The following is a 55,934-nucleotide window of genomic DNA, read 5'->3' as shown; positions in this document are numbered from 1 at the left end:
ATGCTGCTGTGCAGCGCGGCCGGCTTCGTGCTGGCGCTCGGCATCTGCTACCAGCTGGCCAGAAAATGCCTGCTGGTGCGCCGTCCCCGCGCCTGGCATGTGGCCGCCAAGCTCAGCTATGTACTGATCCTGCTCGCGCTGCCGCTCCTCGGTGCCGGGTTTGGCGCCGTGCACAGCGTGCACCGCGTGGTCAACCAGGCCCTCGAGCGCGACTTGCAGCCCGTGGTCGAGGCGCAGATGCCGGCGCTGCGCGTCTACCTGGAACAGCAGGTCAAGCTGATCGCCCCGGGCCAGCCCATCAGCGTGCGCAGCCTGCTGGAACCGTTCGTGCAAGGCATGTATTACCAGCCCACGTCCAGCAGCTACTGGGAACGCAGCAAGGCGCGCTGGATCAATGAATTCATTCTGCGCCGCGGCAGCGTGCTGCTGACGCAGGTGCTGCAGGAACAGCTGATCGCCAGGGTCGGCCTGCTCGGCGAAGCGCTCAAGGGCGCCAACTTCCGTGGCCAGGCGACGGGCGAGCTGGCCGCGCTGGGCACCGACCTGGCCGTGCGCCTGACCACCGACGTGGCGCGCCATGCCGACTTCAGCAAACTCGACAAGTCAGTGCCGATGATTTTCATCGACGCCATCAAACGGCAAGCCGGCGCCTATTTCAATTCGCTCAAGATCACGCTGGGCCTGTTCGCGCTGGCGGCGCTGCTGCTGGTATGGGGCGAGATCATGCTGTACCGCCATTACTACCTGCGCCGCCATCCGCCCGCCGCGGCCCTGCCCGTGCCGCCCATGTAAAAAAAGCCGCGCCTCCTTGCGGATGGCGCGGCTTTCAGGCGGCAGCTAAAACCTTAGGCTTTGCGCTGCGCCACGGCGTCGACGACGCACAGGGCCGTCATGTTGACGATGCGGCGCACGGTGGCCGATGGCGTCAGGATGTGCACGGGCTTGGCGCAACCGAGCAGGATCGGACCGACGGCGATGCCGTTGCCGGCCGCCGTCTTCACCAGGTTGTAGGCGATGTTGGCCGATTCGATGTTCGGCATGACGAGCAGGTTGGCGTCGTTCTTCAGTGCCGAATTCGGCATGATTTTCTGGCGCAGCTTGCTGTCGAGGGCCGTATCGCCGTGCATTTCGCCGTCGATTTCCAGGTCCGGCGCGCGTTCCTTGATGATGGCCAGCGCGGCGCGCATCTTTTGCGCCGAGGCGCTGTCGCTGGAACCGAAGTTCGAGTGCGACAGCAGGGCCGCGCGCGGCGACAGGCCGAAACGGGTCATCTCTTCGGCGGCCATGATGGTGATCTCGGCCAATTGCTCGGCGTCCGGGTTTTCATTGACGTGCGTGTCGACCATCACCAGCTGGCGTTCCGGCATGATCAGCACGTTCATGGCGGCGTAGACATTGCTGCCGGCGCGCTTGCCCAGCACCTGGTCGATGTATTTCAGGTGCAGCTGGGTGGTGCCGAAGGTGCCGCAGATCATGCCGTCGGCGTCGCCCTTGTGGATCATCATCGAACCGATCAGGGTGTGACGGCGGCGCATTTCCAGTTTAGCGTATTCCTCGGTGACGCCTTTGCGGCTCGTCATGGCGTAGTACGTATTCCAGTAATCGCGATAGCGCTCGTCGAAGTCCGGGTTGATGACGTCGAAGTCGACGCCTTGCTTGAGGCGCAGGCCGAACTTCTGGATGCGCGCTTCGAGTACCGGTGGGCGGCCGACCAGGATGGGACGCGCCAGTTTTTCATCGACCACCACTTGCACGGCGCGCAGCACGCGCTCTTCTTCGCCTTCGGCGTAGACGATGCGTTTGAGTTCGGCCGGCGTGGATTTGGCCATCAGGAACAGCGGCTTCATGAAGGTGCCGCTGCGGTAGACGAATTGCTGCAGGCTGTCCGCGTACGCTTGCAAGTCCTTGATCGGACGCGTGGCGACGCCCGAATCCTCGGCCGCCTTGGCGACCGCCGGCGCGATCTTGATCAGCAAACGGGGATCGAACGGCATCGGGATCAGGTATTCAGGACCGAACGACAGGTTGCTGATGCCGTAGGTGGTGGCCACGATGTCGGACTGCTCGGCATGCGCCAGGTCGGCGATCGCGTGCACGACGGCGATTTCCATCTCGCGCGTGATGGTGGTAGCGCCGCAATCGAGGGCGCCGCGGAAGATGTACGGGAAGCACAGCACGTTGTTGACCTGGTTCGGATAGTCCGAACGGCCCGTGGCGATGATGGCGTCGCTGCGCACGGCCTTGACTTCTTCCGGCAGGATTTCCGGATTCGGGTTGGCCAGCGCCAGGATCAGCGGGTTCGGCGCCATCTTGCGCACCATGTCTTGCTTCAGCACGCCGCCGGCGGAGACGCCGAGGAAGATGTCGGCGTCCGGGATGATCTCGGCCAGGGTGCGCAGCGGCGTGTCTTGCGCGAAGCGTTCCTTGTCCGGGTCCATCAGTTCCGTGCGGCCCTTGTAGACGACGCCGGCCAGGTCGGTGACGTAGATGTTTTTCAGGGGGAAGCCCAGGTCGACGATCAGGTCCAGGCAGGCCAGCGCCGCGGCGCCCGCGCCCGACACGACCAGCTTGCAATCCTCGATTTTCTTGCCGACGGCTTTCAAGCCGTTCAGGATGGCCGCGCCGACGATGATGGCGGTGCCGTGCTGGTCGTCATGGAAGACGGGAATCTTCATGCGGTCGCGCAGCTGGCGCTCGATGTAGAAGCACTCGGGCGCCTTGATGTCTTCCAGGTTCACGCCGCCGAAGGTCGGTTCCAGCGAAGCGATGATGTCGACCAGCTTGTCCGGGTCCATCTCGTTGATTTCGATGTCGAAGACGTCGATGCCGGCGAACTTCTTGAACAGCACGCCCTTGCCTTCCATCACCGGCTTGGCGGCCAGCGGGCCGATATTGCCCAGTCCCAGCACGGCCGTGCCGTTGGTGATGACGGCCACCAGGTTGCCGCGCGCCGTATATTTATAGGCATTCGCCGGATCGATGACGATTTCTTCGCAGGGAGCGGCCACGCCTGGCGAGTAGGCCAGCGCCAGGTCGCGCTGGTTGGTCAGTTGTTTGGTCGGCGTCACGCTGATTTTGCCGGGGCGCGGGCACTCGTGATACTCGAGTGCGGCCAAGCGCAATTGTTGACGCAATTCTTCTTTTTTATCAGATGACGAATCCATGCTGTGCTGCCTTCCTGTTTGGTCGATCGGGTGTTCCGGATTTTATCAGACCGATTCTTTCAATTAGCTAGGTATTTTCCGCTAGCCACAGTCTGATATCACGAAAACGCATAACCTAGCATTGTAAGGCCGTGCGGCGGCACAAACGTCCTGAGCAGGAAAAACTATCGAATTTTAGATTTCAATTAGTTTTCATAATGACCATCCGCCAGCGCGCGGCGACGGTGCATCTAGTCGAAATTTTCATCGGTCAAGAAGGCATACTCGTCATCGATCAGCATCTGCAGATAAGCGTCGAAGCTGTCGGCGATGACCAGGTAGCTGTCGGGATCGTGCAGGAAGCGCACCACCTGCCCCACCTTGCCGGACGCCGTGGGCGTGAAATCGATATACAGCCGCGACGAACCGCCATTGTTCATGCAATGCGAAAAACACAGGCGCTGGCCCTGCTTGATGCCGGCGTCGATGCGGGCGTCGACGATGCCGGGATCGTCTTCCAGGTAATGGCCGTAGATGTCGGCGATGCTGCGCTGGTTCGCCTGCCCGTCCTTGAGGATCTGCTCGACGGAGCTCAGGTAATACGGATACTCGAACACGTCCGAGCCCAGCATGTATACCAGCACCGTGCCGCCCGCATACTTCTGATAATAGGTGCCGTTGTACTGGCCCAGCAAGCGCAGCAGGCTGTCCGGGCACAGCGGATACGTTTCGCGCAGGCTGGCCAGTTGCGCCGCGCTGGCGCCGCTGGCCAGCGCCAGCTCCGCCAGCGGCTCGGGCGGCATGGCCTGGCGCAAGCCTGCCAAATAATGGTCGACGATGTTCATGGGCGAAATATAGCAGCTGCCGGCACCCGGCAAGCGCACGCTAACGCGACGGTGCCAGATGAGCGCCGGGCGCGAAGCGCACGGCGATCAGCAACAAGACCACGACGCCGGCGGCCATCACCATCCATGCCTGGGCCAGGCTGGACGAATGCTGGCGGATCAGGCCGGCGATGAAGGGCATGCTGCTGGCGATGATGTAGCCGCCGCCCTGCACAAAGCCCAGCAGCGCGCCGGCGCCGGCCGGGTCCGTCACATGGTCCATGCTGACGATCAGCGACAGGGGAAACAAAGAGCCGATGCCGCAGCCCAGGAATATCACGGCGGGCAGCGCCAGTTGCGCGGGCGCCACGATCAGGCAAGCCAGGCCGGCCAGCACGGCCAGCAGGACAGACAGCAGCAGGATGCGGCGGTCGGGAAAGCGGTGGATAACGCTGGAAAGCACCAGTCCCGCCAGCACTTCCACCAGGGTCAGGCCGCCCAGCAGCAAGCCGCTGTCGGCCGCGCTCCAGCCCAGTTCCGTATAAAACGGCGGCAGCCAGGCCAGCACCAGCGTGTAGGCGCCCGTGCCGATGCCGAAAAACACCATCAGCAGCCAGGCGCGGCCACTGCCCACGGGCAGGCTGGCGCCGCCGCCGCCGGCCACGTCCACGCGCGAAGCCGATGCGCGGCGCCACAGCAGCGCGGCCGCCACGGCGGGCAGCGCCCACAGGGCCAGCAGCGCCTGCCACCCCAGCGACTGCGCCAGGGGCGAAGCGGAGGCGGCGGCAATGGCCGCGCCGCCCATGATGCCCGTCGTATAAAAGCCCATCAGCTGCCCTGCCCGCGCGGGGAAATGGCGCTTGATGAAGGCGGGCAGCAGCGCCTGCACCAGCGCGATGCCCAGGCCGCCCAGGGCCGCCGTGGCGATCAGGCCGCCGCTGCCGTGCAGGGGCCAGCGCAGCGCGCAGGCGCAGGCGATGATGGCGATGCCGATGCCGATGCCGCGCGCCACGCCCAGGCGCCGCTGCAGCTGCGCGCCCAGCAAGGCGCACACGCCCATGGCGAACACGGGCACGGTGGTGAGCAAGCCCGCGTCAGCATTGCTGAGGCCCGTGCCGGCCTGGATGCTGTCCAGCAAGGGGCCGATGGCGGCCAGGATGGGCCGCAGGTTCAGGCCCAGCAGGATGATGGCGGCCACCACCAGGGCGGACGAGGGAAGCGGGGAAGAGACGGGGCGTGCGGATGGCATGGGAGAGTAGTCCTTGCCTCGCTGGGAGGCACATGGTTTAATGCGTCATATAAAATAACTCGATGAAAAGTATCTTAACATAAAGATAGAAATGTATCTTGATGTCGAGATAAATGGATGACGCCATGACAGATACCCCGCAAGAACACACGCGCGCGCAATTTGCCGCCGCACAATGGCAGCGCGAACTGCCGCAGATGGATACCCGCGCCATGCAGCTGGTGGGCCAGCTGGGCACGGTGGCGCAGCTGATGGCGCGCGACTGGCTCAACCCCCTGTTTGCGGAACACGGCTTGCAGCCGGGCGAATTCGACGTGCTGGCCACCCTGCGCCGCTCGGGCGCGCCATATGCGCTGACGCCGACGGCCCTGTACGAGGCGGCCATGCTGTCCTCGGGCGGCATGACCAACCGCATCGACCGCCTGGAAGCGGCCGGCCTGATCGAACGCCGGAAGCATCCGACGGACCGGCGCGGCGTGCTGGTGGCCCTGACGCAAAGGGGATTGGAATTGATTGAAAGGCTGGTGCTGTTGCACGTGGACAACGAGCGCGCGATGCTCTCGGCTTTGAACTCGGACGAGCAGCGCCAGCTCGACCAGTTGCTGGCCAAGCTGCTGCACGGCATGGCGCAGGCGAAGAAAGTCTAAGTTTAGGAAAGCAGGCGCGCCAGCTCGCGCAGGGCCGCATGGCCGCGCCGGGCTTGGCGCTGCAATTCTTCCGGCGCGCAGTGTCCATACAGGGCCTGGACGTGGCCCTCGCTGGCGGCGCGCAGGTCGAGGTCGCCTGCGCCGGGATCGGGCAACTGCCCCTCGACCAGGGTCAGGAAATAATGGCGGGGCGCGCCATGCAGGTTGGTCGCGAACTGCAGCACCAGGCCGCTGTCGAAGAGCAGCGCCCCGCTGTGGGCGCCACTTTCCAGCAGCAGCCGGAACGGCGGCAGGGGGCGCCGCGCCGCGCGCAGCACGCTGGCCAGGCGCACTTGATAGCCGAGCTCCAGCCCGTTCGCGTGCAAGCGGCCCTGCTGCAGATACACCTTGAACGAGGCCTGCACGGCCCGGCCGGCGCGACGGAACCAACGCTCATCCTCATACAGGCACAGCTGGCCGCCGTCGCACAGTTCATCAAAGCCGCGCGCCAGCAGTTCCGGCGCCGTAAACGTGTCCAGGCCGACGGCCTGCGGCTCGCGCAGCCAGCCGTCGTCAAGATACGACTGCAGCACGGTGTGGATATCGTGTAGGGGCATAGAAAAATGAACAAGGCTAGCAAAGACGGGCATTGTAGGCCAGCCTATAATAGTGGCGCCACACCCTTACTCAACCTGCAGACGAACCATGGCCCCACACGACGCGCTTTCCGAATTCGACCTGATCAAACAATATTTCGTGCGCCAGCGCCCCGGCCGCGCCACCCTGGGCATCGGCGACGATTGCGCGCTGCTCACGCCCGGCGCGGGCAAGCAGATCGCCATCTCCTCGGACATGCTGGTCGAGGACCGGCACTTCTTTGCCGGCGCCGACGCGCGCATGCTGGGCCACAAAAGCCTGGCCGTGAATTTGTCCGACCTGGCCGCCATGGGCGCGCGTCCCGTCGCATTTACTTTGGCGCTGGCGCTGCCGCAGGCGGAACGCGCCTGGCTGGCCGGCTTTGCCGAAGGCCTGTTCGCGCTGGCCGACGCCTTTGATTGCGAATTGATCGGCGGCGACACCACCAAGGGTCCGCTCAATATCTGCATCACCGTGTTTGGCGAACTGGCGCCGGGGCAGGCCCTGCGCCGCGGCGCGGCCGTGGCGGGCGACGATATCTGGGTCAGCGGCACCGTGGGCGACGCGCGTCTGGCGCTGGCCGGCTACCGCATGGAACAGGAACTGGCGCCCGCCGACCTGCTGACAGCGGCCGCGCGCATGCACACGCCCACGCCCCGCGTGGCGCTGGGCTGCGCCCTGGCCGAGGCGGGCCTGGCGCATGCGGCCATCGACATCTCGGACGGCCTGGCGGGAGACCTGGGCCATATCTTGAAAGCGTCGCAAGTGGGCGCCACTCTCGACGTCGACGCCCTGCCGGCCGGCCCCGTGCTGGCGCGGCAAGCGGCCAGCGTGCGCCGCCGCTACACTGCCGCCGGCGGCGACGACTATGAACTGTGCTTCACGGCGCCGACATCGTCGCGCGAGGCCATCGCCGCCCTGGCGGCAAGCTGCGGCACGCCCGTCACGCGCGTGGGCAGCGTCGAGGCGCAGGCGGGCTTGCGGCTGGTGGATGCAACGGGGCAGCCGCTCGACCTGCGCTTATCGTCTTTCGACCACTTCAGCGACTAAGTTCTACCGCACCGCCACCCGCGCCAGCCCCGGCTGGTTCACCATCCAGTAGTGCTGGAAGGCCAGGCGGATGTTGTCGCGCAGCTGGGTGTCGTCCCACGGCTTCGTATAAAAACGATAGATGGCGCCGCGGTTGATCGAATCGAGCACGGCTTCCAGGCCCGTGTAACCGGAGAGGATGATGCGGATGGTTTCCGGGTACAGCTCCTTGACCTTACTGAGGAATTCCGTGCCGCTCATGCTGGGCATGCGCTGGTCGCAGACGATGACGTGCACGCGGTGCAGGGCCAGCATCTCGAAACCTTCGGCCGGCGTGCTGGCCGTGAGGATGTGGTAGCCCTCGGGACGGAACAGGCGGTGCAGCGATGACAGCACGTTGACGTCGTCGTCGACGATGAGCAGGGTTTGCGCCGGCTGCGCGGCCGGGTCGTGGCCGGGCGGCAGGCCGGCGCCGGCGACGATCATCTGCCCCAGTTCCAGCGCCGGCAGGGCGCGGCTGAAATAAAAACCCTGGATTTCGTCGCAGCGGTTGCGCCGCAGGTATTCCAGCTGCGGGCGCGATTCCACGCCCTCGGCCACCACGCTCAGTTTCAGGCTATGCGCCATGCTGACGATGGCCAGCGCGATGGCCGCGTCGTTCGGGTTGCTGGTGATGTTGCGCACGAAGGCGATGTCGATCTTCAGCTTGTCGATGGGGAAGCGCTGCAGGTAGGCCAGGCTCGAATAGCCGGTGCCGAAATCGTCGATGGCCACCTTCACGCCGATTTTCTTCAATTTTCCCAGCACGACGATGGTGCGCTCGGCGTTCGACATCAGCGCCGTTTCCGTCAATTCCAGCTCCAGCAATTCCGGCGCCACGCCGTGCAGCGCCAGCGCGCGCGTCACCTCGCCTTCCAGGTCGCCTTCGGCAAACTGGCGGCTCGACACGTTCACGGCCACATGCACGGGCCCCACCTCGCTGTCGCGCCACTCGGCGATCTGGCGGCAGGCGGCCTGGATCACCCAGGCGCCCACGCGCACGATCAGGCCCGTGTCTTCCAGCACCGGCACGAATTCGGCCGGCGCCACCAGGCCATAGCCGGGACGGCGCCAGCGCAGCAGCGCTTCCACGCCGCTGATGCGGCCCGTGCGCAAATCCACCTTGGGCTGGTAGTACAGGATGAACTGCTCGTGTTCGAGCGCATGGCGCAGCGCCAGTTCCAGGTCCAGGCGCGCCAGCACCTGCACGTTCATGCCGGCCGTGAAAAAGCGGTAGCCGTCGCGGCCCGCCTGCTTGGCGCCGCCCATGGCCGTATTCGCGTATTTGATCAGGGTTTCGGGGTCGGTGGCGTCGTCCGGATACATGGCGATGCCGATGCTGGCCGTCAGGGTGGCCGCATGGCCGCGCAAGTCGAATGGCGCGCGCAAAGCTTCGCGCACCTGGTTCGCCACGGCCACGGCTTCCTGCTGGTTGCGGCTCATGGTCAATATGAGCGCGAATTCGTCATTGCCCAGGCGGCCCACCGTGTCGCGCAGGCGCACGCATTCGACCAAGCGGTTGCTGAACTGGCGCAGCAGTTCGTCGCCCAGCGCCGCGCCCAGGGTGTCGTTGATGCTTTTGAAGCGGTCGAGTGCGATGAACAGCACCACGATGCGCCAGCTTTTTTCCTGCGCCAGTTCGACGGCCTGGGCCAGGGTCTGATAAAACAGGCTGCGGTTCGGCAGCCCCGTCAAGCCATCGTAATGGGCCAGGTGCTTCAGGCGCTCCTGCGCCTGGCGCCGTTCGCTGATATCGCGCGCCACGGCGATCAGCAGCAGGCCGCCCGCGCCCTGCCCGCCCGCCACGGGCGCCTGCGCATACCAGTGCCAGCCCAGTTCCACGGGTATCAGGCTCAGATCGCGCCGCACCAGTTCGCACTCCGTCACTTCCGTGGCCAGGTGCGCCGGGCCGCCCGGCAGCCCGGCCAGCGGCGGGGCCGGCGGCGACGGCAGCAAGGTGCCGGGCGCCAGCGCCAGCAGTTCGGCGCGCGCATAGCCGAGCAGGCGGCACGCGCCATCGTTGACGTCGACCAGGGTCATGCCCAGCACGTCGACGAGGAAGATGGCGTCGGTGGTGGCGTCCATGGCGCCGCGAAAGCGCTGCAGTTCGGCCGTGCGCTGGCCCACCGTGCGTTCGAGCAAGGTGTTGTAGTGGCGCGCGGCGCGGTGCAACAGCCGCACTTCGAGCATGTTGCGGATGCGCGTGAGCACCTCGAGCGCGTCGAACGGCTTGCTGATGAAGTCGCGCGCCCCCGCTTCCAGCGCCGCCAGCTTGGCGTCCGGGTCGGCGGCGATCACCAGCACGGGCAGATAGCCTTCCAGTTCCAGCGGGCGCAAGGCATCCATCACCTCGTAGCCGCTCATGCCGGGCATCGCCAGGTCGAGGATGATCAGGTCGAACTGGTGGCGCTGGTGCAGGCCGGCCACGGCGCGCGCGTCGAGGGTGCTGCTGACGGCCGTGTAGCCGCCGCTTTGCAGCAAATGCTCGAGCAGGCGCAGATTGACTTCCTGGTCGTCGACGATGAGAATTTTCGCCGCGTAGATATCGGCCTGGCTGATCATGGCGCGCCTGTTCCCTTCTGCCGGCGCTGCTGCGCCACGTAAGCCAGGGTGCTGTTGATCGCCTCGGTAAATTCATCGAGGTTGATCGGCTTGGTCAGATAGCGGTAAAAGCCCAACGCCAGGCTGCGCTCCACATCGCCCGGCATAGCGTTGGCCGTCAGGGCGATGACGGGAATGTGCGCCGTGCGGGGATCGGCGCGCAGCAGTTTCAGCGCGTCCGTGCCGTTCACGTGCGGCAGGTTGATATCCATCAAAATCAGCTGCGGCAGGTGCGTGCGCGCCATTTCCACGCCCAGGCGGCCATCCGTGGCCGTCAGCAGCTGCAATTGCGGGCAATAGCGCACGATTTCCTCGACCAGGGTCAGGTTGGCGGGATTGTCTTCCACGTACAGCAAGGTCACGGGGGCGCTGTGCTCGAGCAGCGCGCCGGCCAGGTCCGGCCGCGGCAAGGCCAGGGTGGCAGGCGCAGGCAAGGCATCGACCACGCGCAGCTCGATCCAGAACGTGCTGCCCTCGCCGGGCGCGCTGGTCACGCCGATGCTGCCATCCATCAGTTCCACCAGGCGCTTGGTGACCACCAGGCCGATGCCGCTGCCTTCTTCCGTGCCGCCCTCCTGTCCCAGCCGGTTGAAGGGCTGGAACAGCAGCGCCACCTGTTCGCCGTCGAGGCCCACGCCCGTGTCGCGCACGCTGATGCGCACCCGCCCGCCCGCCTGCGGCGCGCAAGCGATGCTCACTTCGCCATGCTCGCGGTTGTACTTGAGCGCATTCGACAGCAGGTTCAACAAGATCTGCTTGAGGCGCGTGCGGTCGGCCAGCACGTTCAGGGGGCAGGCGTCGGGGAAGGCCATGCCGATGCCGCGCTGGCTGGCCAGCGGCGCGATCATGTCGCGGCATTCCTGCAAGATGGCGTCCAGGCCCACCGGTTCGAGCGACAGGCTGACCGTGCCCGATTCCACCTTCGCCAGGTCGAGGATTTCATTGATCAATGTCAACAGGTGGCGCCCCGATTTCAGGATATGGCCGGCGAACTCCTTCTTTTGCTCCAGGGTCGACGGCAGGCGGTCGGAACTGAGGATTTGCGCGAAGCCCAGGATGGCGTTGAGGGGCGTGCGCAATTCATGGCTCATCGACGACAAAAACGCCGATTTGGCATAGTTGGCGCTGCGCGCCTCTTCCATCGCCATGGCCAGTTCGCCATTCGTCATTTCCAGCTGCACCGTGCGTTCGTGCACGCGCACTTCGAGTTCCTGGTTCAGGCGCATGACTTCCTGCTGCGCCTGGGTGCGCTGCTCGCCTTCGCGCGCCAGCTCGCCGTTCGAGCGCTCCAGCGCCTGCGTGCGCAGCTCGATCTCGGCCAGCATCTTGTTGAAGGAATCGACCAGCTGCGCCACTTCGTCGACGCTGAGCTTGCGCGCGCGGCGCGAATAGTCGCCCGTCTCGATCACTTCGCGCGCCACGTCGGCGATATCGAGGATCGGTTGCGTGATGACGAAATCGAGGCGGCGCAGCAGCAGCAAGGCCACCAGCAGCGCCAGCACCGTCACGCCCAGCGCGATGGCCAGGTAATCGGCCGTGCGGCCGGCCAGCTCGTAATCGGCGCGCAAATACACGGTGCCCAGCAGTTCGCCATTGTCGACGATGGGCTTGAACAGCTCCACCGAGGTGCCCTGGATGCTTTCGCCTTCCTTGCCCACCTTCGCCGGCAGCTCGCCCACATTCTGGTTCGCGCGGTAGCTGGCGAACAGGCTGCCGTCGGCCTTGTACAGGGCGCCGGCCGTCACGCGCGGGCGGATGCGCATCAGGTTGAGGTTTTCCAGCGCCAGGCGTTCGTCGTCGAAGGCCAGCGCAGCCGAGCTCATGTGCCCCAGCAGCTCGGCCTGGGTACTGATATCGGCCACCAGGTTGCGGTGGTAGGCGCGCAAGTCGTAGACGACGATGGTGCCCAGCGAAATGACGAGGGCCACCAGGGTGGTCAGCAAGACCACCGACATCAGCTTGTGGCGGATGGAGCGCAGTCGTATCATCTAGGCGCCTCCCGTCTGCACGCGGTAAGCGGCCAGCAGCATGCGCGCGCTGATGCGGATATGCGCCTGCGCCACGGGTTTCAGGGCCACGTCGAAGCGCACCTTGTCCTCGGCCATCACAAAATTGATCATGCTGCCCATCGCGTAGACCTCATCCGAATCGGACACCGTCAACAACGCCAGGCCACGGCTGGCGGCCAGCATCTCCTGCAGCGCCGCCTTCTCCAGCGCGCCCAGGTACAGCACGTGCAGCCCGGCCAGCGTTTCGCCGCGGCGCACTTTTTTCACCTGCACGGCGCGGCCGTTGACGCTATGCCCGGCCACGCTCTGTTCGAGCTGCTCGGCCAGCGCATCGGCGCCCGCCACGCCGATCACCAGCGGCGCGTCGGGCCGGGCAAAGCTGCCGTCGGGCCATTCGACAAAGCCGGCAAACTTGTACAGATACGCGGCCTTGACCTGGCGCTCCAGCTCCCCCGGCACCTGTGCCCGCGTCTCCGCGCACAGCACGCCCAACAGCAGCAATAGCCAGCCCCAGCGGTGAGCGCGGCGGCCGGCGCCGCGCGCGGGGTGGCGCAGGGGGCCAGAATGACGCCACCAGGTCCAGTTCAGAATTGCCATGACAACCGAGTAAAGATAATGCATACGAAGGCGCGGCACCATGCCGCTGGCCTGTTCGAGCGATGCGCACCAGGGTGGCGCAGCGACAGAGCGCCTGCCGGCCCGAAGTGGTAGCAAATGTATAAAAGAGTGTACGCATTTTCGCTGTGACCGGGGAAAGTTTCTTTTACCGTTGGCCATGCTACAGTCTTGCCACCATTTTCACCGCCTGCAGGAGTCATCCATGAGCAACGAACTCGTCCCCCTCTCCACCGCGCTCGGCCTGGCCTTGCAAGCGAAGGGCTTGCTGCTGGCCACGGCCGAATCGTGCACGGGCGGCGGCGTGGCGCAAGCCGTCACCGATATCTCCGGCTCGAGCGCCTGGTTCGAACGGGGTTTCGTCACCTATTCCAACGGGGCCAAGACCGGCATGCTGGGCGTGCCCGCAGCGCTGATCGCCGCACACGGCGCCGTCAGCGAGGAAGTGGCCGCCGCCATGGCGCAAGGCACCCTGCGCCACAGCGACGCCCAGGTGGCCATCTCGACCACGGGCATCGCCGGCCCCACGGGCGGCGTACCGGGCAAGCCCGTCGGTACCGTCTGCTTCGGCTGGGCCATGGCCGGGCGCGTGCAGACAGAGCGCCGGGTCTTCGCCGGCGACCGCCAGGCCGTGCGCGAGCAGGCCGTGGCGCACGCGCTGCGGGAACTGCTGCGCTTTATCCAGTAGCATCGGCGATGCAGGCGCGGTCGCGGCCCGCCTGCTTGGCCGCGTACAGGGCGCTGTCGGCGCGCATCAGCAATTCGTGGCGGCCGGCGCCGTGGCGCGGATATTCGGCGATGCCGGCCGAAAAAGTGCAGCCGGACAAGCTGTGCGGCGCTTGCTGGATCAACAGCTGGCGGTAGCGCGCGGCGATATCGTCGATCTTGTGCGCCGCGATGAGGCTGTCGGCTTCGCGCAACAGCAGGCAGAATTCCTCGCCGCCATAGCGGCACAGCATGTCGCTGCCGCGCAACTGGCCTTCCACCAGGCGCGCGAACTGGATCAGCACTTCATCGCCAAAGTTATGCCCGTAGGTATCGTTGACGCGCTTGAAAAAATCCAGGTCGATGATGGCGATGGCCACGGGCGCATCCGCATCGGCTTCGTGCAGGATGGCATTGAGGCAAGTTTCAAAATGGCGGCGGTTGTACAGGCCCGTCAGGTGGTCGCGCATGGCCTGCTCCTTCAGGCTGTCCTGCAGGGAATTGACGTGCAGGATCTGGTGCGCCAGTTCGCGGTTCAGGTGCTCGAGCTTGGCGTTTTCCGTCTCGCGCGCCGCCTGCAGCTCCAGCGCCTTGTCGCGCTCGGCTTTCAGGCTGTGCATTTCCTTTTCCAGGTTGCGCATCAAGCTGCGCGAGGCGCGCGCCGATTTGCTGCTGGCCTCGTACGCGGCCTGGTATTGCTGCAGGAAACCATACGCGGCTTGCCATTCGCCCAACTGGGCATTGATATCGGACAAACCGCGCAAGATCTGCTGCTGGTGAAACGGGTTGCGCGTCCAGCTCAGCAGGCTGTGCGCCTGCGTCAGCGACGCCAGCGCCTGCGCCGTCTGGCCCGCGTGCAAGTCCAGCTTGCCGCGCACCAGCCACGCATGCATCTGCTCTTCCAGGTCCTGGCCGCGGCGCGCATATTCTTCTGCCCGCAACAGCAATTGCAGGGCGCTGGCCGGCTGTTGCAGCAGGATGGCGGCGTGGGCGGCGATGCAAAACAAAAAGGCGCGCACGGCCAGGTCTTCTTCCGGCCACTCGTAAAACGGTTCCACCAGCGCCAGCGCCTCGGCCGGCTTGCCCGTGGCTAATAAACACATGGCCAGGTTGGCCGAAACGATGGTTTGCTGGTATTTGAGCTTTTGCGCGCCGATGATGTCGAGCGCCTCGACCAGCAGGGGAATGGCGTCTTCATCGTTGCCCAGGTCATGCTGCGACGACGCCAGGTTCGACAGGCTGTTGACCCGGTGCGCGGGGCTGCCGAAACGCTCGGCGATGTCCAGCGCCAGCAGGAAATTGCGCGGACCGTCCTGCGTATCGCCGCGGTTCAGGGCATCGACGCCCAGGCGCGCGTACAGCATGAACTTGTGCAGCGAGTCGGGTATCTGCGCGGCCTGGCTGCGCGCCTGCAGGAAATGCTGCTCGGCATCGGCAAAATCGCCGCGCCGGCTCGCATACGCGCCCTGCAGGGCGGCCACTTCCATACCCCCTTCCAGGTCGCCGCTGTGCTGGAAATACGCGTCCAGGCGTTCGCACGACGGTTCGGCCTCGCCCGCGTAATACGCCAGCCAGCAATGATTGAGTTCCGCATACGCGCCGCCGCGCGCATACTGTTGCCGTTGCGCCGCCGCCAGCGCCATCTGCGCCAGCCGGCGCGCCTGGCGGCGGTTGCCGACCAGGCAAGACAGGGCTTGCTGATTCAGACGGTCAATGTCGGCTTTATCGAGACTGGAGATCGGCACTGCGTCCTCGTTCACACTCTGGGGTGGATTTTTCACACAAAACTTGCTCTGTATCAATGGTATCCTGATTAACATCATAACCAGATTCGCTGTTCCGCATGGCATATTTGCAAAGGATTGTGGTAAAAATGCCAGTCGTGGCCTGGCCGGGCGCCTGCGCCGCTGTCACGGATCTTTGATTGTCACTGACGCAACAACTTGGAGTAGTCGCAATGCAAAACACGGTACATTTCATCCTGCAGGGCAAGGGCGGCATCGGCAAGACCCTCGTCTCGACCCTGCTGGCCCAGTGGATAGGCGGCAAGGACGGCATGCCTTTGCGCTGCTATGACACCGATCAGGAAAACGCCACGTTCTCGCGCTACAAGGCGATGAACGTCAAGCATGTGCCCGTGATGACGGATGCGCGCAACATCGACCCGAAACGCTTCGACGCGCTGATGATCGACATCCTCGAAGAAGACGGCAACTGCGTGGTCGACAATGGCGCGAACACGTTTTCGCCGCTGATGGGCTACCTGCTGGAAAACGACTGTTTTTCGCTGCTGCAGGAATCGGGCCGCAAGGTGTACATCCACACCATCGTCGGCGGCGGCGACACCCTGCACGACACGGCCACGGGTTTTGTCGCCACAGCCCAAGCGACGACCGTGCCGCTGGTGCTGTGGCAAAACGAACACTTCGGCCTGCTGCAATCGGCGTCCGGCAAGCAATTCGTCGAATCGCAGTCGTACAGCGACAACCGCGCGCGCGTCAAAGGCAGCATCACCTTGAGCCAGCGCAATCCCGACACCTTTGGCGCGGACGTCAAGAAAATGAACACGGCGCGCCTGACGATGCAGGAAGTGTTGCAGAACGACAAGTTCAACATCATGGAAAAGCAGCGCATCAAGGTCGTCTACCGCGACATCTTCGAACAGCTCGACAAGGTGCAGTGGTAGATGGACCAGCAAAAACTGCGCAGCCACGTATTCGACAAGACGGGCATCAAGATCGACGTCGATGACCCGATATTCGCCCTCGTGGCGCTGAACGAAGCCGTGCTGGCGGAAACCGTCGAGCGCCAGCTGACCCTGCTGGACGCCGCCACGCAGGCGCTGGCGGCCCAGGCGCGCGCGGCGGGCGGCTTGCCGCCCTTGCCGGCGGCAGCCATGCCCCAGCCCGTGCCGGCAGCACCCGTACCCGCGCCAGCGCCGACCGGCTTCACGCCGCGCGAATGGCGCTTGCTGGGCGCCGCGGCCATCGTCTCCATCGCCAGCGCGCTGCTGGTGCTGGGCGGCGCGGCCCTGTTGTATAAACTGTAGCACCGACCGTAGCACCGTCGCGCTGCGCCAGCCACGAGCGAGCCGCAGCGTCTCCTCCACCTATCCCTGGAAGCATGCATGAAACCGATCAAATTGCTGGCCCTCCCCGCCCTGCTGCTGTCGCTGTACGGCGCTCCCCTGAGCCTGACCCACGCCGCCGATGCGGCTGCGGCGGCCCCCATGGGCGCGACGGCCGTGCCGCACATCGCCTACGAAAAATACACCTTGCCGAACGGCCTGGACGTCATTCTCGTGGAAGACCATAAATTGCCCGTCACGGCCGTCAATATCTGGTACCACGTGGGACCGGCCAATGAAGCGCCGGGCTTGACGGGCTTTGCGCATTTGTTCGAGCACATGATGTTTGCCGCCACCAAGCACGTGCCGCGCGGCATGGCCGACCAGTTGCTCGAAGGCGCGGGCGCCACGGATTCGAACGGCAGCACGGATTTTGACCGCACCAATTATTTCGACACGGTGCCGTCGAACCAGCTGGAACTGGCCCTGTGGACGCATTCCGACCGCATGGGCTACCTGCTGGACGTGCTCGACCAGACGGCGCTGACGAACCAGCAGGATGTGGTGCGCAACGAGCGCCGCCAGAGCGTGGAAAATGCGCCGTACGGCATCGTGCAGGAAGCCCTGTACCACCAGCTGTTTCCCAAGACCCATCCGTATTACGCCAGCGTCATCGGTTCGCACGCGGACATCCAGAACGCGAAACTGGCCGACATCAAGGATTTCTTCACCAAATACTATGGCCCCAACAATGCCAGCCTGGTGATCGCCGGCGATATCGACAAGGCGAAGACCAAGGAACTGGTCAACAAATACTTCGGCAGCTTCAAGAGCGGCCCGGCCGTGCCGAAACCCGCTGTCATGACGCCGCCCATCACGCAGGAACGCCGCATCGTGGTGCAGGACCGGGTCGAATTGCCGCGCGTCTTCATGGCCTGGCTGACGCCTTCCGCCTACACCAAGGATGACGCGGAACTGTCGATGGCCGCGCACATCCTGGCCGGCGGCAAGTCCAGCCGTTTGTATAAATCGCTCGTGTACGACAAGCAGATCGCCCAGGACGTGGGCGCCAGCCAGGGCTCGAACGCCCTGACGTCCATCTTCACCATCGACGCGACGGCGCGCCCCGGCCACCAGCCCGAGGAAATCGAGCAAGCGCTGCAAGTGGAGCTGGAGCAATTGCGCGCCAAGGGCCCCACCGGGAAGGAGCTGGAACGGGCGCGCAACAGCATCGAGACCACCATGCTGAGCCAGGTGGAAAAAATGGGCGGGCGCGGCGTGGCCAACTTGCTCAACGAATACAATCAGTACCTGGGCGACCCCGGCTACCTGGCCAAGGATATCGAGCGCTACCGCCAGGTGACGGCGGCCGGCGTGCAGCGCGCCGTGGATACCTACCTGAAGAACCAGTCGCGCGTCGTCGTCTACGGCGTGCCGGGCAAGCCGGACCTGGGCGCGGAAGTGCCGACGCCGGCGCCTGGCAAGGTCAAGCCTGCGCCAGGCACGGCCATCAATGCGGACGAGCCATGGCGCAATGCCGTGCCGAAGGCCGGTCCCGCGCCGAAGATTGTGCTACCGCAAGGCAAGTCGTTCACCCTGGCGAACGGCCTGACCGTGATCCACCACTACAATCCGGCCGTGCCGCTCGTTTCCAGCCAGCTGGTGATCAAGAGCGGCTCGGGCGCCAATCCGCCGGCGCAGCCGGGCTTGTCGAGCTTTACGGCGCAATTGCTGCAGGAAGGCACTGCCACGCGCAGCGCGCCGCAGATCGCCGACGATGTGGCGCAACTGGGCGCCCTGCTGAGCACCGGTTCCGGCACGGATGCCTCGTTTGCCCAGTTGACATCGCTCAAAGCCACGTTCCCGCAAGCGCTCGACGTGCTGGCCGACGTGGTGCTGCACCCGCAATTCCCGCAAGAAGAGGTGGAGCGCCAGCGCGCCAGCCGCATCGGACAGCTGGCGCAGCAGCGCGAAAACGCGGGTGCCGTGGCGGCCCGCGTGGAAGCGGCGGCCCTGTATGGCCCGCAACATCCGTACGGCTACATCCAGCTGGGCACGGAAGCGGCGCTGAAGGCGGCCAGCCGCGCCGACCTGCAAGCGTTCTGGCAGCAGCATTACCTGCCGAACAATGCGGCGCTGATCGTTTCGGGCGATATCGGCGAAGCGGAATTGAAGGCGCTGGCCGAAGCGAAGTTCGGCAGCTGGAAGGCAGGCACGGTGGCGCAGTCCGTGGCCGCCACGCCGCAGACGACGCAGGCAAAGCTGATTTTGGTCGACAAGCCGGGCGCACCGCAAACGGCCGTACGCCTGTCCGCCATCGCCGTGCCGCGCGCCACGCCCGATTACGCGCCGCTGCAAGTGATGAACGCGGCGCTGGGCGGCTTGTTTACCAGCCGCCTGAACACCAACTTGCGCGAAGAAAAGGGCTACACGTATGGCGTGCGCTCGCAATTCCAGTACCGCAATCAGCCTGGACCGTTCTCGATTGCCGCCAGCGTGCGCACCGATGTGACGGGCCCGGCCGTGTCGGAAACCGTCAAGGAATTGCGTGCCATGATCGCCAAGCCCCTGAGCAGCAAGGAACTGGCGAATGCGCGCAATTCGCAGGTGCTGTCGCTGCCGGGCCAGTTCGACACGAATGCCAGCATCAGCGCCAGCATGGCGAACGCGTATATCTACGGCCTGGGCCTCGACTATTACACGACCTTGCCGCAGCGCTTTGCCAGCGTGACGGACAAGCAGGTGCAGCAGGTGGCGAAAAAATACCTGCAGCCGGAAAAGCTGATCGTCATCGGCGTGGGCGACAAGGCGAAGATCGCCCCGCAATTGAGCAAGCTCAAACTGGCGCCCGTGGAACTGCGCGATGCTGAGGGTAACGTGAAATAAGACTAGCGGCGCTTGAACAGCGCCAGCTTGTCGATGATCGCCGCCACGGCCACGCCGGCCGTGTAGGCGATCAAATCACCCCAGCCGAAGGTGGAGCCCAGCGCCAGGTGTCCTAGGGGATGCGCGCGCAGCGCGACGATCCACGGCGCCTGGTACAGCTGGCCGAATTCCACGGCAAAGCAGATCAGTAAAGACCACAAGGCCAGTTGCCACGTACGCATGCGCGTGGCGAGGCCGCCCAGCGCAAAGACGATCATCATGGCCCACAGGGCGTCGCCCGGATATTTTCCCAATGCAGCGGGAAGGAATTGGGGATAGGCGCGCGAGGCCAGGCCCAGCGCGATGACAGCCACGGTTGCGCCCACCTGCAGCAGGCGGCGGCGTTCAGGTTTTACCAGGAACATATTTCCATTCAAAGGCACGATACGGGCCGAACCATTGCGGCCCGTCCGATATTGTACTGCGCGGCCGTGTCCGCCTGTAGCCTAATGCGCCTGGCTCCCCTCAGTCCAGGTCGACGTTCTCCGCCAGGAAATCGAGCAAAGCGCGCACGCGCAGCGGCACATGCCCGCCCTGCCCCACGAAGACGGCATGCACGTCCTCGCTGTCGCCCGGGTTGAACGCTTCCAGCACGGCCTGCAAACGGCCCGCCGCGATATCGCCGCGCACCTGGAAGGCGGCCAGGCGCGCCAATCCCAGTCCCGCCAGCGCCAGTTGCCGCAAGGCTTCGCCATCGCTGGCCTGCGCATTGCCCGTGACCGGCACGACGATGTCCCCCTCGGGCAAGCGCAGCGGCCAGCCCGAGCGGGCGCGCGCGTAATTGGCGTCGAGCAAATTATGCGACGCCAGCTCGGCCGCCAGCAGCGGCGTGCCGCGCCGCGCCAGGTAGGATGGCGCCGCGACGATCACCATGCGCGTCTGGCCCAGCTTGCGCGCCAGCAGGCTGGAACTTTTCAGGGGACCGGCCCGCACGGCCACGTCCGTGCGCTGCTCGAGGATATCGACCACGGCATCCGTGAGCACGATGTCGAGCGTCACCTGCGGATAGCGTTCGAGGAACAGCGGCGCCAGCGGCAGCAAAAAATGCTGGCCGAACGGCACGTTCGCATTGACCCTGATCTTTCCGCGCGGCACATCCTGCACGCCGGCGCAGCGCTCGGCCTCGTCCAGGACCGCCAGCACGTGCCGCCCCCGTTCGTACAGGCCGCAGCCCTCGGCCGTCAGCTGCAGCTGGCGCGTGGAGCGGTTCAGCAGGCGCGCGCCCAGGCGCTCTTCCAGCCGCGAGACGAGCTTGCTGACGGCCGATGGCGTCATGCCGCAAACGCGCGCGGCGGCGGAAAAGCCGCCCAGTTCGACCACGCGCACAAACACTTCCAGCTCGCCGGAACGATTCACTTCCAGTCTGGCCATTGTGAATTCAACTCATAAATGTTCTTCGATAAGATAGTCTAGTGCATAAATGGCGTTGCTTGCATCATGCGCACATTCCCCTTGATGAAGCGAGCCGCCATGCAACGATTTTCCATCCTCCCCGCCGCCCTGCTGAGCCTGGCACTCGGCACAGGCCCTGCCCAGGCCGCCAACGCCGATACCACCTGGCTGGCCAGCTGGACGGCCAGCCCGCAAGCCGTGTGGAGCAGCGACTTTCTGTTCCCCAGCAACGTGCCCGCCGTGCTGCACGGGCACACCGTGCGCCAGGTAGCGCGCCTCAGCGTGGGCGGCCCCCGCGTGCGCATCGTGCTGTCGAATGCGTATGGCAAGGTGCCGCTGCGCATCGGCGCGGCCACCGTGGCCCTGGCCGCTTCCGGTTCGGCCATCGAAGCGGGCAGCCTGCGCACGCTCACGTTTTCCGGCCAACCCTCGGCCAGCGTGGCGCCGGGCGCGCCGCTCGTCAGCGACCCCGTCGACCTGCCCGTGCCGGACCTGGCCCGGCTGACGGTGAGCGTCCACCTGCCGCAAGCCAGCCCGACTTCCACGTTTCACTGGGATGGCCGCGAGACGGCCTGGATCGCCCCGCATGACCAGACGCGCGCCGCGCGCATCGATGACTCTCCCGGCGTGCACACCACCACGGCGCGCCTTTTACTCAGCGCCATTCAGGTGGAAGCGGCGCCAGCCGCGCAAGCCGTGGCCATCCTGGGAGATTCGATCACCGATGGCGCCAGCGCCAGCCTGGGGATGGATGCGCGCTGGCCCGATTTCCTGGCCGAACGCCTGGCGCCGCAGGGCGTGGCCGTGATCAATGCGGGTATTTCCGGTGCGAGGCTATTGTCCGACGGCATGGGAAGCAATGCCCTGGCCCGCTTCGAGCGCGACGTGCTGGCGCAGCCGGGCGTGCGCACGGTCGTCGTCTTGCTGGGGATCAATGACATCAGCTGGCCCGGCACGGCGTTTGCGCCACGGGAGCAACGGCCGACATTGGAGGAACTGAGCAGCGGCTACGCCCGGCTGGTGGCCCAGGCCCGCAGCCGCGGCGTGCGCGTGGTCGGCGCCACCCTGACGCCATTCGCAGGCGCCCTGCCCGGCACGCCGCTGAGCGACTATTATCAGCCTGATAAAGATACGCTGCGGCAACAACTCAATGCGTGGATACGCGCCAGCGGCACGTTCGACGCCGTGCTCGACTTCGACGCGTGGGCGCGCGACCCCGCGCACCCGCTGCGCCTGCTGCCCGCCTACGACTCGGGCGACCACCTGCACCCGGGCGACGCGGGCAACCGGGCGCTGGCGGAAGGGATAGACCTGCCGCTGCTATTGAATCAGTCGCCCAGGCCTGCGTACAAGGCCGTGCTCAGGTAGCGCTCGCCAAACGACGGAATGATGGTGACGATGGTCTTGCCCGCGTTTTCCGGACGGCGCGCCACTTGCAGAGCGGCCCACAGGGCGGCGCCCGACGAGATGCCGACCAGCAAGCCTTCATCGCTGGCGGCCAGGCGTGCCGTGGCGAACGCGTCGTCGTTCTTGACGCAAATGATTTCGTCGTAAATGGCCGTATTCAAAATTTGCGGCACGAAGCCGGCGCCGATGCCCTGGATCGGGTGCGGTCCCTTCGTCCCCTTCGACAGCATCGGCGACGCTTCCGGTTCCACGGCGATCATTTGCAGGCCAGGCTTGCGTTCCTTCAACACTTCGCCGATGCCCGTGATCGTGCCGCCCGTGCCCACGCCGGCGACGACGATGTCCACTTGCCCATCCGTATCGCGCCAGATTTCCTCGGCCGTCGTGGCGCGGTGGATGGCGGGATTGGCGGGATTATTGAATTGCTGCAGCATCAGGTAGCGCGGGTCGGCCGCCACCAGTTCCTCGGCCTTGCGGATGGCGCCCAGCATGCCTTCGCTGCCGGGCGTGAGCACCAGCTCGGCGCCATAGGCGCGCAGCAGGATGCGCCGTTCGCGGCTCATGGTGTCGGGCATGACGAGGGTGCAGCGGTAGCCGCGCGCGGCGCACACCATGGCCAACGCGATGCCCGTGTTGCCGCTGGTGGGCTCGACGATGACGGTATCGGGATGGATCTTGCCGGCGGCTTCGGCCGCAACGATCATGGACAGGCCGATGCGGTCCTTGACGCTGTGCGCGGGATTGTAGAATTCGAGTTTGGCCAGGATGGTGGCCACACTGCCGGCGGCGATGCGGTTGATGCGCACCAGGGGGGTGTTGCCGATCAGTTCAGTGACGTCGTTGGCGATGTTCATGGAAGGAAGCTCCGCTATTTCAAGAAACCCCAGTCTACCGCGTTTCAAGACACTGAACAAAAAGTTCATGGCGTTGTTGCAATGCCTTGCCGTACTTTCGTACTGTCTTCGGCAATGCGCCTAGCCCTGAACATTTTGTTACGTGCCGATGGCGGCGGCGCGAGCATGCGCCGCCGCCAAACTGAACAATTACTTCACGTCCAGCAATTCCACGTCGAAGATCAGTGCCGAGTTCGGCGGAATGTCGCCATTGCCGGCGCCGCGCGGGCCGTAGGCCAGTTCGCCTGGAATGATCAGGGTGCGCTTGCCGCCCACTTTCATGCCGGCCACGCCCTGGTCCCAGCCCTTGATGACCATGCCCTTGCCGAGCGGGAAGTCAAACGGGCCACGGCCCACGGAGCTGTCGAACTTCTTGCCGCGCGAATCTTTCGCCAGCGGACGGTACAGCCACCCCGTGTAGTGCACGGTGACGTTGTTGCCTGCGGACGCTTCCTTGCCTGTGCCGACCTTGTTGTCGATCAAGATCAATTTATCGGCGACAGGGCCGGGGCTCAGCGAGACGGCGGAGGCGGGAACAGGCGCTGGCGCCTGTGCCTGCGCCAGCGACGCGGCGACGGAGCAGATCAGGGCAAACAAAACGGAGCTACGCGTCATGATGTATTCTTTCAGTGAGTTTCGGTGAGATCCCTGCGCCAGCGAACCGGCAGGGAACGCCAATAATAGCAAACCGCCGCAACGATAGGAAAAACTTGTCGCCCGATGCCCATTGCCCCCGCCTGTTTTACGCGCTATGGCCCGATGCGGCCACGCGCGCGGCCCTGGCCGCCTGGCAGGCGCGCCTGGAAGGCAAGCCCGTGCGCGCGGACAAGCTGCACCTGACCTTGGCCTTCCTGGGACAGCGCCCGGCCAGCGAGCTGCCAGCCCTGCTGGATATTCTGGAACACATGCCGGCGCGTGCCATGCCCCTGCTGTTCGATCACGCCAGCCATTTTACGCAGCTGGCGCTGGCCTGGGCCGCCCTGGCGCGGCCCTCGCCCGCCTTGCTCGACTTGCGCGCGGCCTGCATGCAGCGTCTGGCGGAACAAGGGCTGGCGCCGCGCTTCGAGCACGACCGCTTCACGCCGCACGTGACCCTGGCGCGCCAGGCGCCGCCGCCGGCCATCGCGGACTTCGCGCCCATCGCCTGGCAGGCGAACGAACTGGTGCTGGTGGAATCGCTGAAAAGCAGCGGCGATTACCGCATCCTGGCCAGCAGGAAGCTGATTTAAGCAGCGAGACTCAGGCGGCGTCCGGCACTGGCATTGGCGCTGGCACTGCGGCAACTTTGTCCTGGCGCAAGCTTTTCAGCGCATGGGCGGCCGCCACCATGCCGAAGCTGGCCGTCACCACCACGCTGGAACCGAAGCCCGCGCAATTGAGTCCCGTCACGCCGGCGGGCGCGCTGCCATCGATGGCGCACGCTTCCGCACTCTCGGGCGTGCTCAGCGGCTCCATGGAAAACACGGCGTCGACATTGAATTTGTTTTTCACGCCACGGGGGAAACCATATTCCGTGCGCAACAATTTGCGCACGCGCTTGAGCAGCGGTTCCTGTTCCGTCTTCGACAAGTCGCGCACGGCGATCAGCGTCGGGTCCGTCTGCCCGCCAGCGCTGCCGATGGTCAGCATGGGAATGTTGTGCGCGCGGCAATACGCAATCACGGCCGCTTTCGCCTTGGCATTGTCGATGGCGTCGACCAGGTAGTCGAAATCGCGCCCGCCCAGCAATTGCTCCAGATTATCGGGGGTAATGAAATCCTCGATCTGCGTGACCTGGCAAAACGGGTTGATCAATTCGATGCGTTCGGCCAGGGCCGTGATCTTGGCCTTGCCGATGGTGTCGCTCATGGCCTGGATCTGGCGGTTGATGTTCGATTCGGCCACATTATCCAGGTCGATCAGGGTCAGGCGGCCGACGGCGCTGCGCGCCAGCGCTTCGACGATCCAGGAACCGACGCCGCCCACGCCGATCACACACACATGCGCGGCGCGAAAGCGCCCCAAAGCGGGCGCGCCGTACAGGCGGGCAATGCCGCCGAAACGCCGCTCAAAATCGATCTCGGTCAAGTCCATGGAAATTAGTTCATTGGTGGAGGTATGCATGGCGCCATTTTAACGGACACTGCGCTGGCGGATATTCTAAAATAGCCGAATTGACACAGCGACAAGAGCAATTGTCGCCGCGCCCCCACACCGCTCACCACGAGAACTCGCCATGACCTCTCCCCTGTTCGACTCCGTTCCCGGCTTTGACCAGCCCATCGCCGTGCTCAAGCATTGCCACGACAAGATCCGCAAGCAGCTGACGACCCTGCAAAACCTGCTGGGCCATCTGGCGCAGCACGGCAACACGGCGGACGCGCAGCAGGCGGCCAAGGCGGTGTTGCAGTATTTCAATAAAGCGGCCCATCTGCACCATGACGATGAAGAGCAGGACTTGATGCCCATGCTGCAGGCGACGGCCACGGGCGACGATGCCGTCCTGCTGGCCACGCTGGTGCCGGAAATCCTCGCCGACCACCAGCGCATGGATCAGGCCTGGCTGACCCTGCGCCCGGAACTGGACGCCATCGCTGCCGGCACGGGCACGCAGCTGTCCGCCGACGGCGTGCGCGATTATGTTGCCGCTTACCAGGCCCACATGGCCAAGGAAGAAGGCCAGCTGGCGCCCATGGCCAAGCGCCTGTTCAGCGCGCAGCAGATGGAGCAGCTGGGCACGGCCATGCAGCGCCGCCGCGGCATCGCGCCGGAAGAGACCGCCGCCCCGGCAGCGGCCACCGTGCCCGTGCACGATGCAGCCACCCTGGCCGCCATGCGCATCGATTATGTGCAAAGACTGTTATCCGAGGAAGACGTGCAGCGCGACCCGATTGCGCAATTTGAAAAGTGGTTCGACGAAGCGCTCAAGTCCCAGGTCAGCGAGCCGAACGCCATGAGCTTGTCCACCGTCAGTCCCGACGGCAAGCCCAGCTCGCGCATCGTGCTGATCAAGCAGTTCGATGAACGGGGTTTCACCTGGTACACGAATTACAACAGCGACAAGGGCCAGCAGCTGGAACACAACCCGCACGCGGCCCTGCTGTTCTTCTGGCGCGAGCTGGAGCGGCAAGTGCGCATCGAGGGCACGGTGGTGAAGACCACGGCGGCCGAGAGCGACGAGTATTTCAATGTGCGCCCCCTGCAAAGCCGGCTGTCAGCGATTGCCTCGCAGCAAAGTACACCGATCGCCAGCCGCGCCGAGCTGGAAAGCCATTACGAGGCCGTGGCCGCCGCCATCGGCGATGCGCAGCCGCCGCGCCCCGCCCACTGGGGCGGCTACCGTTTGCAGCCGGAACGCATCGAATTCTGGCAGGGACGCCGCTCGCGCTTCCACGACCGCATCGTGTTCACCCGCGATGCTGACGGGCAATGGAGCATGCAGCGCCTGCAACCCTGAGCAGGATAGGCAAGGCGGCGCAAAGCAAGCTGGTCAATATAGGTGTAGGCTATGAGGGTAGAAGTTACTAAATGACATTGTTTCTCAATTTGCGGCTGCCATGGCGGCCGCTTCATTGGAGGCCATTTTGTTTGTACAAAACCAACTCAAGTCCTGGATCGCCAGCATCCGCAGCAAGACCGCCTTGCCGCTGCGCATAGAATTGTGGAATGGCCAGCATGTCGACCTGTCCAGCGAAGCGCCCAGAGTCACCATCCGCCTGCCGACCGTCGCCTCGGCCCGCTACCTGCTGAACCCGTCGCTGGCCAACCTGGGCTCGGCCTATGTGGAAGGCAATATCGAGGTCAAGGGCACGGCGATGGACATGATTTCCATCTGCAATGCCCTGGCGCGCACGACCTTGAAGCCGGAAGGCAAGCTGGCCCGCATCGTGCGCAGCTTTACGCATGACAAGAGCAAGGATGCCGAAGCCATCCGCTACCACTACGACGTGTCGAATGCGTTCTATGAACAATTTCTCGACCCCGCCCTCGTGTATTCCTGCGCCTATTTCGAGCATGGCGATGAAACCCTGGCGCAGGCGCAAGTCAAGAAGATCGACCATATCCTGAAGAAAATCCAGCTGCAGCCGGGCCAGACCCTGCTCGACATCGGCTGCGGCTGGGGCGCGCTTGTGATTCGTGCCGCGCAGCAATATGGCGCCCGCTGCGTGGGCGTGACCCTGTCGGAGAACCAGTACGCGCTGGCGCGCGAGCGCGTGGCGGCGGCCGGCCTGGCCCATTTGATCGATATCCGCCTGCAAGACTACCGCGACGTCACGGGCCAGTTCGACCGCATCACCAGCGTGGGCATGTTCGAGCACGTGGGCCTGAAACACTTGCCCGACTACTTTTCCATCATCCACAAGCTGCTCGCGCCCGATGGCATGGCGATGAACCACGGCATCACCTCGACCGACCCGGAGAATGGCGAAACGCCGTATGGCGGCGGGGAATTCATCGAAAAATATGTATTTCCGCACGGCGAGCTGGCGCACATCGGCAATGTCTTGAAAACCATGCAGCAGGGGGGACTGGAAGTGCTGGACGTGGAAAACCTGCGCCGCCACTATGCGCGCACCTGCGCCCTGTGGACGGAGAATTTCGAAGCCCACGCGGAGCAGATCCGTCCGCTGGCGGGCGAACGGCGCTTCCGCATCTGGCACGTCTACCTGGCCGGCTGCGCCTATGCCTTCGAGCAAGACCTGATCAGCTTGTACCAGATCGTCTGCGTGAAGGCAGGCCGGCGCTCGTCCACCCTGCCCTGGTCACGCAACTACATGTATGCGCAAGAGAATACGCAGGAAACAAGGCCGGCGCCCGTGCTCGCGCCCTGACAGGCGCGCGGGGCCGTCTTACTTCAGGCGGCCCGCATACATGGCGCGGAATTTCTCCACCTTGGGCGCGACGACGAGGGCGCAATAGCCCTGCAAGGGATGCTGCTCGACATAATTCTGGTGGTAATCCTCGGCCGGATAAAAAGTGGCGGCCGGCGCCAGCTGCGTGACGATGGGCGCATCCCACACGCCGGCCATTTCGGCCACTACCTTGCGCGCCACGCTTTCCTGCGCGGCCGACTGGTAACAGATGACGGAGCGAAATTGCGTGCCGACATCATTTCCCTGGCGATTCAGGGTGGTGGGGTCGTGCAGCGTAAAAAAGATTTCCAGCAAGTCGTGGTAAGCGATGATGGCAGGATCGAATTCCAGGCGCACCACTTCCGCGTGGCCCGTCTCGCCCGTGCACACCTGTTCGTAGCTGGGATGGGGCACGCTGCCGCCCGTGTAACCGGACTCGACGCGCGTCACGCCGCGCACTTCCCCATACACGGCGGCGAGGCACCAGAAACAGCCACCGCCGAATACCGCCACTTCCGTCTGTTGATTCATGATGTCCTCCCGCAACGCTGCTGCGACTTATCATTTCACCACTGTAACGCAAAGCGCCATGGCTTGCAGCGTCGCTTGAAACGGCGCGTGGGACACCGCACATACGGGCATGCCGGCCACGATTGCGCTGGCATGGCCGATTTTTGGCATAATGTCAGCAAATAGACAGGTCACCCATGAACACACGCTCTCCCCGCGCGCCCGCGCAAGAATTCGATACGACACATTTCCGCCAGGCACTGTCGCAGTTTGCCACCGGCGTGACGGTCATTACGACGCGCCTGGCCGACGGCAGTTTCCGCGGCTTGACGGCCAGTTCCTTCAATTCCGTCTCGCTGTCGCCGCCCCTGGTGCTGTGGAGCCTCGGTTCCGTGGCGAACAGCATGCCCATTTTCAGTGGCAACTCGCATTACGTCATCAATGTGCTGGGCGCCGACCAGGCGGAACTGGCCACGCGCTTTTCACGCCGCACGCCGAATCCCTTCGACGACGTGGAGTACGAACTGTCGCGCACGGGCCAGCCCATCCTGAAAGGTGCATCGGCCTGGTTCGAATGCCATAACCGCAGCCGCTATCCGGAAGGCGACCATGTCATTTTCGTGGGCGAAGTGGAACAATGCGCGTTTGCCGCGCAGCCGCCCTTGATCTTCCACAATGGTAAGTTCAATACACCGCCAGCCTGAGCGGGACAAAAAAAATCCGCCGAGGCGGATTTTTTGTTTTACAGGGTAAAGTTATACCCGATGCTGATACTCACGGCGACCGGGTCGAGCTTGATGTCCTGCGTCTGCCCCGTGGAGAATTTCGCCTTGGTTTTCAGGTAAGTCTTGACCACGGCCACATCGGCAAACCAGCGCTCGTTGAAGGCCAGGGTGCTGCCGACCACCAGGCTGCCTGTCAGCTTGTTGTCCATGCGGTACGTCACGGGTTTTCCACCCGGATCCAGCAAGGCCGTCATCTGGCCCGAGCCTTTTTCCTTCTGGAAATAGGCATACGTCAAGCCCGCGCCCACGTAAGGGCGGATCATCGCATTGGGCTGGAAGAAACGGTACTGGATGAAGGCTGTCGGGGGCAAGGCTTCCGCCGTCCCCAGTTTGCCCGTGCCCTTGATGGAACCGGCGCCGATCAGGTCATGCTTGTACGGCACGCCCAAAATCATTTCAGCGGAAACATTGTCCGTGATCATGTAGGCAAAGGTCAGGATGGGCTTGGTATCCGACTTGACGTCGGCTTTCGTGCCCGGCAATGCCGGCGCGGAAATGTCGCCACTTTCCACGTGCGGCGTGATCTTGTTGAGGCCAGCCTTGGCCATCCAGGTGCCTGCGCTTTGCGCCGAAGCGCCCGTCGCCATGGCCATCGCGGCAGCCGCGGCCAGCACGCGTACGGCGGTATTCAAACGATTCTTCATCTTGTCTCCTGATTCAGTATGTGCGGAGTGTTCCGCTTTCGAGTCTTGTCGCTGCCGGCACCGGCCGCGCCTCGCAGGCACAGCCGGTGCGGCCATCCCTTACAGCCAGCCCCGCACGACCATGTCCTTGGCCACATAACGGGCCAGCAACAGGTTGTTGAACGGCGTAGGGTGCACATCGTCGGCATACGAGTAGTGGCTGACGTCGCCCGCTTTCAGGTTCGTGCCATTGCACACGAGCGAGCTGCCCAAGAAATTCTTCGCTGGCGTCAGGTCGCACGCCGTCTCGCTGACATTGGTCAAGCCATACGGGCCAGGATTGACGCCCTGGTCATGGCTGACGGCAAACACGTCGACCAGCAAGACTTTCGCGTTGCCGTTCAAGCCCCCGCTCAGCTCTCCGTTGAAGGCGCTGACCATGGCATTGATGAGCGCCTTGGTATTGGCATCCTTGCTCAGGCCCGATGGTGTACCGGCCACGTCAGGCAGGTTGTTGACCACCACATAGTTGGCGCCCTTGGCAATGATCTGATCCTTGACCAGCGCCACCAGCTCGGTGCCAGCCTGTTTCATGGCACCAACCAGTGCAGGACCATTCGCCGCGGCGTAATCGGCACCAGCCTTGGCGCCGGCAGCGGCACCGGCGGCGTTGCCGGTGACCGTCGCATCGGCTTGCGCCTTGGTCACCAGCGGGCTATACACGGCTGGCGAAGCGACCGCCGTATCGCCGGCGGTGGCGGCAGCGGTCACGGCAGCGCCCACGATCGATGCTGACGTGGCGCCAGGCGCCGCAGCGGCGGCCGCCACGGCCGCGCCGATGGCTTGCGCTGCCGTGGCAGGGTTGGCGGCGCGCGCTGCCAGGGCAGCAACCAGATTGGAGGCAAAGGCTTTCGCGCCAGCAGCGGCACCGGCAGCCGCGCCAGCCGTCTGGCCAGCAGCAGTGGCCTTCGCTTGCAAGTCGCCCAGCAGGAACAGCACGTCGTTACCGCCCGCCATCACGAAGACGGCTTCCGTACCGCTGAACTTGCCGCCGGAAACGGCCAGGTGGTTCGCAATCTGCGTCACCACGGGCACGGTCAGGGCGCCCAGCGCACCGCCCGCCAACTTGTTGTTCGGGCCGACCGGGTTGGTGACGCGCGAACCGCCCATGGCGTAGCCGAAGCAGCCCGCATGCTTGACGCGCGGAGCCTGCAGGGAGGGAATGCTGCCTTCCAGGCCCGTTTCGGCGGCGCATGGCGCCGGCAAGCCGAATTGCGCGGCCAGGTGCTCGGTCCAGTTCTTGCCCGTCAGTTCAGGATTGATCTTGGTATTGTCGCCATTGATGGTGAATTTGCCGCCACCGCTCGCCGCCACGCCGGCGACGGCATACGAACCGACATCGGACAGGCTGTCGCCGAACGACACCTGCGCCGTGTATTTGACTTTCAAGGCTTGATCACCGCCACTGGCGCCGCCGCAACCTGCCAGGACAGCCGCAGCCAGCACGGCCAGCGCGAATTTTGTTTGATGCATTTTGTCTCCTCGGTCTTTTTTCTGGTTTCTAAACGAACGGGCGTGCTATTCGCTACCCAACTAATATGCCATCGTTCCTCAGGCTTGTATAGAAAATATGTTTTAAAAATCAACGAAATAACAACACCGCCAGCGCCCCGTCACGACCGGGCGATCCGCTGAATTATGGAGGATTTAAGATGTTTCGTGGCAAGCATCTCTATTGCGCTGCATCAAGAAAAAGCCCCTTGCGGGGCTTTTATTATGCGGACAGAAATTGCTGCAAGATACCACTTGAACCGAAGGCGGCACGCCGCAGACGGTCATTCACGCCCAGCCACGCGGGGCCGGTGGGCGGTGCTTCGACGAGTATCAGCTCGGCGCCGACCTGGTCCATCGTGCGCAGCGAGGCATACAGCGCATGTGCATAATTTTCCGGGGTCGCTGCCAGGCGCACGCTGGCGCTGGCCGGCGGCAGATCCGAGTAGTGGATCAGGGCCACGCGGCGCCCGTCATTGAGCAGGCGGTTCAAGGTGGCGCGCACATCGTCGCTGTGCTGCATCGCAACAGGCGTGTGCGGTGCGTAATGCGATTCCAGGGTGCCCGAGGCGCGCGGCGCGGCCGCGTCCGCCACGGCCGGTGCGCGACCGATGACGGCGGCGATCTGCTCGCTGCTGATATGGCCGGGACGCAACAACACGGGACCATGCGTGGCCAGGCGCGACAGGTCGACGATGGTCGACTCGATGCCGACATCGCTCTGTCCGCCGTCGAGGACCTGGCCCAGCAAGCCGCTGGCGAGTTCCGCCGCGAATTCATCGCGCACATGCTGCGCCGTGGTGGGGCTGACATTGCCGAATTTGTTCGCCGACGGCGCCGCCAGGCCGCCCTTGCCGCCCTTGAACGTGCGTAGCAATGCGATAGCCACCGGATGCGACGGGCAGCGCAAGCCCACCGTATCCTGGCCGCCGGAGACGGCATCGGGAATATGCGTGGCGCGCTTGACGATCAGGGTCAGCGGACCGGGCCAGAAGGCAGCCACCAGTTGCTGCGCTTCGGGCGGAATATCGTCGGACCAGTGCGCCAAGTCGGCACCAGGCGCCACGTGCACGATCACGGGATGGTCCGAAGGCCGGCCCTTGGCTTCGTAGATGCGCGCCACGGCGGCCGGGTTTTCCGCATCGGCGCCCAGGCCATACACCGTTTCCGTCGGGAAAGCGACGAGGCCGCCCGCTTCCAGCACGGCAGCGGCCGCCGCCAGATCGTGTGCAAGTACGCTCACGGCGCGATTCCCAGGATCAGGCAAGCGTCGCGCAGGCGCTGCTGCGCCTCTTGCAAGGTGGCCGCGATGAAGGTCAGGTGGCCCATCTTGCGGCCACGGCGCGGGTCGTCCTTGCCATACAGGTGCAGGCACGCGCCCGGCAGCGCCAGCACCTGGTCCCACGCCGGTTCGCTGGCAACATCGCTGTCGCCGGCAAACCAGGCGTCGCCCAGGATGTTGAGCATCACGGCTGGCGAATGCTGGCGCACGTCGCCCAGCGGCAGACGCGCCATGGCCCGCACCTGCTGCGCGAACTGGCTGGTGACGCAGGCATCCATCGTGTAGTGGCCGCTGTTGTGGGGACGGGGCGCCATTTCATTGACCACCAGGCTGCCGTCGTCCAGCACGAAAAATTCGATGCACAGCACGCCGACATAACCGAGTTCGGCGACCATGGCTTGCGCCGCCCGCTGCGCCCTGGCGGCGCAGTCGTCCGACACGTTCGGGCCCGGCACGGTAGTGGTAAACAGGACGCCGTCGCGGTGCACGTTTTCGGCGATCGGATACACGACCGATTCGCCATCCACGCCGCGCGCCGTCAGCACGGACACTTCATACGCCAGCGGCAGCATTTTTTCCAACAGGCAAGTTACCTCGCCCATTTCCGCAAAGGCGGCGCGCACGTCGTCGCGCGTGCGCACGCGGAACTGGCCCTTGCCGTCATAGCCCATGCGCACGGTTTTCAAGATGCCCGGCAGCAAGTCGTCGCCGATGGCGTCGATATCGTCCTGCGTGGCGATGACCCTATGCGGCGCCGGCAGCACGCCGGACTTGGCGGCGCAGTCGACAAAGAAACGTTTTTCCGCGATGCGATCTTGCGCCACCGACACGCCGTGGGCGTTGGGGGCAACAAACACGCGTTCGGCCAGGCGCGACAGGCTGTCGGCCGGCACGTTCTCGAACTCGGTGGTGACGGCCAGGCATTGCGCCGCTAGGGCGTCGAGGCCGGCCACATCATCATATGCGGCATGGATCAGGCGCTGCGCCACCTGCCCCGCAGGGCAGGCGTCGGATGGCTCCAGTACGGCCACCTGGTAACCCATGCCTTGTGCGGCCTGGGCAAACATGCGGCCGAGCTGGCCGCCGCCCATCACGCCCAGCCATGCCGGTGGATGGGCGGCAGGCAGCAATGGGGAAGTCGATTTACTATTCATTATTTTTCAAACATATTAATCAGGCAAGACCATGGCCTTGGCGGCGGCCGTTTGCGTGGTACGGAACGCTTCCAGCTTTTCGGCCAGGACATCGTCGTTGGCGGCCAGCATCGCCACGGCCGTCAGCGCCGCATTCGCCGCGCCCGCTTCGCCGATGGCGAAAGTGGCGACCGGCACGCCCTTGGGCATTTGCAGGATGGACAACATGGAGTCTTCGCCACGCAAGTATTTCGATGGCACGGGTACGCCCAGCACGGGCACGATGGTCATCGCCGCCACCATGCCAGGCAGGTGGGCCGCGCCGCCGGCGCCGGCGATGATGGCGCGCAAGCCGCGCGCGCGCGCGCTTTTCGCGTACGCATACATCTCGTCGGGCATGCGGTGTGCGGAAATGACTTGCGCTTCGTACGGCACGCCAAACTGTTTCAGGATGGCAACCGCATTCTGCATCACGTCCCAGTCCGAGGACGACCCCATGATGACGCCGACCAGCGGCTTATTGTGCTCGCTCATCTCAGGCCTTCAGCTTCTCGCCCGTCAGGCGTTCGATGGCTTCGAAGTACTTGGCCTGGGTTTTTTCGATGACGTCGGCCGGCAGCGCCGGCGCCGGCGCGGTCTTGCCCCAGGTCAACGTTTCCAGGTAGTCGCGCACGAATTGCTTGTCGAACGACGGCGGCGAAATGCCTGGCTGGTAGGAATCGGCAGGCCAGAAGCGCGACGAGTCGGCCGTCAGCACTTCATCCATCAGATGCATGACGCCATTGTCGTCCAGGCCGAATTCGAACTTGGTGTCGGCGATGATGATGCCGCGCGTGGCCGCATATTCGGCGGCCGTCTTGTACAGGGCAATGGCGACGTCGCGCATCTTGGCGGCCAGGTCGGCACCGATGCGCTCTTCCATTTCAGCAAAGCTGATGTTTTCATCATGCTCGCCCAGTTCGGCCTTGGCTGCCGGGGTGAAGATCGGCTCCGGCAGTTTTTCCGCCTGTTGCAAGCCCGCTGGCAGCGCGATGCCGCAGATGCTGCCCGTGTCCTGATAGTCTTTCCAGCCCGAACCGATGATATAGCCGCGCACGACTGCCTCGACCATGATCGGTTTCAAACGCTTGGCCACCACGGCGCGGCCTTGCACTTGCTCCACTTCCTCTGGCGCCACCACGGATTCCGGCGCCACGCCGGTCAGGTGGTTCGGCACGATGTGGCCCAGTTTCTCGAACCAGAAATCGCTCATCTGGTTGAGGACCTTGCCCTTGCCGGGGATAGGCTCGTTCATGACGACATCGAAGGCCGACAGGCGGTCCGTGGTGACGATCAAGATCTTGTCGTCGCCAACGGCGTAGTTGTCGCGGACCTTGCCGTGGCCCAGCAATGGCAGGGAGTGGATGGAAGTCTGATAGAGGCTGTTCATAGCGGGGGAATAGTTGGATGAAACGAAACCGGCAGGCAGGGGGTGCCCGCCGGTCGAGAAAATCGGGCACGGAGCATTGCTTCCGGCCCGTTCCAGACAGAATTTTACTTCACAATTTGCGACAGCTCGCCGGCCTTGTAGCGCTCGGCCATTTTTTCCATCGTGATGACCTTGATTTTCGACGCCTGGCCTTCGCAGCCGAACGCCTGCATGCGCGCGCGCACGATTTGCTCGGCGGCGGTGCGGGCTGGCTTCAGGAAGTCGCGCGGGTCGAATTTCGACGGGTTCTCGAACAGGTACTTGCGGATCGCGGCCGTCATCGCCAGGCGGATGTCGGTATCGATGTTGATCTTGCGCACGCCGTGACGGATGCCTTCCTGAATTTCCTCGACTGGCACGCCGTAGGTTTCCTTCATGTCGCCGCCGAATTCGCGGATGATGGCCAGCAATTCCTGCGGCACCGACGACGAACCGTGCATCACCAGGTGGGTGTTCGGGATGCGCGCGTGGATTTCCTTGATGCGGTCGATGGCCAGGATGTCGCCCGTCGGCTTGCGGGTAAACTTGTACGCGCCGTGCGAGGTGCCGATGGCGATCGCCAGGGCGTCGCACTGGGTGCGCTGCACGAAATCGGCCGCTTGCGCCACGTCCGTCAGCAGTTGCTCGCGGGTCATGGTGCCGTCGGCGCCGTGGCCGTCTTCCTTGTCGCCCTTCATGGTTTCCAGCGAACCGAGCACGCCCAGTTCCGCTTCCACCGTCACGCCGATGGCGTGCGAGAATTTCACCACTTCACGCGACACTTCCACGTTGTATTCGTAGGAAGCAACCGACTTGCCGTCCGCCTCCAGCGAACCGTCCATCATCACGGAAGTAAAACCCGAGCGGATGGCGGCCATGCAGACGGCCGGCGACTGGCCGTGATCCTGGTGCATGACGACAGGAATGTGCGGATACGCTTCGACAGCCGCGTCGATCAGGTGGCGCAGGAACGCTTCACCGGCGTACTTGCGCGCGCCAGCGGACGCTTGCATGATCACCGGGCTGTTCAGCGCATCGGCGGCAGCCATGATGGCTTGCACTTGCTCCAGGTTGTTGACGTTGAAAGCAGGAATGCCATAACCGTTTTCGGCAGCATGGTCCAGCAGTTGACGCATGGATACGAGAGACATGGTAATACTCCAGATAACAATAGAAACCGTTGCGGCGCTTCGCGGTGGTCAATAACCGCGGCGGCGCCTGAATTCTTTCAACTAAATTAGAACGTCCAACAAACTGCTCAGGGCTAGGCGCGTTGCCGAAGGCAGTACAACTAGTACGACTAGGCAATGCAACAACGCCCTGGGCAGTTTTTACTCGAATTCGCCTACCTTCACAATCTTCAAGGCATTCGTGCCGCCCACCTGCCCCATCGGCTCGCCCCAGGTGACGACGATCATGTCGCCCTTGCGGACGATGCCCTGCGCCACCAGCAGCTCTTCCGCCTGCTTCAGCACTTGCGCGCTGGGGGCGTTCTGCATCAGATGATACGCCCGAACATTGCGGTACAGCGCGGCTTTGCGCAAAGTGGTGACACTGGGCGTGAGCGCGTAGATCGGCGTGTCGATACTGTGGCGGCTCATCCACAAGGCGGTGGAACCGGATTCCGTCAGCGCCACGATGGCTTTGACGCGCAGGTGATGGGCGGTGAACAGCGCGCCATACGCGATCGACTGGTCGATGCGGGTAAATGTGACGTTGAGGAAATCGGCATCGAGCTTGTTGTATTCGGATTGTTCCGCTTCCACGCAGATGGCGGCCATCATTTCCACCGTCTCGATCGGGTACTTGCCCGAGGCCGTTTCGGCCGACGTCATGACGGCGTCCGTGCCATCGAGCACGGCATTGGCCACGTCGGACACTTCCGCGCGGGTCGGCACGGCGTTGACGATCATCGATTCCATCATCTGTGTTGCCGTAATAGCAATCTTGTTCGACGCGCGCGCCATCTTGATCATGCGTTTCTGCAGGGCCGGCACGGCCGCGTTGCCCACCTCGACCGCCAGGTCGCCGCGCGCCACCATGATGCCGTCGGACGCGTCGAGAATCTCTTGCAGAGCAGGAATGGCTTCCGCGCGCTCGATCTTGGCGATCATCATCGGCTTGTGGTGGTACGGTTCGCCGGCGATATTGGCCAGCTGGCGCGCCATTTCCATGTCGGTCGCACATTTCGGGAAGGAAATAGCAAGATAGTCGGCCTGGAAACTCATGGCCGTCTTGATATCTTCCATATCCTTGGCCGTCAGCGCGGGCGCGGACAGGCCGCCACCCTGGCGGTTGATACCCTTGTTGTTCGACAACTCGCCGCCAATCTTGACGGTGGTGTGGATTTCGCTGCCGTGGATGCGCTCGACGATCAGCACGATGAGCCCGTCGTTCAGCAGCAGCACGTCGCCCTTGTGCAAGTCGCGCGGCAGGGCCTTGTAGTCGAGGCCGACCCGTTCCTGGTTGCCCAGTTCGCCATTTTCGCCCCACTTGGCGTCAAGGATGAACTTGTCGCCCGCTTCCAGCTGGATGCGGGAATTTTCAAACTTGCCGACGCGAATCTTCGGCCCTTGCATGTCGGCCATGATGGCCACTTCGCGCCCGCACTCGGCCGCCGCCAGGCGCACCAGCGCCGCGCGGTCGATATGGTCTTGCGCCTTGCCGTGGGAAAAATTCAAGCGCACCACGTCGACGCCCGCACGTATCATCTTCACCAGGATATCGAAGTCGGTGGAAGCGGGGCCGATTGTTGCTACGATTTTTGTACCGCGTGGCATAGGAGTCCTTGTGCGCGAGCGAAGGTGAGCAAGACCTGGCGGCTGAACCGCCCGGCAAGGTAAAAGCGCAGCGGTCAGGCTGCGCTTGGTACTGAATTGCTGACGGCAGCGCCTTAAGCGGCGCGCTGCATCAGGATTTCAACGGCGGGCAAAGTCTTGCCTTCCAGGAACTCCAGGAAAGCGCCGCCGCCCGTCGAGATATAGCTGATTTTATCGGTAATGTCGTATTTGGCAATCGCCGCCAGGGTGTCGCCACCGCCAGCGATCGAGAAAGCTTTCGAATCGGCAATGGCCAAGGCCAGGGTCTTGGTGCCGTTGCCGAACTGGTCGAATTCGAACACGCCGACGGGGCCGTTCCACACGATGGTGCCGGCGGCGCCGATTTGCTGCGCCAGCAAGGCGGCCGTTTTCGGGCCGATATCGAGGATCATGTCGTCGTCCGCCACGTCGGCCACGTCTTTGACGGTGGCAACGGCCGTGGGCGAGAATTCCTTGGCGCACACGACATCGACGGGAATCGGCACTTGCGCGCCGCGCTTGGCCATGATGTCGATGATGGCTTTCGCTTCCTCGACGAGTTCCGCTTCCACCAGCGACTTGCCGACATTCAAGCCGACAGCCTTCATGAAGGTGTTGGCGATGCCGCCGCCGACGATCAGGTTATCGACCTTGTCGGACAGGGCTTTCAAGATGGTCAGCTTGCTCGATACTTTCGAACCAGCAACAATGGCCAGCAGCGGACGGGCTGGCGCGTGCAGCGCCTTGCCCAACGCATCGAGTTCGGCGGCCAGCAGCGGGCCGGCGCAGGCGACGGGCGCGAACTTGGCGATGCCGTGCGTGGACGCTTCGGCGCGATGGGCCGTGCCGAACGCGTCATTGACGTAGATATCGCACAATTTGGCCATTTTTTGCGCCAGCTCATCGCTGTTTTTCTTTTCGCCCTTGTTCACGCGCACGTTTTCCAGCAGGACGACCTGGCCGGCAGCCAGGTTTTCCAGGCCAGCGCCATCGACCCAGTTTTGTTTCAATGCAACTTCCTGGCCCAGCAGCTCGGACAGGCGGGCCGCCACGGGCGCCAGGCTGTCGGCAGGCTTGAACTCGCCTTCCGTCGGACGGCCCAGGTGCGACGTCACCATGACGGCGGCGCCAGCGTCCAGCGCGGCGCGGATGGCCGGCACCGAGGCGCGGATGCGCGTATCTTCGGTGATCTTGCCACTGTCATCTTGCGGGACATTCAGGTCGGCGCGGATAAACACGCGCTTGCCTTGCAGTGCATTTTGGGCGATCAAATCTTGCAGACGGATGAAGTTGAGAACAGCTGACATGGCGATCCAGATGACGAGTGGAAGGAAGTGCGCTATTTTACCGCAATGACCAGAGCAAATCCCCGATTTGTCCTGCTTTACTGAAAAACGTGCAACAGTCGCAAGCCCGTGAAAACCAGCATGCCAAACACGATGGTTTGCAGCATATTGCGGCGGATCACAAAAAAGAGCGTGGCGGCAATACCGGACAAGAGTTTCAAATTCGACAATTCGAAGTGCACTTGCTGCCCCTCCATCAGCATGTCGGGTGCGATGATGGCGGCCAGCGCGCAGGCCGGCGCATAGCGCAGCATCTCGCCCACGCGGCGCGGAATGGTGATGTGATGGCCGATCAGCCAGAAAGTGCTGCGGGTGGCGGCCGTCGCCACCACCAGCACGGCGATGGCGATCCACACATCCGCCCTGCCCCAGTCTATGCCGTCAAACATGGCGTTTTGTCCATTTTTCTGTCAATTCTTCCACGGCCATGGCGCTGACCATGCCCACCAAGACGGCCACCAGCAAGCCCAATTTATACGGCAGGCCGTAGGCCAGCACGGCCACCGCACCCGCCACCAGCACGCCGCACAGGGCGGCGCGGCTGAGGATCAGCGGCACCGTCACGCACAGGATCGCCAGGGTGCCGGCAAAACCCAGCCCCCATTCGGCCGGCACGACGGCGCCCAGCACGATACCGATGAAGGAACCGATTTGCCAGGCCAGCCAGTTGGGGTAGATCAAGCCTTTCAGAAAAGGCAGCTTGGCCGGGTCCGGCGTTTCGTGCGGATAGCGCTGCAGGAACAGGCCCACCGTGATGTCGCCCGCCACATAGCCGAGCCCAAAGCGCTGGCGCCACGGCAGATGGGAAAAATGGGGGGCCAGCAGCACGGAAAAGATGACAAAACGCAAATTGACGACGAGGGCCGTGGCGAAGATCACCCACACGGGCGCATGCGCGGCCAGCAGCGGCAAGGACGCGAGCTGGGCCGAGCCGGCAAAGACAAACAGGGTCATGGCCCCCGCCTGCGCCACCGTCAGGCCGCTTTTCACCATGGCCACGCCCACCACCATGCCCCAGGCGGCGATGCCCAGCAGGGTGGGCGCCCCCAGGTTCAGGCCGGCACGCCAGGCATCTTTCAGCAGGGCGTCGTCCTTGGCGGCCAGGACGGCGTTCACGCGGCGCTCCGGCAGGCGTACTGTGGTAACTGCACAACAATGGTGCGTGGCGACAAGGGTGACAACGGCGATACCGGCAAGGCAAATCCAGTCAGTGTGGCGCTGCAGCTGCCATATTTCCGTAAAAACCCGCGCCGCAGCCGAAGATGATCGAGCCGCCATTTTAGCCATGATTTTTGCTGTCTGCCTGAATCCGTTAAAATCGTGGTTTTGGCAGCAGCCGACTTCCTTCCATACAGCCTCACGGAGCATGACAAGATGACAAAAACCACCCAGCCAGCGGTCGAACTCGACAGTAAAGACCTGCCAGCCCACTGCCCTAACCCGGCCATGCCGCTGTGGTCGTCGCATCCGCGTGTGTTCCTGGAATTCAACAAGGACGGTATCGCCAAGTGCCCGTACTGCGGCACGGCCTATACCCTGAAGGAAGGCGCCAGCGCCGGCCACCATTAAAAAAACTGCCCAGCGGCGCGCCACCAGCGCGCCGTTTTTATTTGTATCAAGTTATACCGACCAGCCCGGAGTCGTCATGAAACGTCTGAAAGAACTCAATGGCAGCGCCGCGGAAGTCGAAGCGGCGTTCTACGATGCCTTGCACCGCGCCGACCTCGAAGCGCTGATGGCGCTGTGGGCCGACGATGAAGAGATCGTCTGCATCCATCCGGGCGGCGCGCGCCTGATCGGCCATGCCGCCATCCGCGCCTCGTGGGAAACCATCCTGGCGGGCGGCGGCCTGCACATCGTGCCGGCGCAGCTGCATGAAACGCACAATCTGATGAGTTCGGTGCACACGGTGATCGAAGGCGTCACCCAGGAAGAAGGCGGTCCGGCGCATCTGCTGGCAACGAATGTGTACGTGAAAACGCCGCGCGGCTGGCGCATCGTGCTGCACCATGCCTCCATCGCGCCGGGCGGCGCGCCGGCCGACGCCACAGGGGCGCAGATCCTGCACTGATGTCTTTGTCTCTTTCCTATACTGCCCCGCTCTGGCTGCCTGGCGGCCACGCGCAGACGATTTATCCGGCCGTGTGCCTCGCCAAACCGGCAGTGGCTTTCCGCCGCGAACGCTGGCAAGCGCCCGATGGCGACTTCGTCGACGTCGACCTGGTCGACGGTCAGCCAGGCCAGCCCTTCGTGGTGCTGTTCCACGGCCTGGAAGGCTCGTCGAACAGCCATTACGCGCGCGCCCTGATGGCCGAAGTGGCCGCGCGCGGCTGGTCGGGCGCCGTGCCGCATTTTCGCGGCTGCTCGGGCGAAGCCAACCTGGCGCCGCGCTTCTACCATTCGGGCGATGCGCAGGAAGTGGACTGGGTCGTGCGCACATTGCGCCCGCGCGCCACGGGCAAGTTTTACGCGGCCGGCGTCTCGCTGGGCGGCAATGCCCTGCTGTGCTGGCTGGGCCAGTCGCAGCACCAGGCCGATTTCGTCGATGCGGCAGCGGCCGTGTCCGCCCCCCTTGATCTGGCGCAAGGGGGCAAGGCCCTGTCTTCCGGCGCCAACCGGCTCTACACGCGCATGTTCCTGAACACCTTGAAACCGAAATGCCTGGCCAAGCTGGAACAGTTTCCCGGCCTGTTTGCGCGCGACGCCATGCTGGCCGCGCGCGACCTGCACGCCTTCGACGACGTCGTCACGGCACCCCTGCACGGCTACCGCGACGCCGACGATTACTGGCACCGCGCCAGCGCCAAGCACGTCTTGCCGGACATCACCGTGCCGACCCTGGTACTGAATGCGCAAAATGATCCTTTCCTGCCCGGACGCTTCTTGCCGCGCAGCGCCGCGCCGACGGTCACGCTCGAGTATCCGCGCCACGGCGGCCACGTCGGCTTTGCCGCGGGCAAATTGCCGGGAAGCACACGCTGGTTGCCGCAGCGCCTGATCCACTTTTTTGAAGGCGGCAACACGGCGCCATCGGCGCCGCAAACCTGTCACGCTGGCGATGCGCGCACTCACACGGAAAACGCTACACATGGATGAACTCGTCAAACAGGCCCTGGCCAAATGGCCGAACGTGCCCCACTGCTACGGCTGGCTGGGCCTGGACGCGCGCGGCCACTGGCGCATGCGCGACCAGCAGGCGCAACAGCAACAACTGCCGGGCGACAAGATCGCCCATGCCGCCCTGTTGAGCTTTATCAACCGCAATTACGCCCAGGACGAACGCGGTTGCTGGTTTTTCCAGAATGGCCCGCAGCGCGTGTATGTGAATCTGGAAGCGACGCCCTACATCGCCCGCAGCGACCCGCAGCACGGTTTTGTCTTGCAGACGGGTGCCCCGCTGGAACAGATCGAGCAAGCGTATTGGTGCGATAACGGTGCGCTGATCTTGCGCCACGGCGACATCGTCGCGCAGGTGGATGACCGCGACATGGCCCAGGTGCTGCCCGCGCTGCGCATCGACGGCCGGCAAGCCAGCGACGACGCCTTGCTGGCGTGGCTGGAAGAACAGCGGGGCAAGCTGACCATATTGCATGCAGGCAAGGAGATTGCCGTGCAGCCGCTGGCCTATGCCAGCGTAGCGCAGACCTTCGGCTTCCAGCAGGCGCCGCAAGCCGAGTAAGCGCTAACCCTTCTGGTCCTTGATCTGTTCGCGGCGTTTTTCCTGCAACTCGCGCTCGCGCGCATCGATCACGGCCTGGTCATAAAAAGTCGCGTCCGTCGATTTGCGGGCGATCGTCAGCTGGTCCAGCGCGGCCATGGTGGCGCCCTGCAGCACGTAGGATTCGGCCAGCGCCATGTGCTGCAAGGTCATCTTGCCCTGGTCCGCATAGGCTTTCGCCAGTAAATCATACAGTTCCGGCTCTTCCTTGTAGAGCTGCACCTGCTCGCGCAGATACAGGGTGGATTGCTCCAGCTTGCCGGCAGCCATCAGCGCTTCCGCATACTGGTGGGCAATGCCGCGCGACAGGGGAAACTGCTGGCGCGCAGCGTCCGCCGCCTTCAGGGCCTGCTGCGCCACTTCCTTCTTTTGCGCCGGCATCAACAGCACTTCCAGCCCCATTGCCGCCAGCAGCGAATTGGGGCCCTGCGTGCCGCCCGACGTCAGCACATTCGGCGCGGCCGGCTGGTGCAGGGCCGCATTGGCCGCATCGAGTTCCTTTTGCGCTTCCGCAGGCTTGCCCTGCTTGACGGCAACGAAAGACAGGCCGTAATGGGCGGCCGTCACCTGGAAACGGCTTTGCTGTTCCAGCTGCGTCTTGAAGACGGCCTTGGCATTCAACAAGCCTTGCACGCTTTCATCCTGCAGCACGCGGGCGCGGGCCCGGGCCAGGTGGAAACTCAGGCTGTCGGCACGCTGCTTGTACGGCTGCTCACGAATGCGCGCCTGGATGTCGGCGATGCGTTCCGTCGTCAGCGGGTGCGTCTGCAGATAGGCGGGCATCAGGTCGCTGTACGAACGGCTGGCCGCCTGCATGCGGCCGAAGAAGGCCACCATGCCGGTGGTGTCGAAACCGGCTTCGCCCATGATCTGGAAACCGATGCGATCCGCCTCGCGTTCGGCGTCGCGGCCGAAATTGAGCTGGCGCTGGATGGCCAGGCCCTGGCCGGCTGCAAACACGCCCATGGCCACGTCGCCGCCCGCGCGCGAAGCGAGCGCCGCCAGCAACATGGCGGCCAGCGGCATCAGGGCATCCTGGCGCTGCTGGCCCAGCATGCGCGCGATATGGCGCTGCGCCACATGGCCGATCTCGTGCGACAGCACGGAAGCCAGTTCCGCCTCCGTTTGCGCCGCCAGCACCAGGGCCGAGTGCACGCCGATGAAGCCGCCCGGCAAGGCAAACGCGTTCAACTGGGGATCGCGCACGGCAAAGAAAAAATAGTCGTAATTCGTTTCGCCGCGCACGCTGGGGCGCGCCGCCACGAGGGCGTTGCCGAAGGTGTTCAGGTATTCCAGCAAGGGCGCGTCGTCGAGGTAGTCGCGGTCGCCGCGGATGCCGCGCATGATTTCCTCACCAATCTTGCGCTCCATCGCCGGCGACAGGTCTTCGCGCGAGGTGTCGCCCAGGTTCGGCAGATTCGGCGCCGGCGGCACGGCCAGCGGCGTCCAGCTGCCGGCCGGCTTGGCCGCCACGCTGGCAACCGGCGCCGCAGGCGCGGAGGTATAGGTTTGCGCCAGCGCACAGGGTGCCGCCAGCCACAATGCAGCCAGCACCGACGCGCACCGGGAGCTGCGCAGCCATGCCGCGCCGGCGTTTTCAAGGACGATCGGAAGAAGAGTTTTTGAATTCACGGGTGCTATCATACCTTGTTCGCGGCGCCCATTCCCACGCAACAAGCATGCGCCATGCCAGTGGCATGACGTCGTGGCCAGGCGTGCCGCGCCCCCACTCCTCACCTATTTTGACGCCATGACAACAGCAGACAAGCAAGCCCCCGCCGGGGAACTGACCCATTTCGACGCCACGGGCCAGGCCCATATGGTCGACGTGGGCAGCAAGGAAGACACGCGCCGCAGCGCCGTGGCCGCCGGCACCATCCGCATGCAGCCCGCCACCTTGGCCTTGATTATTTCCGGCACCGCCAAGAAGGGCGACGTGCTGGGCATCGCCCGCATCGCCGCCATCATGGGCGCCAAGCGCACCAGCGACCTGATTCCCCTGTGCCACCCGCTGGCCCTCACGCGCGTCACCGTCGATTTTGAAGTGGACGAGGCGGCCAACAGCGTGCACTGCCGCGCCCAGGTCGACACGACGGGCAAGACGGGCGTGGAAATGGAAGCGCTCACTTCCGTGCAGATCGGCTTGCTGACGATCTACGACATGTGCAAGGCCGTCGACCGGGGCATGGTCATGACGAACGTGCGCGTGCTGGAAAAACATGGAGGCAAGTCAGGCGACTGGCACGCCGAGGTGTAAGACGCCACCGTTTCAGGCGGGCACTGGCCGCGTCACCTTGACGCGGCGCAAATCGCGCAACAGCCACACGGCGCATGCCAGGCACAGCACGATAATGGCCACGGATAGGGGCAAGTGGAACTGTTCCTGCCCTGCCAGCGCGAAGCCGGCGTGGATCAAACACGTTCCCACGCCCAGCGCGGCGCAGATGCCCGCATACAGGGTCGCCTGCGGGGTGGCCAGCAGCACGTGCCGGTAACCGGCCAGCACCAGGGCAATCACCGCCAGGTTAAACACCAGAAAACCCTGCACGCCGCCCGGCACATGAAACATCTCCCACTCTTTCCAGTAGGCAGCGTCAATTTGATGCAGGATCAGAAACAACATGGTCCAGAAGTAGCTGCGCGGCATAAAATTTACATTCGTCAATATTGACGCAATTGTAAAGCCTGAATCCTGCACCGGCACGCGCGCATGGCATTTTTCGATGTCAATATGAAATTCATTGATATAAATGCTTTTTCATCAAGAAATCATGCATACTGCGAGTCGACCATATCCAGATGAGCATCGCATGACTAGCAACAAGCCCGCCGCGGAAAGCAAGCTCCAGGACTTCGAATTCGAGGCCATGAATCTGCAGGTGGGTGGACGCATCCAGTTCATCACGCACCGCACCATCAAACCCATCCAGCATTTCTCGACCCTGATCGGCTATGTGAAAGACGAGTACCTGATCGTCAAGATTCCCATGGAAAACGGCGCCGCCATCATGCTCAACGAGGGCGACAAGCTGACCATCCGCGTGTTTTCCGGCGTCACCGTGTGTTCGTTTTCCTGCAGCGTGCTGCGCATCTTTGGCCGTCCGCTCAATTATGTCCACCTGAGTTTTCCCGACGCCATCCAGGGCACCAGCTTGCGCACGGCGATGCGCGTCAAAGTGGATATTCCGGCGCAGCTCAGCTACCGCGACGTGGCGGCCGTGCCCGTGTTCATCGTCAACCTCAGCGTCTCGGGCGCGCTGATCGAGGCGCCCAGCATGCTCACGCCGGACGACGACGGCGTGGCCCTCAGCTTTACCCTGCTGGTGCAGCCGAACAAGCATCAGATGCGCGTCAATACGCGCGCGCGCATCCAGAACGTCAGCGTGGGCAAGCCGTCGAATGGCCACGCCGCCGAGGTGGCGGAAATCTATACGTATGGCGTGCAATTCATCGACCTGGAACCGACTCACTACACGCTGCTGCAAAACCTCACCTATGAAGCGCTGATCGCGGACCGGCAAAAAATCGTCTGACGCTGGCGCGGCAGGGCCACTTACAGCGTCGGCGTCACGTCGGGAATGTTGTTTTTGGTAATCGCTTCCTTCGCTGCCGCATTCGTCACGGTGGTGCTATTGAACCAGGTCAGGCTGCTCGTCCCCGGCTTCATGGTCATCGTCACGGTTTGTCCACCGATACCCGTGCCCAGGTCGGCCGCCAGGGTCAGCACGATATCGCCCTTGTCCACTGTGGCGCTGGCCACTTCGCGCGTGGCACTGAACACGGGGATGGCGCTGGGCACGGCCTGGGTAGGGGTGCTGCAGGCGGTAGCCAGCCCGCCGTTTTCCTGCACGCACAGGGCCACGGCCGTTTTCAACGGGGCGGCGGCCGCCAGTACATTGCTGACCTTGGCCCGCATCGTGTAGTCGCCATACTGGGGAATGGCCACGGCCGCCAGGATGCCGGCGATGGCCACCACGATCATCAGTTCTATCAGGGTAAATCCGCTTTGCGCGCGCATCGTATCCTCCCATTGTGCATTGCTCACACCGTGCATGGTGCAAGCGCCATGCCAGCGGCGCGCCCGGGCAGCGGCGGTGCAAGTGGAAAGAAAAGCGACACATTTGGGCCGGTTCGGACCAGCGCCGTCGTCCCGGGCCGGGATGCGGCCCGTCTTGCGGACAAAAAAAAAGGAGCCGAAGCTCCTTTTTTGTACTGCGGTAAGCCGGCTGGAATTACAGCATGGCTTTCAGCAGACGCGCCATTTCCGACGGGTTTTTGGTCACGGTGATGCCGCAAGCTTCCATGATTTCCAGCTTGGCTTGTGCCGTATCGGCACCGCCCGAGATCAGCGCGCCGGCGTGGCCCATGCGCTTGCCTGGAGGAGCCGTTACGCCAGCGATGAAGCCGACGACCGGTTTTTTCATGTTGTCTTTGATCCAATAAGCCGCGTTGGCTTCGTCCGGACCACCGATTTCGCCGATCATGATGACCGCGTCGGTATCTGGATCGTCATTGAACATCTTCATGATGTCGATGTGCTTCAGACCGTTGATCGGGTCGCCGCCGATGCCGACTGCCGACGATTGGCCCAGGCCCAGTGCGGTCAGCTGACCCACTGCTTCATAGGTCAGGGTGCCCGAACGCGAAACCACGCCGATACGGCCCTTCTTGTGGATGTGACCTGGCATGATGCCGATCTTGATTTCGTCTGGCGTGATCAAGCCTGGGCAGTTAGGGCCCAGCAGCAAGGTTTTGCTGTTGGCTTTGGCCATGCGGTCTTTCAGGGCCATCATGTCGCGGACAGGAATGCCTTCGGTGATGCAAATGGCCAGATCCATTTCAGCTTCGACAGCTTCCCAGATCGCCGCTGCCGCGCCTGCTGGCGGCACGTAGATGACGGAAACGTTGGCGCCGGTTTCTTTTTTCGCTTCGGTGACGTTAGCGAAAATAGGAATGCCTTCGAAATCTTCGCCGGCTTTCTTCGGGTTCACGCCTGCCACGAAGGCAGCTTTGCCGTTCGCGTAGTCGCGGCAACCGCGGGTGTGGAACTGGCCGGTCTTGCCGGTGATCCCTTGGGTAACAACTTTGGTATCTTTATTGATCAGAATGGACATGTTGATTCCTTAATTAAGCTTGACCGGCAGCGGCGGCAACGACGCTCTTGGCTGCATCTTCCATGGTGTCGGCTGCGATGATAGGCAGACCGGAATCGGCCAGCATCTTTTTGCCCAGGTCTTCGTTGGTGCCCTTCATGCGCACCACCAGCGGTACGTTCAGCGAAACGGCTTTCACCGCGGCGATAACGCCTTCGGCGATCACGTCGCAACGCATGATGCCGCCGAAAATGTTCACCAGGATGGCTTTCAGGCCTGGGTTTTTCAGCATGATCTTGAACGCTTCGGTCACTTTTTCTGCCGTGGCGCCGCCGCCGACGTCCAGGAAGTTGGCTGGCTCGCCGCCGAACAGTTTGATCGTGTCCATGGTGGCCATGGCCAGGCCGGCGCCGTTCACCAGGCAACCGATGTTGCCGTCGAGCGAGATGTAGGCCAGGTCGAATTTCGACGCTTCGATTTCAGCTGGATCTTCTTCGTCCAGGTCGCGCAGGGCGATGATTTCCGGATGACGGAACAGGGCGTTCGGGTCAAAGTTGAACTTGGCGTCCAGGGCGATGACTTTGCCGCTGCCGGTGACGATCAGCGGATTGATTTCGGCCAGCGAGCAATCGGTTTCCCAGTATGCTTTGTACAGGCCTTGCAGGTTGACGCGGGCGTCGACGATGGAACCGGCAGGCACGCCGATTTTGGTCGCGATGTCGTCTGCCTGGGCATCGGTCAGGCCAACGCTTGGCTCGATGGTGACGTGGTGGATCTTCTCTGGGTGGCTCTCGGCCACTTCTTCGATGTCCATGCCGCCTTCGGACGAAGCCATCAGGACGATTTTCTGGGTGACGCGGTCGGTGACCAGCGAAACGTACAGTTCTTGCTTGATGTCGGCGCCTTCTTCCACCAGCAGGCGGTTGACTTTCTGGCCTTCGGCGCTGGTCTGATGCGTGATCAGCTGCATGCCCATGATCTGGTCAGCGTATTCCTTGACCTGTTCCATCGATTTTGCCACTTTCACGCCGCCGCCCTTGCCGCGGCCACCTGCGTGGATCTGCGCCTTGACAACCCACACCGGGCCGCCCAGGGTTTCCGCAGCCTTGACGGCTTCTTCGACGGACATGCACGGAATACCGCGTGGTACCGTCACTCCGAATTGCCGGAGGATTTCTTTGGCTTGATACTCATGGATTTTCATGCTGGCTTCCCTTCTGATACTGATGTGTAAAAATACGGTTAGTGGTGCAAAAAAAACAGGAAAAACAGAGCGCCGGGGTCACGCTTTGGCTACCCAGCGCGGGTAATACTGTGCAACTGCCCCGCCATCGGTGCGCAGGGCGTGGCATTTGTCGAGTTGAAACGGCTTTTCATGCGACAAGTCAGCATTCGCACCGTCACGGGTCGACCAGACATCGCCGGCAAATGCCTGAACCGTCGCAGTCGGCAAGACTTGCGCCAGTTCGGTCAAATGGGTACAGCCGGCGATTCCCGCCAGGCGCTGTTTCAAGTCGCGGCGGAAATTCTTCAATAAATTCAGACCGATCAGCGCTCTGTAAGCGGGGCCGATGGTATCGCAAAAACCGGGATAGGGCACGGCATCGGAGGCGGCTTCGGCCTCGACGATGGTCAGTTCGCGATCGACGGTAATGCGTAAGTGGAGGTCATGCAGGGGGGAGCCGGCGGGACGGGGGCCGGAGGCCAGGGTCGCGTCATAGCTTTTGATATCGGTGATACGGGCGTCAATATCCCACAGGCCGTCGTCGCGCACATACGCTTGGACGTCGATAACGCGGGAGTGCCGGAGGGCGCGCCGGGATACGGGAGTTGACAGGGGCATAAGACCGATGCCGCTTGCGCGGCCATAATTTAGTAAGCAGCCATGTGCTTAAAGCACTCTGTTCGCAGCTTCTACGAACAGCAACCGCACCTGCGGCGCCGCAAAAACCCTAAAAGTGTAGCACACTGGGCGCTGGTTGCGCCGCAACATAATTTTTCATTGCTTCGATAAAAACATTTCAAAGTATAAAGAAAGCACATGGAAATTTACGCTGTTATCACATTCAGTGATGATAGATATGCGCACCTGGGGCCGCGAACCGCATCCAGTTGCCGCCACCGCGCCGAGATCGCACGGCGCAGGCAGCGCTCACGACGTGCAGCGCAACAATACGCCGCTGGCTTGACAGGACGATGACAGAAGCAGAATCCTGCAAAGAAAACATGGACAAACAGCAAGGCCGACTGGCCCGCGCACGCAAGCAGGGCATCGTACGGACTGTTGTAGATGGAACACAGCGCGGCCAGGGCGGGCCGGCCGGCACGGCGCGGAAGCACGCAGAAGCGCGCCAGCCGCCTAGTCGTCCTCGGGCTCCCGCCCCTTCAAGGCCGCTTGCACGGCGCGCTGGGAAAAGCCGCGCTGCATCAGGAAGCGCATCTGCTTGTTGCGCTGCTCGGCATCCTGCGCCACTGCACCAAATTTGCGGCGCCACACTTCGCAGGCGCGCGCCACTTCCCCTTCGGCCAGGCCCGCCTTGAGTTCCTGCAACGCCTCGCCCCCAATGCCATGGCTTTGCAATTCCGCCATGATGCGGCTATTGCCGAAGCGGGCCGAGCGGCGGTGGATCAGCGACTCGGAAAAACGCTCCTGCGACAGCCAGTTGGCTTGCTCCAGGCTGTCGAGCAAGGCTTCCACATCGTCGCCCTCCTGCGCATGGCGCTGCAGCTTGCGCCGCAATTCCATGCGGCTGTGTTCGCGCATCGACAGAAAGCGTAGCGCCCTGCCCTTCAGGCTCAGTTGTACCGCTGCCATACCCATATCCCATCTTTACCACACCGGACTGAAAACACAATTGCCGCCAGGCGCACAGGCGCAGGGCGGCAATCATTGTAGAACTTTTTTGTGCGGCAAGCTGCCGCCGGCGGGCCAGGCGGGCCCCGCCACTGTCGCTTACTCGGCGGCCTTGGCTTCCGCAGCCTTGGCAGCCTTGTCGGCAGCTTTATCCGCTTTTTCCGGCTTTTCAGCAGCCAGCGGCGGCAGTTCGCGCACGCCCAGAGAAGCGCGGACCTTGTTTTCGATCTCGCGGGCCAGCGCCGGACGCTCTTGCAGGAAGGCGCGGGCGTTGTCCTTGCCCTGGCCGATGCGTTCGCCGTTGTAGCTGTACCACGAACCGGATTTTTCCACGATCTTGGCATCCGAACCCAGGTCCAGGATTTCGCCTTCGCGCGAGGTGCCGGCGCCGTACAGGATGTCGAAGTGCGCTTCCTTGAACGGCGGCGCGATCTTGTTCTTGACGACCTTGACCTTGGTTTCGTTGCCGATCACTTCATCGCCGGACTTGATCGAGCCGGTGCGGCGGATATCCAGGCGCACGGAGGCGTAGAATTTCAGCGCATTGCCGCCGGTGGTCGTTTCCGGGCTGCCGAACATCACGCCGATCTTCATGCGGATCTGGTTGATGAAGATGACCAGGGTATTCGTGCGGTTGATGGAGCCGGTCAGCTTGCGCAGGGCTTGCGACATCAAACGGGCTTGCAAGCCCGGCAGGGAATCGCCCATGTCGCCTTCGATCTCGGCGCGTGGCGTCAGTGCGGCCACGGAGTCGATGACGACGAGGTCGACGCTGCCCGAACGCACGAGGGCGTCGCAGATTTCCAGCGCCTGCTCGCCCGTATCCGGTTGCGAGATCAGCAGTTCATGCAGGTTCACGCCCAGCTTTTGCGCGTAACCGACGTCGAGCGCGTGCTCGGCATCGATAAAGGCGCAGGTGCCGCCCAGTTTTTGCATTTCAGCAATGGTTTGCAGGGTCAGGGTGGTTTTACCCGACGATTCCGGACCGTAGATCTCCACCACGCGGCCGCGCGGCAAGCCGCCCACGCCCAGCGCGATATCGAGGCCGAGCGAACCGGTCGACACGACTTGCACTTCTTCGATCGGTGCGCTGGCATCCATGCGCATGACCGAACCTTTGCCAAACTGCTTCTCGATCTGCGCCAGTGCGGCGGCGAGCGCCTTGGCTTTTTCCGATGCGGGTACTACAGCTTTTTTATCGTCCATATGTTCTTTCAGCCGTTCTACAGTCGACGATTCACGTGAATCGGTCGGCCTGCGATAGCGCCAGTGGGTTAAATTCTTTACACAGACAGTACTGTATAAAAAAACAGTGATCAATGCAAGCGGAACGTGGATTTGTTTTGAAACAGATCAATACAACCCTGTTTTTCACAAAAATTCGCCACCTTGCGGAAAATGAAACACAATACAAGCTTCTACCGTCGCAAGCATAGGAAGTGCACCATGCGTATTTTACTTGCCGAAGATGACAGCGTGCTGGCCGATGGCCTGACCCGCTCGCTGCGCCAGTCCGGTTATGCGATCGATTACGTCAAGACCGGGCAAGAGGCCGATACGGCCCTGTCCACCCAGGAATTCGACTTGCTGATCCTCGACCTGGGCTTGCCCAAGATGTCCGGGCTGGAAGTGCTGCGCCGCCTGCGCGCGCGCGCCTCGCTGCTGCCCGTGCTGATCCTGACGGCCGCCGATTCCATCGAGCAACGCGTGAATGGCCTCGACCTCGGTGCCGACGATTATATGGCCAAGCCGTTCGCCTTGTCGGAACTGGAGGCAAGAGTGCGCGCCCTGACCCGCCGCGGCGCCGGCGGCGGCGCCACCATCATCAAGCACGGCCCCCTCAGCTACGACCAGGTGGGGCGCAGCGCCTACATCAACGACCAGATGCTCGACCTGTCGGCGCGCGAACTGGGCTTGCTGGAAATCCTGCTGGGCCGCACGGGCCGCCTCGTTTCAAAAGAGCAACTGGTCGACCACCTGTGCGAATGGGGCGAGGAAGTGTCGAACAACGCCATCGAAGTGTATGTCCACCGCTTGCGCAAGAAGATCGAAGTGGGCGGCGTGCGCATCGCCACCGTGCGCGGCCTCGGATACTGCCTGGAAAAATACTCGGAAGCGGCGCGCCTGAACGCCGAAGCGGGCGAATCGGCAAGCCCGGCCAGCGGACCCGCCAGCAAGTGAAGGTGCGCGAGGCGCCAGCGGACGAGGCGGACGACGACGACTGGTTCGAGCCGCCCACCACGGAGCAGGATGACACCATCGAGCATTCGCTGTTCGGCGAAATCCTCGACTGGATGCTGGCGCCCTTGCTGCTGCTGTGGCCGATGAGCATCGCCATCACCTATCTGGTGGCCAAGAGCATCGCCAATCAACCGTTCGACCATGCGCTGGAAGACAGCGTGACGGTGCTGACGCAACAGGTCAAGCAAGCCGATGGCGCGATGCTGCGCCACGTGCCGGACAAAAACGGCAAGGGCCGCGACTTCCTGCGCGGCGACGATGTCGACACCCTGTATTACCTGGTGGTGGGCTCGCGCGGCGAATACCTGAACGGCGACCGCGATCTGCCGCCGCCGCAAGACCCCGACAAATACCGCAGCGGCATGGTGCTGTTTCGCAACGACACCATCCACGGCACGCCCGTGCGCGTGGCGTTCAGCTATCTCGACATTCCTTCCGGCAACGACGATGAACCCAGCCGCGCGCTGGTGCAAGTGGCGGAAACCCTGGAAAAGCGCGCCCAGCTGGCCAATGAAATCATCAAGGGCGTGATTTTGCCGCAGTTCATCATCCTGCCCGTGATCCTGGCCCTGGTCTGGTTTGCCCTGGCGCGCGGCCTGTCGCCGCTGGCGCAATTGCAGGAACGCATACGCGCCCGCCCGCCCGACGATTTATCGCCCATCGAATCGGGCCAGGTGCCCGAGGAAATCACGCCGCTGGTCGGTTCGCTCAACGAGATGCTGGCGCGGCTGTCGCTGTCGATCGACATGCAGAAACGCTTCATCGCCGATGCCGCGCACCAGATGAAAACGCCGCTGGCCGGCATGCGCATGCAATCGGAGCTGGCCCTGCGCCAGACCGACCACGACGAAATCCACCGCTCGCTGCTGCAACTGGCGAAAAGTTCGGAAGCGGCCACGCGCCTGGTCAACCAGTTGCTGGCCCTGGCGCGCGCGGAAAACCAGCCGCAGGCAGGCACAGCGTTCGAGCCGATCGAGCTGAGCGAACTGGCGCGCGGCGTGGTGCAGGATTGGGTGCAAGCCTCGTTTGCCCAGCATATCGACCTGGGCTTCGAGCAGCCCGCGTATTCGATCTTGATCTCCGGCAATGCCATGATGCTGCGCGAACTGCTGAGCAACCTGATCGACAATGCCTTGCGCTACACGCCGGCTGGCGGCAGCGTCACGGTGCGCGTGCGCAGCACCCTGGAACTGGCCATCCTGGAAGTGGAAGATACGGGCCCCGGCATACCGCAGGCGGAGCGGGCGCACGTGTTCGAACGCTTTTACCGCATTCTCGGCAGCAACGTCGACGGTAGCGGCCTGGGCCTGGCCATCGTGCGCGAAATTGCCCAGCAGCATGGCGCCGAAGTCGATATTTTTAACAATCCGCGCGCGCAGTCGCCGAAGCTGCCGGGCACCCTGCTGCGCCTGAGCATCGCCCTGCTGTTGCCGGACGCGCCAGAAGAGGATGACATCACGTATGGATAAGCCGAGCCCACCCGCTCCCCCCGCGCGGCCGGCGCGCACGCCCAGCCCCGAGCTGCAGGCGCGCCTCGATGTGCACTGGCGCAAGACGCGGCGCCTGACGGCCATCCTGCTGCTGGTCTGGCTGCTGACGGGCTTCCTGACCGTGTTCTATGCGCGCGAACTGTTACATTTGAATCTGTTCGGCTGGCCGCTGCCCTTTTATATGGCGGCCCAGGGCGCCTCGCTCGTGTACCTGGCCATCATCGCCTTGTATGCCTGGCGCATGCGGCGCCTCGACCGGGCGTTTCATGCCGAGGAGCAAGCATGAGCGGCCAACGCAGCTTCTTTGCGCGCCTGTGCCGCTACTACCTGCTGTTTACCGCCGGTTTCGCCGCCTTCCTGCTGGCCCTGTCGGTACTGGAACAGGAAGGCATGCCGCGCGCGTGGATCGGCTACCTGTTCATGCTCGTCACCATCACCCTGTACGCCACCATCGGCGTCATCAGCCGCACCTCGAACGTCACCGAATACTATGTGGCGGGGCGCCGGGTGCCGGCCATGTTCAACGGCATGGCCACGGCCGCCGACTGGATTTCGGCGGCCAGCTTCATCAGCCTGGCCGGCGGCCTGTACCTGAACGGCTTCGACGGCCTGGCCTTCATCATGGGCTGGACGGGCGGCTATTGCCTGGTGGCCCTGCTGATCGCGCCCTATCTGCGCAAGTTCAGCCAGTACACGATTCCCGATTTCCTCGCCGCCCGCTACGGCAGCGGCACCGACAAACGGGGCGCCAGCGTGCGCGTGGTGGCCGTGGCCGCCACCATCATCGTCTCGTTTACGTATGTGGTGGCGCAGATCTATGCCGTCGGACTGATCGCCTCGCGCTTCACGGGCGTGGATTTTTCCGTCGGCATCTTCCTGGGCCTGGCCAGCATCCTCGTCTGCTCCTTTCTGGGCGGCATGCGCGCCATCACCTGGACGCAGGTGGCGCAGTACATCATCATCCTCGTCGCCTTTCTGATTCCCGCCATGTGGCTGTCGGTCAAGCATGCGGACAATCCCGTGCCGCAGATCGCCTACGGCAAGGTGCTGCCGCAACTGAGCGCGCGCGAA

General features: G+C 63.7%; 55 protein-coding genes (2 of these 55 only partly in view). 22 read left to right on the top strand and 33 right to left on the bottom strand.

The window, feature by feature from the left end:
- Positions 1–792: the 3' portion of a hypothetical protein gene (locus OX460_RS24115; protein WP_289900171.1), read on the top strand. 78 nt of this gene lie to the left of the window's left edge; only the last 792 of its 870 coding nucleotides appear in the window; its start codon lies off the left edge, out of view; it ends in the stop codon at positions 790–792.
- A gap of 53 nt (positions 793–845) precedes the next feature.
- Here OX460_RS24115 and OX460_RS24110 read toward each other — a convergent pair whose 3' ends face one another.
- From OX460_RS24110 to OX460_RS24100, 3 genes are all read right to left on the bottom strand, one after another.
- Positions 846–3,164: an NADP-dependent malic enzyme gene (locus tag OX460_RS24110; protein WP_289900170.1), complete on the bottom strand. Its 2,319-nt coding sequence runs from the start codon at positions 3,162–3,164 to the stop codon at positions 846–848.
- Between the two features lie 230 nt (positions 3,165–3,394).
- On the bottom strand, positions 3,395–3,988 hold the full coding sequence (locus OX460_RS24105) for an SMI1/KNR4 family protein (protein ID WP_289900169.1): 594 nt from the start codon (positions 3,986–3,988) through the stop codon (positions 3,395–3,397).
- Between the two features lie 40 nt (positions 3,989–4,028).
- Positions 4,029–5,216, bottom strand: coding sequence for an MFS transporter (locus OX460_RS24100; protein ID WP_289900168.1), 1,188 nt, complete (start codon positions 5,214–5,216; stop codon positions 4,029–4,031).
- Positions 5,217–5,341: 125 nt separating this feature from the next.
- On the opposite strand from OX460_RS24100, the gene OX460_RS24095 reads away from it, so the two are divergent.
- Positions 5,342–5,863, top strand: coding sequence for a MarR family transcriptional regulator (locus OX460_RS24095; protein WP_289900167.1), 522 nt, complete (start codon positions 5,342–5,344; stop codon positions 5,861–5,863).
- Positions 5,864–5,865: 2 nt separating this feature from the next.
- Here the strand turns inward: OX460_RS24095 and OX460_RS24090 are convergent, their stop codons facing one another.
- Positions 5,866–6,459 carry a hypothetical protein gene (locus OX460_RS24090; RefSeq protein ID WP_289900166.1) on the bottom strand — a complete coding sequence of 198 codons (594 nt, stop codon included), beginning with the start codon at positions 6,457–6,459 and terminating at the stop codon, positions 5,866–5,868.
- A gap of 88 nt (positions 6,460–6,547) precedes the next feature.
- Between OX460_RS24090 and thiL the strand changes: the two genes are divergently transcribed.
- Positions 6,548–7,528, top strand: a complete 981-nt coding sequence (thiL, locus tag OX460_RS24085) for a thiamine-phosphate kinase (protein ID WP_289900165.1) — start codon at positions 6,548–6,550, stop codon at positions 7,526–7,528.
- 3 nt (positions 7,529–7,531) lie between these two features.
- On the opposite strand, the gene OX460_RS24080 is transcribed toward thiL, so the two are convergent.
- From OX460_RS24080 to OX460_RS24070, 3 genes are read right to left on the bottom strand one after another with little or no spacing between them, the layout of a single operon-like run.
- Positions 7,532–10,108 carry an EAL domain-containing protein gene (locus OX460_RS24080; protein ID WP_289900164.1) on the bottom strand — a complete coding sequence of 859 codons (2,577 nt, stop codon included), beginning with the start codon at positions 10,106–10,108 and terminating at the stop codon, positions 7,532–7,534.
- The gene (locus OX460_RS24075; protein WP_289900163.1) at positions 10,105–12,135 is read right to left on the bottom strand and encodes an ATP-binding protein; all 2,031 of its coding nucleotides are present in this window, start codon (positions 12,133–12,135) and stop codon (positions 10,105–10,107) included. The genes OX460_RS24080 and OX460_RS24075 overlap by 4 nt, the downstream gene beginning before the upstream one ends.
- Positions 12,136–12,753 carry a YfiR family protein gene (locus OX460_RS24070; protein WP_289900162.1) on the bottom strand — a complete coding sequence of 206 codons (618 nt, stop codon included), beginning with the start codon at positions 12,751–12,753 and terminating at the stop codon, positions 12,136–12,138.
- Positions 12,754–12,976: 223 nt separating this feature from the next.
- On the opposite strand from OX460_RS24070, the gene OX460_RS24065 reads away from it, so the two are divergent.
- On the top strand, positions 12,977–13,459 hold the full coding sequence (locus tag OX460_RS24065) for a CinA family protein (protein WP_289900161.1): 483 nt from the start codon (positions 12,977–12,979) through the stop codon (positions 13,457–13,459).
- Here OX460_RS24065 and OX460_RS24060 read toward each other — a convergent pair.
- Entirely contained in the window at positions 13,449–15,221 is a 1,773-nt protein-coding gene (locus OX460_RS24060) for a GGDEF domain-containing protein (protein WP_251350145.1), read from the bottom strand. The genes OX460_RS24065 and OX460_RS24060 overlap by 11 nt on opposite strands.
- Positions 15,222–15,433: 212 nt before the next feature.
- On the opposite strand from OX460_RS24060, the gene OX460_RS24055 reads away from it, so the two are divergent.
- From OX460_RS24055 to OX460_RS24045, 3 genes are all read left to right on the top strand, one after another.
- Positions 15,434–16,162 (top strand): hypothetical protein, encoded by a 729-nt coding sequence (locus OX460_RS24055; protein ID WP_289900160.1) that lies wholly within the window; start codon positions 15,434–15,436, stop codon positions 16,160–16,162.
- Positions 16,163–16,525 (top strand): hypothetical protein, encoded by a 363-nt coding sequence (locus OX460_RS24050; protein WP_289900159.1) that lies wholly within the window; start codon positions 16,163–16,165, stop codon positions 16,523–16,525.
- Positions 16,526–16,603: 78 nt separating this feature from the next.
- Positions 16,604–19,429 carry a pitrilysin family protein gene (locus OX460_RS24045; protein ID WP_289900158.1) on the top strand — a complete coding sequence of 942 codons (2,826 nt, stop codon included), beginning with the start codon at positions 16,604–16,606 and terminating at the stop codon, positions 19,427–19,429.
- A 2-nt stretch (positions 19,430–19,431) separates the two neighbouring features.
- Here the strand turns inward: OX460_RS24045 and OX460_RS24040 are convergent, their stop codons facing one another.
- Together OX460_RS24040 and OX460_RS24035 are read right to left on the bottom strand one after the other, a co-directional pair.
- Positions 19,432–19,833 (bottom strand): DUF2809 domain-containing protein, encoded by a 402-nt coding sequence (locus tag OX460_RS24040; RefSeq protein ID WP_289900157.1) that lies wholly within the window; start codon positions 19,831–19,833, stop codon positions 19,432–19,434.
- 100 nt (positions 19,834–19,933) lie between these two features.
- Positions 19,934–20,839 (bottom strand): LysR family transcriptional regulator, encoded by a 906-nt coding sequence (locus OX460_RS24035; RefSeq protein WP_289900156.1) that lies wholly within the window; start codon positions 20,837–20,839, stop codon positions 19,934–19,936.
- Between the two features lie 99 nt (positions 20,840–20,938).
- On the opposite strand from OX460_RS24035, the gene OX460_RS24030 reads away from it, so the two are divergent.
- Positions 20,939–22,228 carry an SGNH/GDSL hydrolase family protein gene (locus tag OX460_RS24030; protein WP_289900155.1) on the top strand — a complete coding sequence of 430 codons (1,290 nt, stop codon included), beginning with the start codon at positions 20,939–20,941 and terminating at the stop codon, positions 22,226–22,228.
- On the opposite strand, the gene cysK is transcribed toward OX460_RS24030, so the two are convergent.
- Both cysK and OX460_RS24020 read right to left on the bottom strand, forming a co-directional pair.
- Positions 22,189–23,121, bottom strand: coding sequence for a cysteine synthase A (gene cysK / locus OX460_RS24025; protein WP_077408662.1), 933 nt, complete (start codon positions 23,119–23,121; stop codon positions 22,189–22,191). The two genes, OX460_RS24030 and cysK, sit on opposite strands and share 40 nt — an antisense overlap.
- A 189-nt stretch (positions 23,122–23,310) precedes the next feature.
- Positions 23,311–23,775, bottom strand: a complete 465-nt coding sequence (locus OX460_RS24020) for an FKBP-type peptidyl-prolyl cis-trans isomerase (RefSeq protein ID WP_077408663.1) — start codon at positions 23,773–23,775, stop codon at positions 23,311–23,313.
- 95 nt (positions 23,776–23,870) lie between these two features.
- Between OX460_RS24020 and thpR the strand changes: the two genes are divergently transcribed.
- Entirely contained in the window at positions 23,871–24,389 is a 519-nt protein-coding gene (gene thpR, locus OX460_RS24015; RefSeq protein WP_289900154.1) for an RNA 2',3'-cyclic phosphodiesterase, read from the top strand.
- Positions 24,390–24,399: 10 nt separating this feature from the next.
- Here thpR and OX460_RS24010 read toward each other — a convergent pair whose 3' ends face one another.
- The gene (locus tag OX460_RS24010; protein ID WP_289900153.1) at positions 24,400–25,263 is read right to left on the bottom strand and encodes a tRNA threonylcarbamoyladenosine dehydratase; all 864 of its coding nucleotides are present in this window, start codon (positions 25,261–25,263) and stop codon (positions 24,400–24,402) included.
- A 112-nt stretch (positions 25,264–25,375) separates the two neighbouring features.
- On the opposite strand from OX460_RS24010, the gene pdxH reads away from it, so the two are divergent.
- Positions 25,376–26,596, top strand: coding sequence for a pyridoxamine 5'-phosphate oxidase (pdxH, locus tag OX460_RS24005; RefSeq protein WP_289900152.1), 1,221 nt, complete (start codon positions 25,376–25,378; stop codon positions 26,594–26,596).
- Between the two features lie 127 nt (positions 26,597–26,723).
- On the top strand, positions 26,724–27,971 hold the full coding sequence (locus tag OX460_RS24000; protein WP_289900151.1) for a cyclopropane-fatty-acyl-phospholipid synthase family protein: 1,248 nt from the start codon (positions 26,724–26,726) through the stop codon (positions 27,969–27,971).
- An 18-nt stretch (positions 27,972–27,989) separates the two neighbouring features.
- Here OX460_RS24000 and msrA read toward each other — a convergent pair whose 3' ends face one another.
- Complete coding sequence (gene msrA, locus OX460_RS23995; RefSeq protein WP_251350135.1) at positions 27,990–28,523, bottom strand: peptide-methionine (S)-S-oxide reductase MsrA; 534 nt, start codon at positions 28,521–28,523, stop codon at positions 27,990–27,992.
- A gap of 176 nt (positions 28,524–28,699) precedes the next feature.
- Here msrA and OX460_RS23990 point away from each other — a divergent pair, with 176 nt between their 5' ends.
- Positions 28,700–29,206, top strand: coding sequence for a flavin reductase family protein (locus OX460_RS23990; protein WP_077408668.1), 507 nt, complete (start codon positions 28,700–28,702; stop codon positions 29,204–29,206).
- 38 nt (positions 29,207–29,244) lie between these two features.
- Here OX460_RS23990 and OX460_RS23985 read toward each other — a convergent pair whose 3' ends face one another.
- The 11 genes from OX460_RS23985 to OX460_RS23935 all read right to left on the bottom strand — a co-directional run bounded on the left by OX460_RS23985 (position 29,245) and on the right by OX460_RS23935 (position 40,583).
- Positions 29,245–29,931, bottom strand: a complete 687-nt coding sequence (locus OX460_RS23985; RefSeq protein WP_180278678.1) for an OmpW family outer membrane protein — start codon at positions 29,929–29,931, stop codon at positions 29,245–29,247.
- Positions 29,932–30,030: 99 nt separating this feature from the next.
- Positions 30,031–31,443 carry an SGNH/GDSL hydrolase family protein gene (locus tag OX460_RS23980; protein WP_289900150.1) on the bottom strand — a complete coding sequence of 471 codons (1,413 nt, stop codon included), beginning with the start codon at positions 31,441–31,443 and terminating at the stop codon, positions 30,031–30,033.
- A gap of 241 nt (positions 31,444–31,684) precedes the next feature.
- On the bottom strand, positions 31,685–32,704 hold the full coding sequence (locus OX460_RS23975; RefSeq protein WP_289900149.1) for an L-threonylcarbamoyladenylate synthase: 1,020 nt from the start codon (positions 32,702–32,704) through the stop codon (positions 31,685–31,687).
- A complete protein-coding gene (locus tag OX460_RS23970; protein WP_289900148.1) occupies positions 32,701–33,897 on the bottom strand; it encodes a 5-(carboxyamino)imidazole ribonucleotide synthase in 1,197 nt (398 codons plus the stop codon). Before OX460_RS23970 ends, OX460_RS23975 begins: the two co-directional genes overlap by 4 nt.
- Positions 33,898–33,912: 15 nt before the next feature.
- Positions 33,913–34,410 (bottom strand): 5-(carboxyamino)imidazole ribonucleotide mutase, encoded by a 498-nt coding sequence (purE, locus tag OX460_RS23965; RefSeq protein ID WP_289900147.1) that lies wholly within the window; start codon positions 34,408–34,410, stop codon positions 33,913–33,915.
- Between the two features lies 1 nt (position 34,411).
- Entirely contained in the window at positions 34,412–35,305 is an 894-nt protein-coding gene (locus OX460_RS23960; protein WP_077408674.1) for a phosphoribosylaminoimidazolesuccinocarboxamide synthase, read from the bottom strand.
- A gap of 104 nt (positions 35,306–35,409) precedes the next feature.
- Positions 35,410–36,474: a class II fructose-bisphosphate aldolase gene (gene fba / locus OX460_RS23955; protein ID WP_010401625.1), complete on the bottom strand. Its 1,065-nt coding sequence runs from the start codon at positions 36,472–36,474 to the stop codon at positions 35,410–35,412.
- 180 nt (positions 36,475–36,654) lie between these two features.
- A complete protein-coding gene (gene pyk, locus OX460_RS23950) occupies positions 36,655–38,103 on the bottom strand; it encodes a pyruvate kinase (protein ID WP_099666366.1) in 1,449 nt (482 codons plus the stop codon).
- Between the two features lie 113 nt (positions 38,104–38,216).
- Entirely contained in the window at positions 38,217–39,428 is a 1,212-nt protein-coding gene (locus OX460_RS23945; RefSeq protein WP_099666365.1) for a phosphoglycerate kinase, read from the bottom strand.
- A gap of 77 nt (positions 39,429–39,505) precedes the next feature.
- Positions 39,506–39,856: an AzlD domain-containing protein gene (locus OX460_RS23940; protein ID WP_099666364.1), complete on the bottom strand. Its 351-nt coding sequence runs from the start codon at positions 39,854–39,856 to the stop codon at positions 39,506–39,508.
- A complete protein-coding gene (locus tag OX460_RS23935) occupies positions 39,849–40,583 on the bottom strand; it encodes an AzlC family ABC transporter permease (protein WP_289900146.1) in 735 nt (244 codons plus the stop codon). Before OX460_RS23935 ends, OX460_RS23940 begins: the two co-directional genes overlap by 8 nt.
- Before the next feature lie 258 nt (positions 40,584–40,841).
- Between OX460_RS23935 and OX460_RS23930 the strand changes: the two genes are divergently transcribed.
- The 4 genes from OX460_RS23930 (at position 40,842) to OX460_RS23915 (ending at position 43,146) form a co-directional block, all read left to right on the top strand.
- Positions 40,842–41,036: a zinc-finger domain-containing protein gene (locus OX460_RS23930; protein WP_034780619.1), complete on the top strand. Its 195-nt coding sequence runs from the start codon at positions 40,842–40,844 to the stop codon at positions 41,034–41,036.
- 76 nt (positions 41,037–41,112) lie between these two features.
- Positions 41,113–41,538, top strand: a complete 426-nt coding sequence (locus tag OX460_RS23925) for a nuclear transport factor 2 family protein (RefSeq protein WP_034780622.1) — start codon at positions 41,113–41,115, stop codon at positions 41,536–41,538.
- Entirely contained in the window at positions 41,538–42,563 is a 1,026-nt protein-coding gene (locus tag OX460_RS23920) for an alpha/beta fold hydrolase (RefSeq protein ID WP_099666362.1), read from the top strand. Before OX460_RS23925 ends, OX460_RS23920 begins: the two co-directional genes overlap by 1 nt.
- Positions 42,556–43,146 (top strand): DUF2946 family protein, encoded by a 591-nt coding sequence (locus OX460_RS23915; RefSeq protein ID WP_289900145.1) that lies wholly within the window; start codon positions 42,556–42,558, stop codon positions 43,144–43,146. Before OX460_RS23920 ends, OX460_RS23915 begins: the two co-directional genes overlap by 8 nt.
- 3 nt (positions 43,147–43,149) lie before the next feature.
- On the opposite strand, the gene OX460_RS23910 is transcribed toward OX460_RS23915, so the two are convergent.
- Positions 43,150–44,739: a M48 family metalloprotease gene (locus OX460_RS23910; RefSeq protein ID WP_289900144.1), complete on the bottom strand. Its 1,590-nt coding sequence runs from the start codon at positions 44,737–44,739 to the stop codon at positions 43,150–43,152.
- A 196-nt stretch (positions 44,740–44,935) separates the two neighbouring features.
- On the opposite strand from OX460_RS23910, the gene moaC reads away from it, so the two are divergent.
- The gene (gene moaC, locus OX460_RS23905; RefSeq protein WP_070281683.1) at positions 44,936–45,442 is read left to right on the top strand and encodes a cyclic pyranopterin monophosphate synthase MoaC; all 507 of its coding nucleotides are present in this window, start codon (positions 44,936–44,938) and stop codon (positions 45,440–45,442) included.
- Between the two features lie 12 nt (positions 45,443–45,454).
- Here moaC and OX460_RS23900 read toward each other — a convergent pair whose 3' ends face one another.
- Entirely contained in the window at positions 45,455–45,832 is a 378-nt protein-coding gene (locus OX460_RS23900; RefSeq protein ID WP_354669841.1) for a DUF6713 family protein, read from the bottom strand.
- Between the two features lie 163 nt (positions 45,833–45,995).
- Here OX460_RS23900 and OX460_RS23895 point away from each other — a divergent pair, with 163 nt between their 5' ends.
- Positions 45,996–46,718: a flagellar brake protein gene (locus OX460_RS23895; RefSeq protein ID WP_251350124.1), complete on the top strand. Its 723-nt coding sequence runs from the start codon at positions 45,996–45,998 to the stop codon at positions 46,716–46,718.
- 20 nt (positions 46,719–46,738) lie between these two features.
- On the opposite strand, the gene OX460_RS23890 is transcribed toward OX460_RS23895, so the two are convergent.
- From OX460_RS23890 to recA, 6 genes are all read right to left on the bottom strand, one after another.
- Complete coding sequence (locus tag OX460_RS23890) at positions 46,739–47,203, bottom strand: pilin (protein WP_092608610.1); 465 nt, start codon at positions 47,201–47,203, stop codon at positions 46,739–46,741.
- Positions 47,204–47,417: 214 nt separating this feature from the next.
- A complete protein-coding gene (gene sucD, locus OX460_RS23885) occupies positions 47,418–48,299 on the bottom strand; it encodes a succinate--CoA ligase subunit alpha (protein WP_034746085.1) in 882 nt (293 codons plus the stop codon).
- Positions 48,300–48,312: 13 nt separating this feature from the next.
- A complete protein-coding gene (sucC, locus tag OX460_RS23880) occupies positions 48,313–49,482 on the bottom strand; it encodes an ADP-forming succinate--CoA ligase subunit beta (protein ID WP_034788653.1) in 1,170 nt (389 codons plus the stop codon).
- Between the two features lie 78 nt (positions 49,483–49,560).
- Positions 49,561–50,121, bottom strand: coding sequence for a DUF2889 domain-containing protein (locus OX460_RS23875; protein ID WP_077408684.1), 561 nt, complete (start codon positions 50,119–50,121; stop codon positions 49,561–49,563).
- Positions 50,122–50,637: 516 nt separating this feature from the next.
- The gene (recX, locus tag OX460_RS23870) at positions 50,638–51,093 is read right to left on the bottom strand and encodes a recombination regulator RecX (RefSeq protein WP_289900142.1); all 456 of its coding nucleotides are present in this window, start codon (positions 51,091–51,093) and stop codon (positions 50,638–50,640) included.
- 138 nt (positions 51,094–51,231) lie between these two features.
- Positions 51,232–52,338 carry a recombinase RecA gene (gene recA / locus OX460_RS23865; RefSeq protein WP_071321836.1) on the bottom strand — a complete coding sequence of 369 codons (1,107 nt, stop codon included), beginning with the start codon at positions 52,336–52,338 and terminating at the stop codon, positions 51,232–51,234.
- A gap of 240 nt (positions 52,339–52,578) precedes the next feature.
- On the opposite strand from recA, the gene OX460_RS23860 reads away from it, so the two are divergent.
- The 4 genes in view from OX460_RS23860 to OX460_RS23845 are tightly spaced (each overlapping or abutting the next) and all read left to right on the top strand, a layout consistent with a single transcriptional unit that may run on beyond the window.
- Positions 52,579–53,313 (top strand): response regulator transcription factor, encoded by a 735-nt coding sequence (locus tag OX460_RS23860; RefSeq protein ID WP_034746066.1) that lies wholly within the window; start codon positions 52,579–52,581, stop codon positions 53,311–53,313.
- Entirely contained in the window at positions 53,310–54,842 is a 1,533-nt protein-coding gene (locus tag OX460_RS23855; protein WP_289900141.1) for a sensor histidine kinase, read from the top strand. The genes OX460_RS23860 and OX460_RS23855 overlap by 4 nt, the downstream gene beginning before the upstream one ends.
- Positions 54,835–55,149 (top strand): DUF4212 domain-containing protein, encoded by a 315-nt coding sequence (locus OX460_RS23850; protein ID WP_099666354.1) that lies wholly within the window; start codon positions 54,835–54,837, stop codon positions 55,147–55,149. The genes OX460_RS23855 and OX460_RS23850 overlap by 8 nt, the downstream gene beginning before the upstream one ends.
- Positions 55,146–55,934, top strand: partial view of a sodium:solute symporter family protein gene (locus OX460_RS23845; protein WP_251350119.1) — the start only. 1,260 nt of this gene lie beyond the right edge of the window; 789 of the gene's 2,049 nt are visible here — the first part of the coding sequence; its start codon is at positions 55,146–55,148; its stop codon lies beyond the right edge, outside the window. Before OX460_RS23850 ends, OX460_RS23845 begins: the two co-directional genes overlap by 4 nt.

Source organism: Janthinobacterium sp. SUN033 (assembly GCF_030397595.1).
Lineage (GTDB): Bacteria > Pseudomonadota > Gammaproteobacteria > Burkholderiales > Burkholderiaceae_D > Janthinobacterium > Janthinobacterium kumbetense.
This window is presented reverse-complemented; position numbering and strand designations above follow the sequence as displayed.

Excerpts from the sequence above, each read along its gene's own strand:
- OX460_RS24110 (WP_289900170.1), bottom strand. The coding sequence starts at position 3,164 with ATGGATTCGTCATCTGATAAAAAAGAAGAATTGCGTCAACAATTGCGC.
- OX460_RS24105 (WP_289900169.1), bottom strand. The coding sequence starts at position 3,988 with ATGAACATCGTCGACCATTATTTGGCAGGCTTGCGCCAGGCCATGCCG.
- OX460_RS24100 (WP_289900168.1), bottom strand. The coding sequence starts at position 5,216 with ATGCCATCCGCACGCCCCGTCTCTTCCCCGCTTCCCTCGTCCGCCCTG.
- OX460_RS24095 (WP_289900167.1), top strand. The coding sequence starts at position 5,342 with ATGACAGATACCCCGCAAGAACACACGCGCGCGCAATTTGCCGCCGCA.
- OX460_RS24090 (WP_289900166.1), bottom strand. The coding sequence starts at position 6,459 with ATGCCCCTACACGATATCCACACCGTGCTGCAGTCGTATCTTGACGAC.
- thiL (WP_289900165.1), top strand. The coding sequence starts at position 6,548 with ATGGCCCCACACGACGCGCTTTCCGAATTCGACCTGATCAAACAATAT.
- OX460_RS24080 (WP_289900164.1), bottom strand. The coding sequence starts at position 10,108 with ATGATCAGCCAGGCCGATATCTACGCGGCGAAAATTCTCATCGTCGAC.
- OX460_RS24075 (WP_289900163.1), bottom strand. The coding sequence starts at position 12,135 with ATGATACGACTGCGCTCCATCCGCCACAAGCTGATGTCGGTGGTCTTG.
- OX460_RS24070 (WP_289900162.1), bottom strand. The coding sequence starts at position 12,753 with ATGGCAATTCTGAACTGGACCTGGTGGCGTCATTCTGGCCCCCTGCGC.
- OX460_RS24065 (WP_289900161.1), top strand. The coding sequence starts at position 12,977 with ATGAGCAACGAACTCGTCCCCCTCTCCACCGCGCTCGGCCTGGCCTTG.
- OX460_RS24055 (WP_289900160.1), top strand. The coding sequence starts at position 15,434 with ATGCAAAACACGGTACATTTCATCCTGCAGGGCAAGGGCGGCATCGGC.
- OX460_RS24050 (WP_289900159.1), top strand. The coding sequence starts at position 16,163 with ATGGACCAGCAAAAACTGCGCAGCCACGTATTCGACAAGACGGGCATC.
- OX460_RS24045 (WP_289900158.1), top strand. The coding sequence starts at position 16,604 with ATGAAACCGATCAAATTGCTGGCCCTCCCCGCCCTGCTGCTGTCGCTG.
- OX460_RS24040 (WP_289900157.1), bottom strand. The coding sequence starts at position 19,833 with ATGTTCCTGGTAAAACCTGAACGCCGCCGCCTGCTGCAGGTGGGCGCA.
- OX460_RS24035 (WP_289900156.1), bottom strand. The coding sequence starts at position 20,839 with ATGGCCAGACTGGAAGTGAATCGTTCCGGCGAGCTGGAAGTGTTTGTG.
- OX460_RS24030 (WP_289900155.1), top strand. The coding sequence starts at position 20,939 with ATGCAACGATTTTCCATCCTCCCCGCCGCCCTGCTGAGCCTGGCACTC.
- cysK (WP_077408662.1), bottom strand. The coding sequence starts at position 23,121 with ATGAACATCGCCAACGACGTCACTGAACTGATCGGCAACACCCCCCTG.
- OX460_RS24020 (WP_077408663.1), bottom strand. The coding sequence starts at position 23,775 with ATGACGCGTAGCTCCGTTTTGTTTGCCCTGATCTGCTCCGTCGCCGCG.
- OX460_RS24010 (WP_289900153.1), bottom strand. The coding sequence starts at position 25,263 with ATGCATACCTCCACCAATGAACTAATTTCCATGGACTTGACCGAGATC.
- pdxH (WP_289900152.1), top strand. The coding sequence starts at position 25,376 with ATGACCTCTCCCCTGTTCGACTCCGTTCCCGGCTTTGACCAGCCCATC.
- msrA (WP_251350135.1), bottom strand. The coding sequence starts at position 28,523 with ATGAATCAACAGACGGAAGTGGCGGTATTCGGCGGTGGCTGTTTCTGG.
- OX460_RS23990 (WP_077408668.1), top strand. The coding sequence starts at position 28,700 with ATGAACACACGCTCTCCCCGCGCGCCCGCGCAAGAATTCGATACGACA.
- OX460_RS23985 (WP_180278678.1), bottom strand. The coding sequence starts at position 29,931 with ATGAAGAATCGTTTGAATACCGCCGTACGCGTGCTGGCCGCGGCTGCC.
- OX460_RS23980 (WP_289900150.1), bottom strand. The coding sequence starts at position 31,443 with ATGCATCAAACAAAATTCGCGCTGGCCGTGCTGGCTGCGGCTGTCCTG.
- OX460_RS23970 (WP_289900148.1), bottom strand. The coding sequence starts at position 33,897 with ATGAATAGTAAATCGACTTCCCCATTGCTGCCTGCCGCCCATCCACCG.
- purE (WP_289900147.1), bottom strand. The coding sequence starts at position 34,410 with ATGAGCGAGCACAATAAGCCGCTGGTCGGCGTCATCATGGGGTCGTCC.
- OX460_RS23960 (WP_077408674.1), bottom strand. The coding sequence starts at position 35,305 with ATGAACAGCCTCTATCAGACTTCCATCCACTCCCTGCCATTGCTGGGC.
- fba (WP_010401625.1), bottom strand. The coding sequence starts at position 36,474 with ATGTCTCTCGTATCCATGCGTCAACTGCTGGACCATGCTGCCGAAAAC.
- pyk (WP_099666366.1), bottom strand. The coding sequence starts at position 38,103 with ATGCCACGCGGTACAAAAATCGTAGCAACAATCGGCCCCGCTTCCACC.
- OX460_RS23945 (WP_099666365.1), bottom strand. The coding sequence starts at position 39,428 with ATGTCAGCTGTTCTCAACTTCATCCGTCTGCAAGATTTGATCGCCCAA.
- OX460_RS23940 (WP_099666364.1), bottom strand. The coding sequence starts at position 39,856 with ATGTTTGACGGCATAGACTGGGGCAGGGCGGATGTGTGGATCGCCATC.
- OX460_RS23930 (WP_034780619.1), top strand. The coding sequence starts at position 40,842 with ATGACAAAAACCACCCAGCCAGCGGTCGAACTCGACAGTAAAGACCTG.
- OX460_RS23925 (WP_034780622.1), top strand. The coding sequence starts at position 41,113 with ATGAAACGTCTGAAAGAACTCAATGGCAGCGCCGCGGAAGTCGAAGCG.
- OX460_RS23920 (WP_099666362.1), top strand. The coding sequence starts at position 41,538 with ATGTCTTTGTCTCTTTCCTATACTGCCCCGCTCTGGCTGCCTGGCGGC.
- OX460_RS23915 (WP_289900145.1), top strand. The coding sequence starts at position 42,556 with ATGGATGAACTCGTCAAACAGGCCCTGGCCAAATGGCCGAACGTGCCC.
- moaC (WP_070281683.1), top strand. The coding sequence starts at position 44,936 with ATGACAACAGCAGACAAGCAAGCCCCCGCCGGGGAACTGACCCATTTC.
- OX460_RS23900 (WP_354669841.1), bottom strand. The coding sequence starts at position 45,832 with ATGCCGCGCAGCTACTTCTGGACCATGTTGTTTCTGATCCTGCATCAA.
- OX460_RS23895 (WP_251350124.1), top strand. The coding sequence starts at position 45,996 with ATGACTAGCAACAAGCCCGCCGCGGAAAGCAAGCTCCAGGACTTCGAA.
- OX460_RS23890 (WP_092608610.1), bottom strand. The coding sequence starts at position 47,203 with ATGCGCGCGCAAAGCGGATTTACCCTGATAGAACTGATGATCGTGGTG.
- sucD (WP_034746085.1), bottom strand. The coding sequence starts at position 48,299 with ATGTCCATTCTGATCAATAAAGATACCAAAGTTGTTACCCAAGGGATC.
- sucC (WP_034788653.1), bottom strand. The coding sequence starts at position 49,482 with ATGAAAATCCATGAGTATCAAGCCAAAGAAATCCTCCGGCAATTCGGA.
- OX460_RS23875 (WP_077408684.1), bottom strand. The coding sequence starts at position 50,121 with ATGCCCCTGTCAACTCCCGTATCCCGGCGCGCCCTCCGGCACTCCCGC.
- recX (WP_289900142.1), bottom strand. The coding sequence starts at position 51,093 with ATGGCAGCGGTACAACTGAGCCTGAAGGGCAGGGCGCTACGCTTTCTG.
- recA (WP_071321836.1), bottom strand. The coding sequence starts at position 52,338 with ATGGACGATAAAAAAGCTGTAGTACCCGCATCGGAAAAAGCCAAGGCG.
- OX460_RS23860 (WP_034746066.1), top strand. The coding sequence starts at position 52,579 with ATGCGTATTTTACTTGCCGAAGATGACAGCGTGCTGGCCGATGGCCTG.
- OX460_RS23850 (WP_099666354.1), top strand. The coding sequence starts at position 54,835 with ATGGATAAGCCGAGCCCACCCGCTCCCCCCGCGCGGCCGGCGCGCACG.